Here is a 55,768-nt window from a genome sequence, read left to right as displayed (position 1 = left end):
CGAGGCCGACCGGCTGGTCGCGAACACCGCGGTCGAAGCGCGCCAGCTCATCGAGCTCTACGACGCCGAGCCGGACGCGGTGCACGCCGTGCCGCCGGGTGTCGACCTCGAGCGCTTCACCCCGGGCGCCAAGTCCGTCGCACGCGCGGAGCTGGGGCTGGCCGACGACGACGTCGTGCTCGCCTTCGCGGGCCGGATCCAGCCGCTCAAGGCGCCGGACGTCCTGCTGCACGCCGCGGCCGCGATGCTGCGCCGCCGTCCCGAGCTGGGGCCGCGGCTGGTCGTGCTGATCGTCGGCGGCCCGTCGGGCACCGGGCTGGAGCAGCCGCAGGCCCTGCGCGAGCTCGCCGTCTCCCTCGGCATCGAGCGGCAGGTCCGGTTCCTGCCGCCGCAGCCCGGCGAGCGCCTCGCCCGGGTGTTCCGCGCCGCCGACGTCGTCGCGGTGCCCAGCTACAACGAGTCGTTCGGCCTGGTGGCCCTCGAGGCGCAGGCCTGCGGGACGCCGGTGGTCGCCGCCGAGGTCGGCGGGCTGCCGGTGGCGGTGCCGCACGGCGTGTCCGGGCTGCTGGTGCCCGGGCACGGCGCCGACGAGTGGGCGGACGCGCTGGCCGCGGTCGCGCTCCGCCCCGACCGGCGCGCCGAGCTCGGCGCCAACGCCGTCGTGCACGCGCGCCGGTTCTCCTGGCGCCGCACCACGGACGCGCTGCTGGACATCTATGCTCAGGCCACCAGCGCCTTCTCCCGTGCGCTGGACCTGCGCGCGGAGGTGGCGGTGTGAGCCTGGACGAGCTGATCCGGTCTACTTTGGACTCCGCGGAGCTGAAGTACGACCGGCGCGGGCCGGGCAAGTACTTCGTCACGCTGCCGGGAACGAAGAAGCTGCAGACGAACGCGTGGCTGGTCGACGGCGACCACGCGTTCTCGGTGGAGGCCTTCGTCTGCCGCCGTCCCGATGAGTCCCATGAGGACGTTTACCGCTTCCTGTTGCAGCGCAACGCGAAGCTGTACGGCGTTCACTACACAGTGGACAGTCTTGGGGACATCTACCTGGTCGGCCGGTTCGGCAAGGAGACGATGAACGCCGACGAGCTCGACAAGGTGCTCGGCCAGGTGCTGGAAGCGGCCGACGGCGACTTCAACACGCTGCTCGAGATCGGCTTCGCGACGTCGATCAAGCGCGAGTGGGACTGGCGTGTCTCCCGCGGGGAATCCCTGGCCAACCTCCAGGCGTTCAAGCACCTGGTCGCGCCCGCGAAGCCGCACGAACCCGGCTTGACCGAGTCGTGACCGAGGCCGTGCAACGGCCCTGAACCGGACATCCGTCTCCTCGCCAGTCGAAACTGGAGGGAGACCCAGGATGCGGACTCGATGGAGAGCCGGGCTCGCCGCCGCCGCGGTGGTGTTCGCGCTGGCCGGCTGCTCGGCGTCGGAGAAGAGCTCGGCCACCGCGGACAGTGCCGGAGCCGGGCCGGTCCCGGCCGCGACGCAGCAGGGCAACGGCAAGTCCGGGCAGGAGAAGGTGACCCCGCCGCAGCCGGGCGCCACCGAACGGAAGCTCTCGCGCAGCGCCCGGCTGGAGCTGACCACCCCCAAGGTGGTCGACGTCGTCGCGCAGGCTCGCGGGATCGCGCAGGGCGCCGGCGGCTACACCGGCCAGGAGAGCACCGGCGAAGAGCTGGCGACCCTCAACCTCGCGGTGCCCGCCGACCGGCTCGACGGCGTGCTCGACCAGCTCGGGCACCTCGGCAGCCTGGTGAAGCGGGAGCTGGCCACCCAGGACGTGACCGAGCAGGTCGTCGACGTCGAAGCGCGGCTGGCGACGCAGCGGGCGTCGGTGGAGCGGATCCGCGCCCTGCTCGCGCGGGCGAGTTCGGTGTCCGAGATCGCTTCGGTCGAAAGCGAGCTGACCAGCCGCGAGGCGGCCCTCGAATCGCTCGAGCAGCAGCGGAACTCCCTGGCCGGCAGCGTCGCGATGGCGACCGTGGCGATGACGATCCGCGGCGCCGCGGCGCCCCCGCCGCCGAGCGAGGACCACAGCGGGTTCCTCGGCGGGCTGGCCGGCGGCTGGCACGCCTTCCTCGTCTTCGGCGGGGGCCTGCTCACGGTGCTGGGCGCGCTCGCGCCGTTCCTGCTGTTCCTCGTGCCGCTGGGCTGGCTGGGTTGGCGGCTGTACCGCCGCCGCCGTCCGCCGGTGCCCGTGGCGGCGCCGGAACCGAGCGAGAGCTGAGCGGAACAGGCGGGACGGCTCGAGGGAGGGGGAGTCGCGATCTCGAGCCGCCCCGCTGAAGTTCCCGCCGATCAGGACCCGGTGACGAGGGGGGTGCCAACGGGGCCGGCGGGCCGCGGCTCGGCAGGGGGGAGACGAGCCGCGGTCGATGCCCGAACCCGGCCGGGGAGTGCGTGGAATCCGGCCGCTCGGGACGTAGTCAACCTGTCAGATCCCGCCGGGTAATCACAAGGCTACCGGCTAACCCGTTCGGGTGAAATTCGGAAATGTCGATAACGGTGTGCAGTCCTCATCGGGATTTTTGCGCGTTGTTGGCCAAGCGACTTGCCGAAGAGTGAACTGTTACTCCGGGGTAACACACTCTAAGTAGGACAGAGGTCGCCAGTTGGCTGCGCTGTGCGTTCTGGCAGGCTGGGACCATGGCCGAGATTGGGACGTTGGTGCTGCTGCGGCACGGGCAGAGCACGTGGAACGCGGAAAACCTGTTCACCGGCTGGGTGGACGTACCGCTGTCGGAGCAGGGCGAGGGCGAGGCCCGCCAGGGCGGCCGGCTGCTGGCCGACGCCGGGCTGCTCCCGGACGTGGTGCACACCTCGCTGCTGCGCCGCGCGATCTCCACCGCGAACATCGCGCTGGACGCCGCCGACCGGCACTGGATCCCGGTGAAGCGCGACTGGCGCCTCAACGAGCGCCACTACGGCGCGCTGCAGGGCAAGAACAAGAAGCAGACCCTCGAGGAGTTCGGCGAGGAGCAGTTCATGCTCTGGCGCCGCTCGTACGACACCCCGCCGCCGCCGATCGACCCGGACGACAAGTGGAGCCAGGCGGGCGACGCCCGCTACGCGAACCTCGGCGACGCCGCGCCGCTGACCGAGTGCCTGAAGGACGTCGTCGAGCGCCTGCTGCCGTACTGGGAGTCCGAGATCGTCGCGGACCTGCGCGCGGGCAAGACCGTGCTGGTCGCCGCGCACGGCAACTCGCTGCGCGCGCTGGTCAAGCACCTCGACGGCATCTCCGACGCCGACATCGCGGGGCTGAACATCCCGACCGGCATCCCGCTGCGCTACGACCTCACCGAGGACCTGCGGCCGGTGAAGCCGGGCGGCGAGTACCTCGACCCGGAAGCCGCCAAGGAAGCCGCCGCCGCGGTGGCCAACCAGGGCCGCTGAGCTGTTCCGAAGGCCACGTTCGCGGAACTTTCGCGAACGTGGCCTTCGTGCGTCAGAGGAGACCGGCTTCGCGGGCTCGCGCCCCGGCTTGGAAACGGGAAGAGGCGCCGAGCAACTCCATCAGCTCCGCCACCCGCCGCCGGTACGTGCGCAGGCTCACGCCGAGGACCCGGGCCGCCGTCTCGTCCTTGCAGCCCGACCCCAGCTGCTCGAGGATCTCCCGCGCGCCCAGCTCGGTGAACCGCGCCTGGTAGGACTCGAGGTCGGTCGCGCTGTGCCAGGCCGCCTCGAACAGCGACCGGATGCCCTGGACCAGGGCCGGGCTGGTGATCACGGTGTAGCCGCGGACCCCGCCGACTTCGTCGCCGGCGACGATCGCGATGCGGCGGTCGAGGATGATCGTCTCGTTGATCTCGCGCTCGGTGATCCGGATCCGGGCGCCGCCCGCGGCCATCATCCGCAGGTGGTCGGCCAGCGCGGGGTCGATCAGCACGCCGGGCCGGTAGACCTTGCGCACGGTCATCCCGCGCACCGGCTGCTCGCGCTCCGGCGCGGCCGGGTGCGCCACCGACCAGGTGTGCAGGTCGCGGGCCGCGCAGGAGATCTCCGTCGCGGCTTCGAAGAGGTGCGCCGTCCGCTCGAACAGCTCCGCTTCGCCGCGCACCATGACGACGTCAGTCACCTTCTCCACGTGTTCCAGTGTGGCAGCAAACTGCCAAACCCGGTGGTCGTGCGGGCCGCGCCGGAAGGCTGGAGCCATGACCACGAACACCACCACGCCCGCCGCCGCGGCGGGCACCTGGAAGCTCGGCTCCTTCGAAGTCAACCGCCTCGGCTTCGGCGCCATGCGCCTGATGTCCACTTCGGACGGCGGCATCCGCGCCCGCGAAACGTCCCTGTCCGTGCTGCGCCGGGCCGTCGAGCTCGGCGTGAACCACTTCGACACGGCCGCGTTCTACTTCGCCGGGCCGCGCTCGGCCAACGAACTGCTCAACACCGCGCTGGCGCCCTACGACGACCTCGTCATCACCACCAAGGTCGGCCCGGGCCGGGACTACGAGGGCACCTTCTACACCGCCCGGCCCGAGCAGCTGCGCGCCCAGGTCGAGGAGAACCTGCGCGAGCTGGGCCTCGACCACCTCGACGTCGTCAACTACCGGATCGGCCAGGACCTCGACCGCGGGAAAGGCTCGCTCGCCGACGGCTTCGGCGCGCTCGCCGAACTGCGCGAAGCCGGGCTGATCCGCGAGCTGGGCATCTCCAACGTCGGCCCGGAACACCTCACCGAGGCGCTGGCGATCGCGCCGGTCGTCTGCGTCCAGAACCAGTACGGCCTCACCGCCCGCCGCGAGGACGACGAGCTCGTCCGGATGTGCGCCGAGCGGGGGATCGCCTTCGTGCCGTTCTTCGCCGTCGCGAGCGGAACCGGCGAGGACGCGCGGGTTGCCGAGGTCGCCCGCCGCCACGACGCCACCCCGGCGCAGGTGCGGCTCGCGTGGACGCTGCACCGGGGCCCGAACGTGCTCGCCATCCCGGGCACCGGAGACCTCGCGCACCTCGAACAGAACGTCGCCGCGGCGGCACTCGAACTGACCGAGGAAGACCTCACCGCCCTCGGGTGAATTCGCCCGGAATGTCTCGCCGGGGAATCGATCGGGTGAACGCTGCCTGAAGCCCCGGCGAACATGTCCTCCGCAGGTGTCGCGGTGCTCACGACAAGGCGGACAACGCTAGGCCGAAGGGCCACTTCTCAGCTTACGATCGGCCTGTGACCACGCCTGTTTCACTCGCACTGGCCATCGGCGCACTGGTGGCCGGTGCGGTGGCCGGCTACTTCCTGGCGCGGGCACGCACCCGCCGCGAAGAGGCCCGGCCGCCGGGTCCGACCGTCGCCGAGCTCCTCGAACGGCTGGTCCGCTCCTCGGCCAACGGCATCGTCGTGCTCAACCGGTTCGGCGACATGGTGCTGCACAACCCGCGGGCCTACGAGCTCGGCCTGGTGAAGGTCAACCAGGCCGACCCGCGGGCCCGCAAGGCCGCCGAGCAGGTGACCGAGACCGACGAACCGCTGGAAATCGATCTCTCGCCGCTCGAAGCACGCGGCCGCCAGCCGGAGGCGGTGCTCGGCCAGGTCCGGCCGCTCGGCGACGGCTTCACCGTCGTCGAGGCCGTCGACCACTCCGAGGCCATCCGGCTCGAGGCCGTGCGCCGCGACTTCGTCGCCAACGTCAGCCACGAGCTCAAGACCCCGGTGGGCGCGATCGCGCTGCTCACCGAGGCCGTGCTCGACGCGGCCGAGGACGTCGAGGAGGTCCGCCGCTTCGGCGGCAAGATCCTGCGCGAGTCGACCCGGCTCGGCCAGCTCGTCACCGAGCTGATCGCGCTGTCGCGGCTGCAGGGCGCCGAACGGCTGCCCGACCTGAACGTCGTCGAGGTCGACGCGGTCGTCCGCGAGGCGCTCGGCCGCACCACGCTCTCGGCCGAGTCCGCCGACATCCGCATCACCACCGACAACCCCAGCGGCCTGCTCGTCGAAGGCGACCGCACGCTGCTGGTCACCGCGCTGTCGAACCTGCTGGAGAACGCCGTCGCGTACTCGCCGGCCGCCAGCCCGGTGTCGATTTCCCGGCGGCTCGCCGACGGCATGGTCGAGATCGCCGTCACCGACCGCGGCATCGGGATCGCCGAGGACGAGCAGCAGCGCGTGTTCGAGCGCTTCTACCGCGCCGACAAGGCCCGCTCCCGCGCCACCGGCGGCACCGGCCTCGGCCTGGCGATCGTCAAGCACGTCGCGGCCAACCACGGCGGCTCGGTCGGGCTGTGGAGCCGCCCGGGCACCGGCTCGACGTTCACCCTGCGCATCCCCGCGCACGTCAGCCCCGAACCGGCCACCGAGCCGGCGCGGGCGGCCAAGACCTCGCCGGCACCGCGGCAGGAGAAGACCCCCGAGCGCACCCCGAGGCTCGTGGTTACCGGGCAGGACAGCCCAGATCATGGAGGAAACCTGTGACCAGGGTTCTCATCGTCGAGGACGAGGAGTCGTTCGCCGACCCCCTCGCCTTCCTGCTGCGCAAGGAAGGGTTCACCGCGGCCGTGGCCGGCACCGGCCAGGCCGCGCTGGAGGAGTTCGACCGCAACGGCGCCGACATCGTGCTGCTCGACCTCATGCTGCCCGGGATGAGCGGCACCGACGTCTGCAAGCAGCTGCGCCAGCGCTCGGCCGTGCCGGTCATCATGGTGACCGCGCGCGACAGCGAGATCGACAAGGTCGTGGGCCTGGAGCTGGGCGCGGACGACTACGTCACCAAGCCGTACTCGGCGCGCGAGCTGATCGCCCGGGTCCGCGCGGTGCTGCGCCGCGGCGGCGAGCCCGGCGCGGAGGGGGAGCTGGCCCCGCTGGTGCTCTCGGCCGGCCCGGTCCGGATGGACGTCGAGCGGCACGTCGTGACCGTCGACGGCGCCGAGGTCTCGCTCCCGCTCAAGGAGTTCGACCTGCTCGAGTACCTGCTCCGCAACGTCGGCCGGGTGCTGACGCGCGGGCAGCTGATCGACCGGGTGTGGGGCGCGGACTACGTCGGCGACACGAAGACGCTCGACGTCCACGTGAAGCGGCTGCGCTCGAAGATCGAACCGGACCCGGGCTCGCCGCGGCACCTCGTCACGGTTCGCGGCCTCGGCTACAAGTTCGAGACGTAAGTCCTGTTCGGTGCGGTATCGCCCCGGCGGAGGCGCGCCGGGGCGAGGCCGCACCGAGTGTTTTCGGTTACAAGTTCGAGACCTGCCGCTGAGGCCGGTACCCTGGACCCCCGTGCGCCTAGGGGTACTCGACGTCGGTTCCAACACCGTCCACCTGCTCGTGGTCGACGCCCACCGTGGCGCCCACCCGACGCCGATGCATTCCGAAAAGTCCGTGCTGCGGCTGGCCGAGCGGATCACCCCCGGTGGCGAGCTTTCCAAGGCCGGTGCCGACGAGCTGGTGACCGCGGTCGAATCCGCCAAGGAGTCCGCCGCCCGGCTCGGCTGCGAAGAGGTCATGGCCTTCGCCACCTCCGCGGTCCGCGAAGCGAAGAACTCCGCCAAGGTGCTGGCCCGCGTGGCCGACAAGACCGGCGTCGACCTGCAGGTCCTTTCGGGTACCGACGAAGCGAGGCTGACGTTCCTCGCCGTCCGCCGCTGGTACGGCTGGTCCGCCGGGCAGCTGCTGGTGCTCGACATCGGCGGCGGCTCCCTCGAGATCGCGATGGGCCGCGACGAGGAGCCGGTGCTGGCCGAATCCCTGCCCCTGGGCGCGGGCCGCACCACGCGCACCCGCTTCAAGCACGACCCGCCGACGCGGTCGGAGCTCGTCGCCACGTCCGCGTGGCTGGACGACCAGCTCACCGACCTCGCGCGGAAGGTCACCAAATGGGGTGAACCCGATCGGGTCGTGGCGACGTCGAAGACGTTCCGCTCGCTCGCCCGGCTGACCGGCGCCGCCCCCTCCGCGGCGGGCCCGCGCGTCCGACGTACGCTCACGGACACCGCGTTGCGCCAGCTCCTGGCCTTCATTTCGCGGATGCCGTCGGCCGATCTCGCGGAGCTCGAGGGCGTCAGCTCGAGCCGGTCGCACCAGCTCGTGGCGGGTGCGCTCGTGGCACAGGCCACGATGCGGGCACTCGGTGTGCCGGAACTCGAGATCTGCCCGTGGGCTCTGCGAGAGGGTGTCATCCTGCGGCGGCTGGACCATTCGAACGGCGCGGATGAGACTGGAGCCGCCTCCGCGGGGCGCTTCGGCGCACAGGAGGACCGGTGAAAGCACGCGACTGGACTTCCCGGACGGATAACGGGCACGGTGGAGAGGTGACGGACATGCAGAGGTCGGTGTACAGCGCGCGCGGCGCCGCCGGTGTGCCGTCGTGTCCCGCTCCGCGAGGTGCCGCAAGTGGTAATTCGGTGCGCGCAGGGGATCACCAGGTATGACGGACCAGACCGGAGGCGACCAGCCGCAGAAGACCGTGGCTGAGCTGCTCGCCCAGCACGGTGCCCAGGTCGACGGCGGACGCCGTCGCCGTCGGCGCGCCGCCGATGACGACGACGAACCCGGCACCCCCGAGACCCCGCCCGGTGCCACCGGCTCGCACCGGCGGCCGGGCGTGAGCGACACCGGCCCGCAGGCGATCATCGACCGGGTCGCCGCCGAGGGCAGCACGCCCCCGCCGGCCCCGCCCGCGCGGCCGGCCGGGCGCCGCCGCGCCGAGCCGCCGTCCCCGCCGCCGCCCGGTCCCCGCGCGGTCCCGCAGGACTCCCAGCCGCTGCCCCGGCCGGTGCCGCCGCCCCCGGCGCGGCCCGCCCCCGGCGGCGCCGAGTCCGGCCAGTACGCCCGCCCGGCCCCGCAGGAGTCCGGCAAGTTCGCCCGGCCGCCGCAGGAGTCTGGCCAGTTCGCGCGTCCGCAGGAGTCCGCGCAGCTGCCGGTGCCGCCGCGCGCCGCGCCGCGCCGTCAGCCGCCGCCCCCGCCGCCGCAGCCGTCCCAGCAGCTGCCCGTGCCGCCGCCGCAGCCCTCGCAGCAGCTGCCCAAGCCCCCGCAGCCGTCGCAGCAGCTGCCGACGCCCCCGGCGTCGGCCGAGGAGACCCGGGCGGTCCCGCCGGTCCGGCGCCGCCCCGGGCCGCCGCAGCCGTCGCAGCAGCTGCCCGTGCCGCCGCAGCCGTCGCAGCAGCTGCCGACGCCGCCGCCCGGCGGCCCGCTGTCGGCCCGGCTCGACAGCCTCAACGGCACCCCGGACGCCGACATCGACGTTCCGCCGGGCCCGATGGCCAGCGGGTCCTTCTCGACGCCGCCCGCCGCGCCCGGCCGCCCGCGCCGCGCCCCGTCGCGCCGCCCGGAGCCGAAGCGCGAGGACCACACCGAGCAGTTCTCGGCGGTCCCGGACGACGAGCCGCTCGTCCCGCCCGTGCCGCCGAAGGGCAAGAAGCCCGAGCCGCCGGAGCCGTCCTCGCCCGCGGGCCTGGCGAACTGGCGCAAGCGGCGGCAGAAGGAGCAGATGGAGGACACCGAGATCGGCGTCATGCCGGCGGTGCCCACCGACGCCCCGGACGACGGGTACCCCGAGGACGACTTCGAGCCCGACGGCTTCGCCCCGGAGAGCAGCGGCTACCAGGCCGCCTACGACGCGGGCCCGCCGACGGGCGCGTACCCGCCGCCGATGCCGTTCGCCCCCGGCGACCGCGCCTCGCGGGCGCCGATCCCGGACGACCTCGCGCCCTACGAACGCGAGTTCGCCGACGACTACCCGGCGGACGGCCCGGACTTCGAGCAGGACGACTACGGCTACGAGCAGGGCGAAGACTACGAAGACGACGAGTACGACGACGCGCCCGAGCCGGTCGCCGAGCCGGAGCCCGCGGCTTCGGCAGGCAAGCAGTGGCTGGCGCTGGCCGGCCAGCTGGCGATGGGCGTCGTCGGCGGGGCCGCCGTCTGGCTCGGCTTCAACTGGCTCTGGGTGAACATCCCGGCCGCCGCGCTGGTCGCCGCGCTGCTGGTGGTCGTCGCGCTGGTCTGGATCGTGCGGAAGATCCGCCGCGCCGAAGACCTCCAGACCACCGTGCTGGCGGTGCTGGTGGGCCTGGTGGTGACGGTGTCACCCGCGGCGTTGCTGCTGGTCGGCCGCTGACGTTCAGGACACCCGGGCCTTCGCGAGCGCGCAGCGCGGCGAAGGCGCCAGGGTGCGTCCGGGCGCAGCTGAACCCCGTGATCCGCGTCGCGTTGGCGGCCCGGCGGCGCCGTGCACAGCGGGCGACGAGGCAGGATGGCGCGCGTGACAGACGAGCAGCCGGTCCCCGTCGGACTCAGCACGGCGTCGGTGTGGCCCCTCAAGGCGGGCACGGCCTTCGAGCTCGCCGCCGAGCTCGGCTACGACGGCGTCGAGGTGATGGTCTGGGCCGACCCGGTCAGCCAGGACGTCACCGCGCTGCGGCGGTGGTCGCGGCGCACCGGCGTGCCGGTGCTGTCGGTGCACTCGCCGTCACTGCTGATCACCCAGCGGATCTGGTCGCCGGACCCGGCGGTCCGGCTGCGGATGTCGGTCGACGCCGCGCTCGAGCTCGGCGCGCGCACCGTGGTGGTCCACCCGCCGTTCCGCTGGCAGCGCCGGTACGGCGAAGCGTTCGGTGATCTGGTCGCCGAACTGGAGGAGTCGAGCGGCGTGGAAATCGCCGTCGAAAACATGTTCAAGGTCCGGCCGCCGGGTGGTTCCAAGAATTCGCGCGTCTCCGCGTTCCGGCCGTCGATCGATCCGACGGACGTCGGGTTCCGGCACTACACGCTCGACCTGTCCCACACAGCGGCAGCCGAGATGGACGCGCTGGCGCTGGCGCAGCGGATGGGGGAGGGCCTCTCGCACGTCCATCTGGCCGACGGCACCGGCGTCCCGAAGGACGAACACCTGGTACCCGGACGCGGCGGCCAGCCCTGCGCCGAACTGCTCGAGAAGCTGGTCAGCAACGGTTTTGCCGGTCAGATCGTGCTGGAGATCAACACCCGGCACGCCGTCACCGCGGCCCAGCGCGTGCGCGACCTGGCCGAGGCGTTGTTGTTCGCGCGGTTCCACCTCGGGCAATAACCGCGCCGCCTATCCACTCCCGAGTGCATTTCCGCCGGTTGAACCCGTAAAGTTCGGTCCGTGAACCCGTCGCTCTCATTGCTCGTCACCTCCCCGGATTCCCGAAATGGCGCGGACCGTTCGTGAGCGGAATGGACGGCACCGCCGTGTCCTTCGACACGGCGAGTGCGGCGCGGTCGCTGGGGGACGGCACCTTCACCGCGGTGCTGCGTGCGGAATGGGCCATCGGCTCGCACCCGCACGGGGGTTTCCTGCTCGCCCTGCTGGCGAGGGCGGCGATCGCCGCCCTGCACGAGCGCGGTGAGCCGCACGCGGAGCCGCTGGTCGTCAGCGCGGAGTTCCTGCACGCGCCCGCGCTCGGGCCGGTGCTGCTGCGCACGGACGTCCGCAAGGTCGGCCGCCGCGCGACGGTGGTCGAGGTCCGGCTGGAGCAGCGCGGCCGCAGCTGCGTCGAGGCCAGGGTGACGACGGGCCGGTTGCCGATGCGCCGCCCGGAGTGGACCGACGTGCCGTCGATGCCCGCCGAGCCGCCGCCCGGCGCGCTGGCGATGCCGGAGAGCAGCGAAGGGCCGTTCAACCTGGCCAAGGGCTGCGAGGTGAGGCTGGACCCGGCGACCGCGGGCTTCCTGACCGGCCGCACCGGCGAGCCACCCCGGGTGCGGCTGTGGGTCCGGCCGCGGCACAGCCTGGCCGACCCGTACTTTTCGCTGCTGGCGTCGGACGTGAACCCGCCGGTGGTGATGAACCTGGGCCGCATCGGCTGGGCGCCGACGGTCCAGCTGACGGCGTTGCTGCGCACCCGCCCGGCACCGGGCTGGCTGCGCGTGGTGGTCGAGTCCCGTTCGGTGCACGAGTCGTGGTTCGACTCGGACGCCACGGTGGTCGACGCCCAGGGCCGGCTCGTGTGCCAGGCCCGCCAGCTCGGCCTGGCCCCGGCCCCGGGCGGCTGAGCACGCCCGCGGGACACGTGAACCGACCCTCCAGGCACGCCGGCCGACTATCCGGGTGCGCGGGCCGACTGTTCGGGTGCGCGGGCCGACTGTTCGGGTACGCGGGCCGGTCGCCCAGGGCGGCCGGCGTGCCAGGTCCGCCGGCTGGGCCCGGCCCGGGCCCGGCAGGCTGAGCACGGGCCGGTGGGGTGCTTGGAGGGGCATCACCCGTGATTGAAGGGGCATCACTCGTGATTGGCGGGGCATCACGGGCGATTGGGGGGACGACACGGCCACCTCGCCCCGGCACCAGGCCGCCGTGGCGGGTTTGGCACGCTTGGCTCCATGACGGTCATCGCGGTGCTGGGTGCGGGCAAGATCGGCGAGGCGTTGCTTTCGGGGCTGCTGCACGGCGGCCACGAGGCCGGCGACCTCCTCTTCACCGAGCGGTACCCGGCGCGGGTCGAGGAGCTCACCAGCCGCTACGGCATCCGCGGGGTCGAGGTCGAGGAAGCCGCCAAGCGGGCCGACGTCCTGGTCGTCGCCGTCAAGCCCCAGGACATCGAGCCCGTTCTCGACGAGCTCGCGCCGCTGCTCGGCCCGTCGTCGCTCGTGGTCTCGCTCTGCGCCGGGCTGCCCACCTCGCTCTACGAACGGCGGCTCGCCGAGGGCGTGCCCGTCGTGCGGGTCATGCCGAACACGCCGATGCTGGTCAACGAGGCCATGAGCGCCATCTCCGCCGGCCGGTACGCGACCGGCGAGCACCTCGCCGTGGTGCGGGACCTGCTCTCGCACGTCGGGCAGGTCGTCGAGGTGCCCGAGGCCCAGCAGGACGCCGTCACCGCGCTGTCCGGGTCCGGGCCCGCCTACTTCTTCTACCTGGTCGAAGCCATGATCGACGCCGGGATCCTGCTGGGCCTGCCGCGGGCGCTCGCCGGGCAGCTGATCATCCAGTCGGCCGTCGGCGCGGCGAAGATGCTCGCCGAATCCGACGAGCACCCCGTGCTGCTGCGCGAGGCCGTCACCTCGCCCGCCGGCACCACCATCAACGCCATCCGCGAGCTGGAGAAGCACGGCGTCCGGGCCGCGCTGCTGGCCGCCATCGAGGCCGCGAAGGACCGTTCGGTGGAGCTCGGGAAGGCCCACGACGAAGCCTGATTTCCCCGGAAAGGGCGATTGCCCGGGTCTTGCACGCGCGGCTGCTTGTGCGTTAGCGCTGGTAGGGGCCCATCTCGGTGACAGGCGTCGCATTAGTCCCACCAGTCCCGCTACTCTCGATAGAGCACGTGCGTGTCGATACCACAGGTGGGGAAGCCTCGTGGCGCGACACGTGTCGAAGGACGCGGTAAACATGTCGCCGAACAAGAAGGAGGATTTGCCCGCCGTCGGGCAGGTCCAGTTCCTGACGGTTGCCGAGGTGGCCACGCTGATGCGGGTCTCCAAGATGACCGTCTACCGTCTCGTGCACTCGGGTGAGCTGCCCGCCGTCAGGGTCGGGAAGTCCTTCCGGGTGCCGGAGAAAGCAGTGCACGAGTACCTCCAGGGCGCGTATTACGACGTGGGTTGATCCACGCCCCGGCCAGCGGCACGCCGTGCTTCGACGTGCCCGCTGACCGGCCCGCCCGGGGACACGGGTAACCTGGAAAACCGCTCGTGCCTGTGCGCTCCACCCGTTGGACGCTGCGCCGGGCAGCGTGACCGACGTCGACCTAAGGAGCGCCCATGGGCTCTGTGATCAAGAAGCGCCGCAAGCGCATGTCGAAGAAGAAGCACCGCAAGCTGCTTCGCCGTACGCGCGTCCAGCGTCGTAAGGCCGGCAAGTAAGCCTGCCGAGTGTCACCGTGGCCCGTCCAGCTTCTGGACGGGCCACGTCCATGTGGTGGGCACGGTCCGCCCGTTCGAGTGAGGCGTTCGTCGCTTTCCGGCGAAACCGGTGTTAATAGCACGTGAGACGACCCGGAGCTACCACTGAAGAGCGGTAACATCTCAAGGGCGTCCGCGCGATGCTTCCAGTGAGTGCAGGTTCGCGCGCCTCGGGTGACCGTCCACCCCCCACACGCCCTACGCCGCAGGGAGTCGCATGCCGTCGAACATCGTGCTCGTCACCGGGGTCGCCGGCGAACTGGGCGGGAAACTGCTCGCCCGGCTGGGCAACAACCCCGACTTCGAACGGGTCATCGGTGTCGACACGGTCCCGCCGGACAAGACCGTCCTGCAGCGCATGGGCCACGCGGAGTTCGTCCGCGCGGACATCAGGAACCCGTTGATCGCCAAGGTGATCAGCACCGCCAAGGTCGACACGGTGGTGCACGCGTCCGTCACCGCGCACCCGGCCGGGCCGGGCCGCCGCACGGCGATCAAGGAAGTCAACGTCATCGGCACCATGCGGCTGCTCGCCGCGTGCCAGCGCTCGCCGCTGGTGCGGAAGCTGGTGGTCAAGTCCACGGCGGCGGTCTACGGCGCCGGCGCCCGTTCGCAGGCGGTGTTCACCGAGGACTCCGAGCTCATCCCCACGTCGACCAGCGGGTACGCGAAGGACGCCGTCGAGATGGAGGGGTACGTGCGGGGCCTGGTGCGCCGCCGCCCGGACATCACGACCACGTTGTTCCGCTTCGCCAACATCATCGGCCCCGAGACCGACACCGTCCTCGCGCGCTACTTCGCGCTGCCGGTGGTGCCGACGGTCTTCGGCTACGACGCGCGCATCCAGCTGCTGCACTCCGCGGACGCGCTGTCCGTGCTGGAACGGGCGGCCCTGCACGACAAGCCCGGCGTGTTCAACGTCGGTGCGGAGGGGGTACTCACCCTCTCGCAGGCGATCCGGCGGGCCGGCCGGGTCGAGCTGCCGATGCCGCGGAGCGTGGTGCCGTCGGTCGGCAAGGTCCTGCGCGGCGCGCGCGTCGTGGACTTCTCCGCCGACCAGGTCCGGCTGCTGAACTTCGGCCGGGTCGTCGACATCGCCAAGCTGAAGCAGGAGTTCGGGTACACCCCGCGGTGGACCACACGTGAGGCGTTCGACGACTACATCGTGGGACGCGGGCTCCGCCCGGTGCTCGACGGCGGCAAGCTGGCCGGCCTGGCCGGCAAGGTGCTCGTCGCCGCCGCGACCGGGCAGAGCCGGTGACCAGATCGAACTTGGACGACTTCGGAAGCGAGGCGGGAACGGTGGGCGGTGCCGAAGCGCAGGTCATCCCCCTGCACGGGCCGGGCCGGGAGAAGCCGGAGGCGGTGGACGCCGAGCGGGACCTCCGTGAGCAGGAGGAGGCGCCGGTCGTCGCCTTCCCCGGCGGCGTCGACCGGCCGGCGCCCGAGGAGCCGCTTTCGGCCGCCGCCCGGTCGGCGCTCGGCTTCATCCGCGACCGGCTGACCGGCGACTACACAGTGGACGAATTCGGCTTCGACGCCGAACTGACCGAGGCGGTGTTCCTGCCGCCGCTGCGGGCGCTGTACAAGAAGTGGTTCCGCGTCGACACCCACGGCGTCGAGAACCTGCCCGCCTCGGGCGGCGCGCTGCTGGTGTCCAACCACTCCGGCACGATCCCGCTCGACTCCCTGATGACGGCGGTGGCGGTCCACGACGAGACCGGCGGCCGTCACCTGCGCGGCCTCGGCGCGGACCTGGTGTTCCAGGTGCCGCTGGTGGGGTCGTTCGCCCGCAAGTCCGGCCAGACGCTGGCCTGCCACGCGGACGCCGAGCGCCTGCTGCGCAAGGGCGAGCTGGTCGGGGTGTGGCCGGAGGGCTTCAAGGGCGTCGGCAAGCCGTTCGCCTCGCGCTACAAGCTGCAGCGCTTCGGCCGCGGCGGGTTCGTGTCGGCGGCGCTGAAGGCGGGCGTGCCGATCATCCCGGTGTCGGTCATCGGCGCGGAGGAGATCTACCCGAAGCTCGGCGACATCAAGGTGCTGGCGCGGATGCTCGGGCTGCCCTACTTCCCGGTGACGCCGTTCTTCCCGATGCTCGGCCTGCTCGGCGCGGTGCCGTTGCCGACGAAGTGGAGCATCGAGTTCGGTGCGCCGATCGCGACCGACGCCTTCGGCCCGGACGCCGTCGACGACCCGATGCTGGTGTTCCAGCTGACCGACCAGGTGCGCGAGTCGATCCAGCAGACGCTTTACCAGCGGCTTTCGCAGCGTAAGTCGGTTTTCCGCGGCTGAGCGGTCACCCGGCCCGGGCAGGTGCCGGGTGACCGCCTGCCTGGTCAGGCTTCGAGTTCGCGGGCTTTCGGCCGGTAGCCCAGCCGTCCCCGCGTCGCGACGAGCAGGACCAGCGACACCGCGGCCGAGGCGAGCAGGAACGCGTGTGTCGTGTCCCGCACCGACAGCGACGGGAACAGCTCCGACCAGGCCAGCGAGAAGAAGTTGTTGACGCTCGTGTGCAGCAGCATGGCCAGCGGCAGGCTCTGGCCGGTGCGGTTGAACACCCAGGTCATGATGATGCTGAAGGTGACGCAGGTGGCGACGAACTCGATCGGCGTCAGCCAGGTGACGTCCGGCCAGCCACCCCACTCGCTGAAGAACAGCGGCAGGTGCCACACGCCCCACAGCGGGCCGAGGATCAGCGTGCCGCCGAGCGGCCCGTAGCGCTGCTGGAGGCGGGGCAGGGCGAAGTCCCGCCAGCCGGGTTCCTCCGCGAGCCCGGTCGTGACCATCTGCAGCGCCAGACCCGGCAGGTAGGCCACCAGCGTCGCCACCGCCGGGACGAGGGGGGTCTGCTCGGACAACGCCATCGTGCTGATCGTGAGCAGCGCGGGCACGCTGAGCACGACGGCCACGTACCAGAACCAGTGGACCCGCCACTTGAACAGCCGCGCCGCCCAGCGGCGCAGGCCGGTCCGCCCGTCGGCGAGCGCGGTGACGAAGAACGCCGCGCCGATCGGGCCGAGGTAGGCGCCCGGCAGGACGCCGGCGAACTGCGAGGTGCCGAGCAGCTCCGGGAACCGGAAGTGGAGCACACCGAGCCCGTTCTCCGACAGGATGTAGGGCGTCCAGGCGACCCAGCTCAGCAGGTTGGCCAGGGCGAAGAACCAGGTGAGCGGGTGTCTGCGGAGGCTGTCCCGCAGCCTGCCGCCGTCACTGGCCCGCTCTTCGATGTCCACTCGGGTCGCCACCGCACTGCCTTTCGCCGAAGCTGCTCTTCCGATGGGAAAAGCACACCAGCCGGCGGCGGGCGGGTCATTCCCGCGCGCACCCGAGTAGTTGGTAGCGCAGGCGCTACCGGCGGCGGTACGCCATGCCCGCGGCGACGGCGCCGGCCAGTGCGCCCGCGCCCAGCACCGACGGCACGCCGATCTTCGCCGCCTTGCGGCCGGTGCGGAAGTCGCGGATCTCCCAGCCGCGGGCCCGGGCCACGTCACGCAGGCCGCCGTCCGGGTTGACCGCCACCGCCGTGCCCACCGCCGACAGCATCGGGATGTCGTTCGCCGAATCCGAATACGCGGTGCAGCGCTTGAGGTTCAGGCCCTCGCGGGAGGCCAGCGCCCGGACCGCGTGGGCCTTCGCGCGGCCGTGCAGGAGGTCGCCCACCAGACGGCCGGTGTACACGCCGTCGCGGGTTTCGGCCACCGTGCCGAGCGCCCCGGTGAGACCGAGGCGGCGCGAAATGATCGCCGCCAGCTCGATCGGGGTCGCCGTCACCAGCCAGACCCGCTGCCCCGCGTCCAGGTGCATCTGGGCCAGCGCGCGGGTTCCGGACCAGATCTTGTCCGCCATCAGCTCGTCGTAGATCTCTTCGCTGATCGACGTCAGCTCCGCCACCGTGCGACCGGCCACAAAGGACAGTGCGCGCTCGCGGTGGGTCTTGATGTCCTCTTTGTTCTCGCGGCCGCCGAGCCGGAACTTGATCTGGCCCCAGACGAACCCGGCGAGGTCCGCCGACGTGAAGAACTTGCGCGCCGCCAGGCCGCGGGCGAAGTAGAAGATCGACGCGCCCATCATCATCGTGTTGTCGACGTCGAAGAACGCGGCCGCGGTCAGGTCGGGCGGGGCAGGCGGGGCGGGGGGCTCGGCGGCTTCGGACACCACGCGGGCGTGGGCAGCCTCGGCGGACGCCTCACCCGCGAGCGCGGCGAGCCGTTCGAGCTCCTGACTCTTGTCTCTGCCACGCCAAGCTGACACCTACACCGCCTCCACGTCTGCCCACGTCCCGGGGTCCTTTGCACAGCGTAGCGATCCGCCCACCGGCCCGTCGCAGGTGTGGCCGGGACCTCAGCCGATCACGATCGGCGGCAGGCCCGGCAGCAGCGGCGGCAGCGAAATCAGCGGCGGCGTGGACGTGGTGGTCGTCGGTGCCGGCGGCCGGGACGTGGTCGACGGCTGGCCGAACACCGGGGGCGGCGTCACCCCACCGGTCGGTGCCGGGATGCCCGGGGTCGCGGTGGCGTCCGACGGCGGCGGCTGCGTGCCCGTCACCGACGGGGCCGTGCTGTCCGCCGACGAAGGCGCGACCGACGCCGACGTCGGCTGCTCGCCGGCGGCCGGTGCCGGCCGCTGGGTGCACTCGCCGGTCGCCGGGAGCGGGCCCAGCTCGTCGGAGGTGCCGGTGGTGATCCGGTAGCAGTTCATCCGCGCCACCAGGCCGCTCGTGCGCTCCTGGACCTTGCCCAGCAGGGTCCGGACGTCGTCGAACACCGGCGACGCGCCGGCCGGCAGCGGCTGCGCGGCCAGCCTCGCCGCCTGGTTGCGCGCCCACAGCCGGACGTCGGACAGCGCCTGCGTCCCGCCGTCGCTGGTCGCCGCGGCGGACAGCTGGGCCACACCGGCCCGCAGATCGGTTGCGAAGTCGTCGTAGGCGGTCCGGTAGGCGGACGCGCTCGCGTCTTCGGCCGCCAGTTCGCCGAGCTCGGTGATCCGGTTGGTGGCGAACTCGAGGTGCTTGCGCGCCTTCTCCTGGTCGCCGAACGTCAGGCCGAGCGCGGTCGACTCGCCGGCCCGCTTGACGCTGTACAGCGCGTCACCGGGCAACGCGGTGCGCGAGAGCACCAAGGTCAGCCCCGAGAGGACGAGGAAGAGGAAGAGCGCGGCGGCCACCAGGTCGGCGGTCCGCGGCCGCCACCTCCGACCCGTCTCGGTGGCCCCCGCCGTCTCCAGGCGGCCCGCGATCTCCGCGCGGATCCGCTGCCGGGTCTCCAGGTCCGGCGCCCCGGCCGCGCCGAGCTCGCGCAGGGCACCGACGAGCGCGAGTTCGTCGGCGAACTCACCGTCGCGGCGTACCGGCGACGGTTCCAGGGCACGCGCGAACCGCTCGCTCTCGGCTCGCTCACGCGCAAACCTCACGGCGCTGCTCTCTCCATCCGGGCTCCGGCCGGTCCTTGCACCGGTCTGCGTGGGGTAACGATCCAGAAGCCGCCAGGGTTACCGGTTCGGGCCGACGAACGGAAAAGTTCGCGGGTTCAGCGCAATCCGGTGGGCAGAAGTTGTGCCAATCGGCGTACGGCGCGGTGCTGGAGCGCCTTGATCGCGCCTTCGTTGCGGTTCATGATCTCGGCCGTCTCGGCGACGGACAGGCCCTGCAGGAACCGCAGCACAATGCATTCGCGCTGGTCATCGCCCAGTTCCGCGACGCAGCGCAGCAGCTCGGCCCGGGTGGCGCGGCTGATCGCCTCCTGCTCGGGACCCACCTGGGCCGTCGCGCCGACGCTGAACGGCGCCGCACCGGGCTCGGTCACCTCGTCGGTGACGACTTCGAGCTTGAACCGGCTCGACTTGACGTGGTCGAGCACGAGGTTGCGGGCGATGGTGACGAACCAGGCGCCGACGTCACGTCCCTGGTAGCTCACCGACGTGATGCGGCGCAGCGCGCGCAGGAACGTCTCGCTGGTGACGTCCTCGGCGAGGTCGCGGTCGCCGAGCCGGAACAGCACGTACCGGTAGACGACGTCGACGTAGCGGTCGTAGAGCCGGCCGAAGGCGGACGAGTCGCCGTCCTGTGCGGCCCGCACCAGGTCCCAGGCCTCGGCCTTGGCCGCCTCGGCGCGCTCGTCGTCGGCCGCGTGCCTGCTCAGCGGCACGGCGGAGGTCCGGCCGAAGACGCGCTCGGCGAACATGAAGACGGGCCCGCGGCTGACGGCGGTGGGGACGGTCATCGGGCGGCACCTCCGGCGGTGGCTTCGACCCAGCGGGCCACGGTACCCCCGGAACACCGGCGAGCAGGGAAGGGCCGGCTCGCGTGCCCCACGACCTCGTGGGCAGGCAAGTTCCTCACGGCGACTCCCTCTCTCCGGTCGCGGCGGTGATCAACACCACCGGCGCGACGCAGTGCAGCATACGTGTTGTTACCGCTAAGTAGGTAGTGGTTCCGGGGTTGCTCAGACGCGACGCGTGCGGTCAGCACCCATGACGTCGCTTCAGATGACAGACTTGCAACGGTTGGCGCCGGGCGAGGAGAGGCAGGTCGCGGGTGAGTGCTCCAGAGGAGACGCAGCCGGGGGTCGCCGGGCTGCTCACGAGGGCCGCGGCGACGTGGCCGGAGCACCCGGCCGTCCTCGAAACCGGCACCGGCCGCGGCCTCACCTACCGCGAGGTCGACGCGGCCGCCCAGGCCCAGGCCCGCCGGCTGGCGGACGTCGGCGTCGCGCCCGGCGACCGGGTGGGGCTGCGGCTGCCGACGTCGCTGGACTTCGTGGTCGCCTTCTTCGGCGCGCTGCGCGCGGGAGCCGTCGTCGTGCCGCTGTCACCGCAGGTGCCCGCGCCCGAGCTCGAGAAGCTGCTGGAGCACAGCGGCGCGAAGGTCGTCGTCCAGCGCGATCCGGACGAGGACCTCCCGGACTGGGTGAGCGGTCTCACGCCCGGGGGTGACCCGGCCGGAGGAGGCGAGTTCGCCGACGCCGGCCGGTCCGGGGAGGACATCGCGGTCGTTTCGTACACGTCCGGCACCACCGGGCCGCCGCGCGGGGTGATGCTGTCGCACCGGGCGCTGCTGGCGAACCTCGAGCAGATCAGCGCGGTCGACGGCGTCCTCGAGCACGACGACCGCGTGCTGATCACCATCCCGCTCTTCCACGTCTACGGCCTCGGGCCCGGCCTCCTGCAGGCCACGGCCGTCGGCGCGACCGCGGTGCTGTCGGAGCGCTTCGAAGCCCAGCGCACCCTGGACGACTGCGCCGAGCACCGCGTCACCTCGATCACCGGCGTCCCGACGATGTACGGCGAGTTCGCGGCGTTCGGCGCCGACGAGCTCCGCCGCGGCCTGGCCTCCGTGCGGCGGATGACCTCGGGCGCCGCGCCGCTGCACCCGAAGGTGCTGACCGCGATCCGGGAGGCCACCGGCCTCGACGTCTACGAGGGCTACGGCCTCACCGAGTGCGCGCCGGTGGTCACCTCGACGCTGGTCACCGGCTACCCGAAGCCCGGCTCGGTCGGCCGGCCGCTGCCCGGGATCGAGCTGCGGCTGGTCGACAGCGACGGCACCGACCAGGCCGTGCCGCTCGACCCGGACGACGTCGACGACGTCTTCGAGGCCGACGGCGAGACCGGGCTGGTGTCGATCCGCGGCGCCAACCTCTTCTCCGGCTACTGGCCCGACGGGGCGCACGGCCCGGACGACGAGGGCTGGTTCCGCACCGGCGACGTCGGCTACCTCGACACCGACGGCGACCTGCACCTGGTCGACCGGGCCAACGACCTGATCATCGTCAACGGCTTCAACGTCTTCCCCCGCGAGGTGGAGGAGGTCATCGCGCAGCTGGCGGAGGTGACCGAGGCGGCGGTCGTCGGCGTGGTCGACGAGCGCAGCGGCGAGGCGGTCAAGGCGGTCGTCGTGCCCGCCGCCGGGGCCGCGCTGTCCGAGCAGCAGGTCGTCGACCACTGCGCGGCCCACCTGGCCGGGTACAAGGTGCCGCACCTGGTCGAGTTCGCCGAGTCGCTGCCGCACTCGGCCACCGGGAAGCTGCGGCGCCTGCGGTTGCGGTAGGAAGAACGGCATGGCGCACGAAGTGACGGTGATGGGCCGGGACGGTTGCCACCTCTGCGAGGTCGCGGAGGCCGACGTCGCCCGGATCTGCGGTGAGCTCGGCGTCGCCTGGACGGCCGAGGACGTCGACACCGACCCCGAGTGGCGCGCCGAGTACGGCGACCGCGTCCCGGTGATCCTGGTCGACGGCGCCGAGCACGGGTACTGGCGCGTCGAAGAGGACCGGCTGCGGCGGGCCCTGCAGCCGTAACACGTCCGTAAGCCGGATCGGGCAGCCTTCCGGCGGCTCCGCTCCGAAGATGGAGACGTGAGCACTCTGCAGGACGCCCCGCCCGAGGCACCCCGCCGGCTTTCGCTGCCGGTCGCGACGCTGATCGGGATCCTCGCGCTGGCCGCCGCCCTCGGCGTCGGGCACCTGGTCGCGGGCTTCGTCGGGTACACGGCGTCGCCGTTCATCGCGGTGGCGAACTACGTCGTCGACCACAGCCCGACGGCCATCGTGAAGTGGGCCGAGCGGACGCTGGGCACCTGGGACAAGCCGGTGCTCAAGCTCGGCCTCGCCGTGGTGCTGGTCCTGTTCGCGCTGCTCGCCGGGCAGCTGTCGCGCCGGACGCCGCGGGCCGGGCAGGTGCTCGTCTTCGTCCTCGGTGCCGCCGGGGTCGCGGCCGTCTTCGCGCGCAGCGACCTCGGCCAGGTTTCGCTGCTCGCGCCGGTCGCCGCCCTGGTCGCCGGGCTCGCGGTGTTCACCGTCCTGCACCGGATCGCGCTCCCGGCGGACGTCGTCGACGAGGGCGGCTTCGACCGCCGCAAGTTCCTGCGGGCCGGGGTGGGGGTGGCCGCGGGGTCGGGGCTCGCGGCCGTCGTCGGCCAGGTCGCCGGGACCAGCTCGAACGCCGAGGACTCGCGGGCCGCCGTCGGGCCGCTGGTCCCGGCGCGCACCGCGCCCCCGCTGCCCGCGGACGCCGACTTCGCGAAGCTCGGCTCCCCGCCTTTCCTCACGCCGAACGCGGACTTCTACCGCATCGACACCGCGCTGGTCGTGCCGCAGATCCGGACCGAGGACTGGAGCCTGAAGATCCACGGGATGGTCGACCGCGAGGTGAGCTTCTCCTACGCCGACATCCGCAGCCGGCCGCTGGTCGAGCGCCGGGTGACGCTGACGTGCGTGTCCAACGAGGTCGGCGGGCCGCTGATCTCGAACGCGTCCTGGATCGGCGTCGACCTGGTGGACCTGCTTGCCGAGGCGGGCGTGCAGCCGGGCGCGGAGCAGATGTTCGCCACCAGCACCGACGGCTGGACGTGCGGCACCCCGGCGGACGTCGCCCTCGACCCGGACCGCGGCGCGATGCTGGCGATCGGGATGAACGGCGAGCCGCTGCCGGTCGAGCACGGCTTCCCGGCCCGGATCGTCATCCCCGGCCTGTACGGCTACGTGTCGGCGACGAAGTGGGTCGAGTCGCTCGAATTCACGAAGTGGGACGCCCGGCAGGCGTACTGGCTCAGCCGCGGGTGGGCCGAGCAGGCCCCGATCAAGACCGAGTCCCGGATCGACAAGCCGAGCGGTTTCGCCGGCGTCACGGCGGGCAAGGTCCGGCTGGCCGGCACGGCGTGGGCGCAGCACACCGGGATCGCGAAGGTCGAGGTGCGGCTGGACCAGGGGGAGTGGCGGGAGGCGACGCTGTCGGCCGAGGTGAGCAAGGACACCTGGCGGATGTGGTGGATCGAGCTGGACGTGCCGAAGGGCACGCACCAGGCGTCGGTCCGGGCGACCGACCAGGACGGCTACACGCAGACGGAGAACCGCGCGGACCCGGTCCCGGACGGCGCGACCGGCTGGCACTCGGTCACCCTCGACGCCCGCTGACCCTCAAGCGCCCCCAAGGTGGCCTTCGGTGCGCTAGACGCAACCAAGGCCGCCTTCGGGCACTTGTCGACCAGCCCGGCGGTGCCGCTCACCGCGTCCGGTGGCCCGTTCGCCGCGTCCCGCGAGGCGCACCGGCGGACCGCATTCGATCACCGCTCGCGCGGGCCCGACGCGGAAGTGCCTGCCGGGCAAGGATTCTGACGCGGTGTCGTGATCTCCGCGGTGCCCGTACCGCTCCGGAACCGCCTCCGACCAGTGACTTTGTGCGTGCGTTCACAAGTGGTCTACCGTAAGGGCGTCGCCCGGGACGGGCCGGTATCGAACCGGAGTCCGGGGCCTGGGTCAAGACACAGTTCCAAATGGCGACGGCCGCCAGACGTGCACAGCGGGCAGGAGAACTACGGCGTGGTGACACAGCGGGGGAGGCGCGAAGCGGCGGACTCCCCGGGCCGGGCGCCCCGGCGGCCCCGCCGTCCGGCCGGTCTCGACGCCGACAACGCCCCCACCGCCGAAATGCCCGCGGTACCCGCCGGTGAGCCGGGCCGCAACGGGGATGCCCCCGAGGCCGTCCGGGCGAAGTCCATCCCCGAGGCCGCCGTCGCCCGGCTGGCCGTCTACCTGCGCGTGTTGTCCGGAATGTCGGAACAGGGCGCGACGACCGTTTCGAGCGAAGAACTCTCGCAGGCCGCCGGCGTGAATTCCGCCAAATTGCGCAAAGACCTCTCCTACCTCGGCTCCTACGGCACCCGCGGCGTCGGGTACGAGGTCGGCGTCCTGGTCAGCCAGATCGAGCGCATCCTCGGCCTGACCCGCCAGCACAAGGTGGCCGTGGTCGGGATCGGCAACCTGGGCCACGCGCTGGCCAACTACGGCGGCTTCCCGGGGCGCGGCTTCCCGGTCGAAGCGCTGTTCGACCTGGACCCGGACCTGATCGGCGTGCCGGTCGGCGGGCTGCCGGTGTCGCACATGGACGACATCCCGCGGATCTGCGCCGAGCGCGGCATCTCCATCGGCGTGATCGCCACCCCGCCCACCGCGGCGCAGTCGGTGTGTGACCGGCTGGTCGCAGGCGGTGTCCAGTGCATCCTCAACTTCGCTCCGGTCGTGTTGCAGGTTCCTGCTCACATCGAGGTCCGCAAAGTGGATTTGGCCGTCGAGCTGCAGATACTCTCGTTCCATGTGGCCCGCCGCGCGGACAGTGAAGCCTCGGCCGCCGGCAATCAGGGCAATTCCGGATTACCCGGAGCGGTTCACCCGTCCGAGAATGGGAACGGCAGGCGGAACGGCTCGGGTCCGGACGGCGGACGGGAAATGGTGGTGCGCTCATGAGCGTTTTGGCGGTCGGGCTTTCGCACCGGAGTGCGGAGCTGAGCACGCTCGAGCGCGTCGCGGTGCCCGCGCCCGAGATCGGCAAGGTGCTCGACGAGCTGCAGCAGGCCGAGCATGTCAGTGAGGTCATGCTGGTCTCGACCTGCAACCGGATCGAGGTCTACGCGGTCGTCGAGACCTTCCACGGCGGCCTCAACGACGTCTCCGAGGTGCTCGCCCGCCAGGCCGGGATGGCGCCCGCCGAGCTCTACGACAGCCTGTACGTCCACTACGCCGGCGCCGCCGTCGAGCACCTGTTCTCGGTCACCTCGGGCCTGGACTCGATGGTCGTCGGCGAGACGCAGATCCTCGGTCAGGTCCGCTCCGCCTACGCCACCGCGCGCGAGGCCGGCACCGTCGGCCGCACGCTGCACGAGCTGATCCAGACCACGCTGCGCGTCGGCAAGCGCGTGCACACCGAAACCGGGCTCGACCAGCTCGGCGCGTCGGTCGTGTCCGAAGCGCTCGCCGCGGCCGGGGACGTGGCGGGCAAGCACGCCGTCATCGTCGGCGCCGGTTCGATGGGCGCGCTGAGCGCCTCGCAGCTGCGCAAGGCCGGGATCGGCGAGATCACCGTGGCCAACCGCACCGACGCCCGCGCCCGGCGGCTCGCCGCGAACGTCACCGAGCAGGGCGTGCCGGCCCGCGCGGTCCCGCTGTCCGCGGTCGCCGACGCGGTGCGGGACGCCGACATCGTCATCTGCTGCACCGGCGCGCAGGACGCCGTCTTCGCCCCGGAGCACGTACTGCCGCGCGGCGGCCGGGCCCTCGTCGTCTGCGACCTCGGCCTGCCCCGGGACGTCGACCCCGAGGTCGGCGAGCTGGCGGACGTCCGGGTGGTCGACCTGGCCACCATCCAGCGCCGGATGCGCGAAGCCGGCACCCCGACCACCGAGCGCCAGACGGCCAAGGCGACCGGGATCGTCCTCGACGAGGTGCGCGACTACCTCGCCGGGCAGCGCAGCGCCGAGGTGACGCCGACGGTGACCGCGCTGCGCCGCCGCGCGGCCGAGGTCGTCGACGCCGAGCTGCTGCGGCTGGACAACCGCCTGCCGGACCTGGACGGCGCCGTCCGCGAGGAGGTCGGCCGCACGGTCCGCCGGGTGGTCGACAAGCTGCTGCACGCGCCCACGGTGCGGGTCAAGCAGCTGGCCGCCGAGACGGCCGAGACCGACTACGCGAACGCGTTGCGCGAACTGTTCTGCCTCGACCCGCAGGCGCCCGCCGCGGTGGCGAGCCCGAAGCCCCCACCAGAGAAGAAGTAGTAGTGACCAGAGTCATTCGAATGGGTACGCGCGGTTCGAAGCTCGCGCTCACCCAGACCGGGACCGTTGCCGACGCCCTGCGCGCCACCGGCGTCGAGGTCGAGATCGTCAAGGTGACCACCCCCGGCGACAGGTCGCTGGCCCCGATCGCGACGATCGGTGTCGGCGTGTTCACCTCGGCGCTGCGGGAAGCCTTGCTGCGCAACGAAGTCGACGTCATCGTCCACTCCTACAAGGACCTGCCGACCGCGCCGGAACCGGGCATCACGCTGGCCGCCGTGCCGCCGCGCGAGGACCCGCGGGACGCGTTGATCGCGCGTGACGGGCTCACGCTGGGCGAGCTGCCGCCGGGTTCGACGGTGGGCACGGGCGCGGCGCGGCGCACCGCGCAGCTGCGTGCGCTGGGCCTCGGTTTGGAAATCGTGCCGATTCGCGGCAATATCGACACCCGCATGCGCAAGGTGACCGACGGCGAGCTCGATGCCGTGGTGCTCGCGCGTGCCGGACTGGCCAGGGTCGGTCTGGTCGAGGCGATCACCGAGACCCTCGACCCGATCCAGATGCTGCCCGCGCCCGCACAGGGCGCGCTGGCGGTGGAGTGCCGGGCGGGAGACGTGGACCTCGAGCAGCTGCTCCGGTCCACTTTGGACGACGAGGGCACGCGGGCCGCGGTGACGGCCGAGCGGGCCCTGCTGGCCGCGCTCGAGGCGGGGTGCAGCGCGCCGGTGGGCGCGCTCGCCGAGATCGTCGAAGATCTCGACGCCGAGGGCAAGGTCGTGGAACGGATCTCGCTGCGCGGCACCGCCGCCGCGGAGGGCGAAAACGGTGCGGTGGACATGGTCCGGGCCTCCGCGCTGGCCGACAAGGACCAGGCCGCCCAGCTGGGCAAGGACCTGGCCGCCGAGCTGCTGGACCTGGGTGCCGGAGCGTTCTCCGGCCCCGCGCAGTAGCGCTCTCGCGAGCGCTTCGAACAGACGTGTAGGAGACCTGCGTCCGTGCATTCGCGCACGGTCGCCGCAAGAGGAGAAACGCACAGATGACCCCCGCGCGAAAGACCACCGGGCGCGTAGCGTTCGTGGGCTCCGGCCCCGGCGACGCCGGCCTGCTCACGGTCCGTGCCCAGGAGCTGCTGACCAAGGCCGAGGTCGTGGTGACCGACCCCGACGTGCCGCAGGCCGTGCTGGCCATGGCCGCCGAGGGCGCCGAGGTCCGGCCCGCCGTCGGCGAAGCCGCCGAGGTCGCCAAGGACCTGACCACCGAGGCCAAGGCCGGCCGGCTGGTGCTGCGCCTGGTCGCGGGCGACCCGCTGACCACCCCGGCCGTGGTGGCCGAGGTCCAGGCGGTCGCGCGCACGAGCGCCGTGTTCGACGTCATCCCGGGCGTCTCCCCGGCCGCCGCCGTCCCGGCGTACGCGGGCGTCGCGCTGGGCGGCACGCACACCGAGGTCGACGTCCGCGGCGACGTCGACTGGGCGGCACTGGCCGCCGCGCCCGGCCCGCTGGTGCTGCACGCCACGTCGGCGCACCTGGCCGAGGCCGCTTCGGCGCTGACCGGCAACGGCGTCCCGGCGTCGACCCCGGTCGCGGTCACCGCGAACGGCACCATCAACACCCAGCGCACCCTCGACACCACGCTCGAGAAGGTCGCGAACGACGCGGGCGAGCTCGTCGGGCCGCTGATCGTCACGATCGGCCAGGCCGCCGGGGCCCGCTCGAAGCTGTCCTGGTGGGAGTCGCGCGCGCTGTACGGCTGGAAGGTCCTGGTGCCGCGCACCAAGGAGCAGGCCGGCGAGATGGCCGAGCGCCTGCGCGGCCACGGCGCGACGTCGCACGAGGTGCCGACCATCTCGGTCGAGCCGCCCCGCAGCCCGGCCCAGATGGAGCGCTCGGTCAAGGGCCTGGTCGACGGCCGCTACCAGTGGATCGTCTTCACCTCCACCAACGCGGTCCGCGCGGTGTGGGAGAAGTTCGAGGAGTTCGGGCTCGACGCCCGCGCGTTCTCCGGCGTGAAGATCGCCTGCGTCGGCGAATCGACCGCGGCGAAGGTCCGCTCGTTCGGCATCATCCCGGAGCTGGTCCCGTCGGGCGAGCAGTCGTCCGAGGGCCTGCTGGCCGAGTTCCCGCCGTACGACGACGTGCTCGACCCGGTCGACCGCGTGCTGCTGCCGCGGGCGGACATCGCCACCGAGACGCTGTCGGCCGGCCTGCGCGAGCGCGGCTGGGAGATCGACGACGTGACGGCCTACCGGACCGTCCGGGCCGCCCCGCCGCCCGCCGAGACCCGCGAGATGATCAAGACCGGCGGGTTCGACGCGGTCTGCTTCACCTCGTCCTCGACCGTGCGGAACCTGGTCGGCATCGCCGGCAAGCCGCACACCCGCACGCTGGTCGCGTGCATCGGCCCGAAGACCGCCGAGACCGCGGTGGAGTTCGGGCTGCGGGTCGACGTCCAGCCGGAGAAGGCGGACGTGCCGCACCTGGTGGACGCCCTCGCCGAGCACGCCGCTCGCCTGCGTGCCGAGGGTGCGCTCCCGCCGCCGCGCAAGGCAAAGCGGGCCCGCCGCTCCTAACGTTCTTCACGACGAAGGCCGCCCCGGTTCGCCGGGGCGGCCTTCGCTCGTTTCAGCGGGGGTTGGTCTCGCGCCACTTCAGGTAGTCGGCCACCGAGGCGGGGACGTCGAAGTGCGGCTCGAAGCCGGTGTCCTCGGTGAGGCGGGAGATGTCCAGGTACGGGCCGCGCGCGCCGCCCGGTGGGAGGGTTGTGCCCAGCGCCGACGCGAACTCGCCGTAGGTGAACGGGCGGCCGCTCGAGACGTTGTAGACCTCGTGGTTCAACCTCGGGGCAGTGGTCAGCAGGGCTATCGCGCGGCCCGCGTCCGGCGCGTAGCAGACATCGCCGCCGTCGTCGGCGTGCATGGGTGAGGTCGCCGTGTTGACCAGCGACGGGATCGGGCAGAACGGTGAGGCCGGATCCACCAGCGGGCCCCAGATCGTGCCGATCCGCAGCACCACCGGCTGGACGCCGCTGCCCGCGAGCGCGTGCGTCGTCAGCGGCTCGACCGCCTTCTTGAACGCGATGATCAGGTGTGGCAGGTCGGCCGTAGGCAGGGAGAGGTCTTCGGTCCAGGTGATCTCGGGACGGCCGATGTACACGCCGAGGCTGCTCGCGACGGCGAACCGGCGGACACCCCACGCGCGGGCCGCGGCCAGCGCGTTGAGCAGGCCGGTCGTGTCCGTGCGGAAGAAGTCCACCGGATCCTCGCCGGGGATGCTGCCGGCGAGGTGGACGAGGTCGGTGATGTCGTGGCGCGAGCCGAGCGCGAGGAAGGCGTCCCGGTCGGTGACGTCGAGGTGCTCGACCGTGACGCGGCCGGCCAGGAACGAGGGGACGTCGCCGCGCCGGTGGGACGTCACGACCACGTCGTGGCCGAGGTCGAGGAGCGCGCGGGCGGTGTGGGCGCCGATCATGCCGAGCCCACCGGTGACGAGGATCATCGCGCCAGGCTAGGGACGCTCCTCCGGGGGTTCTTGAACGAATCGCGCAGGAACGGCAGGTAGGACGCCGAGTGGTCGTGGCCGCACGCGCACTCCTCGACGCTGCCGCCGAGCAGCGCGCGCGGGGTGAGCCCGGTCAGGCGAAGGCATTCCCGATTGAGGTGCGCCTGGTCGGCGTACCCGGCGTCGGCGGCGAGCCCGGCCGCACTCCGCAGCCCCGCCTGGGCCAGCGCGAGGAAACCCTGGAACCGCAGCGTCCGCTGCAGGACCTTCGGCGCGACGCCCACCGCCTGCAGACAGCGCCGGCGCAGCTGGCTGCGGGACAGCGCCAGGTGGCAGGCCAGGGTGTCGATGTCGACCGGGTGCCACGGCATCAGCAGCCGGACAGCCTCGCTGACCAGTGGATCCGCTTTCACCGACAGCCGGGCCTGGATGGTTTCGAGGGCCCGCTCCGGGGACGCGGCGACCGCCTCGGCCCATCGGTCGTCGGCCAGCTCGACGTGCTGGTCGACCAGTTCCTCGAGGGGCACTGGCAGCGGGGGCGCGGCACCTGGCCGGAACCGCACGCCGACGAGGGCCGTGCGCGGTGGGATGACCTCGAGCCGGGCCGCGGTCAGCGGGCCGAGCAGCCGGGGCCGGCCGCCGATCGGGAAGTGCAGCTCGGCGCCGCCGGTGGGCAGGTGCCGCTGGACGTACGGTTCGTCGCCGGTGCGCTGGAGCCAGACCGTCCGCACGAAGGGCGCCAGCCGCGGCACGGGCAGGCGTTCGACGTACTCGGTCACCCCCGTACCGAATCGTCCGCGCGGACGGGGGTCAAGCACCCTTGCGGAACTCCGGCGATCACAGCCGGAGTAACTTGGAGGGGTGTTCCCAGAGCATCGTCCCCGCAGGCTTCGCACCACCCCGGCCATGCGCAGGCTGGTGGGCGAAACGACGCTGCGGCCACGCCAGCTGATCCTCCCGATGTTCGTCGCCGAAGGGATCGACGCGCCGCGGCCGATCGCGAGCATGCCCGGCGTCGTCCAGCACACCCGCGACACGCTGCGGAAGGCCGCCGTCGACGCGGTCAACGCCGGGGTCGGCGGGCTGATGCTGTTCGGCATCCCGGCCACGCGCGACGCCGAGGGCTCCGGCGCGGTCGACGAGAAGGGCATCCTCAACGTCGCCCTCCGCGACCTGCGCCACGAGCTCGGTGACGCCACCGTGCTGATGGCCGACACCTGCCTCGACGAGTTCACCGACCACGGCCACTGCGGCGTCCTGGACGCCGACGGCGCGGTCGACAACGACGCCACCCTGCGGATCTACGCGCAGATGGCGATCGCGCAGTACGAAGCCGGAGCGCACGTGCTCGGGCCGTCCGGGATGATGGACGGCCAGATCGGCGTCATCCGCCGGGCGCTCGACGAGGTCGGGCACAAGGACGCGGCGATCCTCGCCTACTCCGCGAAGTACGCCAGCGCGTTCTACGGCCCCTTCCGCGAGGCCGTCGACTCGCAGCTCAAGGGCGACCGCAAGACCTACCAGCAGGACCCGGGCAACGGCCGCGAGGCGCTGCGCGAGCTCGAGCTGGACATCGCCGAGGGCGCCGACATGGTGATGGTCAAGCCCGCGCTGGCCTACCTGGACGTCATCAAGGCGGCCGCGGACATCTCCCCGGTGCCGGTGGCGGCGTACAACATCTCGGGCGAGTACGCGATGGTCGAGGCCGCCGCGGCGAACGGCTGGCTGGACCGCGAGCGGACGATCCTCGAAGTGCTGACGTCGATCCGCCGGGCCGGCGCGGACATGATCCTCACCTACTGGGCCGCGGAAGCTGCCGCCTGGCTGGAGTGACGGGCTAGAGTCCTCGCGTGGAAGACAAAGAGGACCTCACCGGTCTGACCGACGACGAACGGCGCAAGCAGGGCCGGTCGCCCGACCCGGTGCTCCCCGGTGAGAAAGCCCCCAAGGCGACGCCGCCGCGCCCGGTGGCCGTGTCGTTCTGGTTGTGGCTGGCCGGCGGCGTGGTGCTGATCCTCGGGTACGTCCAGCTGATGGCCGGCAAGTCCGCGGTCATCGACCGGTACATCGAGGGCACGAAGGACCCGAAGATCACCCCGCAGATGATCGCGGACGGCGTCACGGCGATGCTGTGGTTCCTGCTGGTCGGGTCGATCGTGTTCAGCCTGCTGTTCCTGCTGTTCGCGTACAAGGCCCGGGAAGGCACCCGCTCGGCCCGGACGGTGCTCACCGTGCTGCCGATCGTGATGGTGCTGCTGATCTTCACCTTCGCGCCGGTGCTGACGTACCTGACGCTGGTCGCGGTGCTGCTGTTCGTGATCGCGTTGGTGCTGCTGTACCTGCCCTCGGTGAGCGGCTACTTCCCCAAGGTCGGCAAGAAGCCGTGAGCGACCGGCTCTACGCCGAGTCCGGCGTGAGCTGGGCGGCCATCGGCTGGGGCCCGGTGTTCGCCCTGGTGGGTGCGCTCGCGGAGCTGGCCACCGGCGGCCCGGTGCACGTCGTGGGCTGGCTGATGGTCGGGTTCGGCCTCTGCGTCATCACCATGCCGTGGGTGTACGCCCGCCGCCGGTTCCTGTCGCTGGAGGTGACGACCGAGCGGCTGCGGCAGGGCCGGGAGCAGGTGCCGGCCGCGCAGATCGCCGAGGTGGCCGACGTCGGGACACCGGTCGGCGCGCGGGTGCTGGGCGGCGGCTGGTCGGTGCCGCGGAAGTACGACTCGCTGCCGGTGAAGCTGGCCGACGGCACGGTCGTGCTGGCGTGGGCCAAGGACGTCGAGGCCCTGCGGGACGCGCTGGACCGGCTCGTCCGGGCGACCCCGCGCGAAGCATGAGAAAATCGGTGCCGTGATCGACCTTCCGCAGCCCACCGGCGCCGAGCTCTGGCCGCCGGACGAACCCGGCCCGCAGGCGAGGCTGCACAAGCCCTGGCGGACGCTGGTCGCCGTCGTGGAGGTCCTGCTCGCCGGGCTCGCCTGCTGGGTGGCCTACCTGTGCTGGCACGACAGCGTCGCCACGGTCGTCACCCGGACCGAGGACGGCGCCGTGCTGGAGTCGCACCGGTACTTCGGCGGGCTGCTCGCCGCCGCCATCGGGCTCGGCACGGTGGCCGCGCTCCTGCTGGTGGACGCGGTGCGTCAGCTGTCGCTCGCCATCCGTGCGCGCGGCCCCAAGCCCAAGGCCTGATACACAGCTCGCGCACAGGCAACGAACAGTCTCTTGCTAAGCAGCGGCACCAAAGTTGCCGCATGACGCGCGTGCGTGCCTCGAAGGCATGGGTGATCAACGGAGCTCTGGTCGTACTGCTGGCCGGGGCGGGATTCGGGATATACCAGGCATTCACCCCCGAACCGAGCTCGGCGCAGGCGCAGTCGCGCAGCACCCCGGTCCGCAAGGCGACGGTCACCGAGACCGTCTCGGCCGCCGGGACGCTCGCCAGCAGCTACACCGGCGCCGCGAACTTCGCGACGGCCGGCAAGGTCACCTCGATCGACGTCAAGGTCGGGGACGTCGTCAGCGCCGGGCAGAAGCTCGCCACCGTCGACAGCACGCAGGCGTCGAAGCAGCTCCAGGTCGCGAAGGCGAATCTCGCCGTCGCCCAGAACGGCCTCGACACCGCCGAGACCGCCCAGGACACGCCGGTCACCACGCAGAACGGGCAGAACAGCCAGAACGCCCAGAGCAGCGCCCAGACCCTGGCCAACAACGTCACCTCGGCGCAGGCGAAACTCGACCAGGCCCAGCTCGACGTCCAGACCGCGCAGCAGGCGCTCGACAACACCGTGCTCTACGCGCCCGGCGCCGGCACCGTGACCGCGATCAACGGGGCCGTCGGGCAGCAGTCCTCCAGCGGCTCCGCGGCCACGAGCCAGTCGTCGAGCAGCAGCGGCAGCGGCCAGGGCGGCCAGGGCTCGTCGTCGAACTCCGGCGCGGCCGCGGCTTCCTCGTCCGGCAGCAGCGGGTTCATCACCATCACGAACCTCAGCGGCCTCGTCGTCAACACCTCGGTGGCCGAGATCGACGTCAGCAAGGTCAAGACGGGCCAGCAGGCCACGGTGACGCTCAACGCGCTGCCGGACAAGCCGATCCAGGCCACCGTGTCGAGCATCAACCTGACCCCGACCACCAGCGGCAGCGTCGTCTCCTACGGCGCCCAGCTGGCCCTGGCCAACCCGCCGGACGGGCTCCGGCCCGGTCAGTCGGCGAGCGTGGTGATCACCGTCGCCGAGGCGGACGACGCGCTGAGCGTGCCGGCCGCGGCGGTGCAGACCGTCGGCAGCACCAACCTGGTCACCGTGCAGGAGAACGGGCAGAACGTCACCCGCCAGGTGCAGGTGGGGCTGCGGGGCGAGTCGACGGTCCAGATCACCTCCGGGCTGACCGAGGGCGAGAACGTCGTGCTGACCGGGACGGCCACGACCGGCACCACGGGCGGCACCGGGCGCACCGGCGGCACGGGCGGGTTCCCTGGGACCGGGGGCACCGGCGGCTTCCCGGGCGGCGGCCAGCGCGGCGCCGGCGGCGGGTTCGGCGGCCGCGGATGAACCCGGTGATCGCGGTCTCCGGGCTGCGCAAGACCTACGGGGCGGGCGAGACGGCGGTGCACGCGCTGCGCGGCGTCGACCTCACCGTGTGGCCCGGCGAGTACGTCGCCATCATGGGCGCGTCGGGCTCCGGCAAGTCGACGTTGCTGAACATGCTCGGCTGCCTCGACGTGCCGACGTCCGGCCGGTACCTGCTGGACGGGTTCGGCGTCGGGAAGCTGAACGAACGGCAGCTGGCGTTGCTGCGCAACCGGAAGATCGGGTTCATCTTCCAGTCGTTCAACCTGGTGCCGCGGACGTCGGCATTGTCCAATGTGGAACTGCCGCTGGTCTACAGTGGACTTCGCCGGTCGGAGCGCCGCCGTCGCGCGCTGGCGGCGCTGGAGATGGTGGGGCTGTCCGAACGGGCCAAGCACCTGCCGAGCGAGCTCTCCGGCGGTCAGATCCAGCGCGTCGCGGTGGCGCGGGCGCTGGTCACCGGCCCGGCGATGCTGCTGGCCGACGAACCGACCGGCAACCTCGACCGCCACAGCACCGAGGAGGTCCTCGGCGTGTTCGACCGGCTCAACTCCCTGGGCCGCACCATCGTCGTCATCACGCACGAGGACGAGGTCGCCGCGCACGCGCACCGGGTCGTCCGGGTCGACGACGGGCTGATCGTTTCGGACGAAGTCACGCGCACGACCGGCACGGTGGGGGCGGTCTCGTGAACCTCCTCGAAATCCTGCGGTTCGCCGTGCGCGGCCTCACCGCGAACAAGCTGCGCTCGGCCCTCACCACGCTCGGCATCACCATCGGCGTCGCCGCGGTGATCCTGCTGGTCGCGGTGGGCAACGGCGCCTCGGCGGCGATCGCGGCCAGCATCCAGGGCCTCGGTACCAACGTCGTCAACGTCTCCCCGGCCCGCGGCGGCGGCCAGGGTGCGACCGCCCGGCCGCTGACCGTGCAGGACGCGCACGCGCTCGTCGACCCCGTCGGCGCGCCCGACGTCAAGGCCGCCTCGCCGGTGGTCAACACGACGGCGACCGCGACCTACGGGCAGACGTCCTACGACATCTCCAGCGTGGCCGGCACCGAACCGGCGTACTTCACCACGACCAACCGCGAGCTCGCCCAGGGGCAGCTGTTCACCGGCGAGGACGTCACGGCCGCGCGGAAGGTCGTCGTGCTCGGCCCGACGACCGCCCAGTCGATCTTCGGCACGGCCGACCCGGTGGGCAAGAACGTGCTGCTCAACAGCATCCAGTTCACCGTGATCGGGGTCCTGCAGGCCAAGGGCAGCACCGGCCTCCAGAACGCCGACGACGTCGCCATCGCGCCGATTTCGGCGGTCCAGAACTCCCTCGCCGGGTACGGCAGCCTCAGCCAGATCGCCGTCCAGGCCACCAGCGCCGACTCCGTCTCGCTGGCCCAGTCCGAGATCACCGCCATCCTCAACGCCCGCCACGGCATCCGGCTCGGCGGCACCCCGGACTACCAGATCCAGAACTCCGAGCAGCTGCTCGCGACCCGCACCTCGGCGACCGAGACGTTCACCGTGCTGCTGGGGGCGGTGGCGGCCATCTCGCTGCTCGTCGGCGGGATCGGCGTCACCAACATCATGCTCGTCACGGTCACCGAGCGGATCCGCGAGATCGGCATCCGCAAGGCGATCGGCGCCCCGCGCTCGGCCATCCTCGGCCAGTTCCTCGCCGAAGCGACCATGCTCAGCCTGTTCGGCGGGCTGCTCGGCGTCGCCATCGGGGTGATCGGCAGCCGGTTCACCATCTCCGGCATCAAGCCCGTCGTGGTGCCCTCGTCGATCCTGCTCGCCTTCGCGGTATCCGCCCTGATCGGGCTGTTCTTCGGCAGCTTCCCGGCGAACCGGGCCGCCAAGCTCAGGCCGATCGACGCGTTGCGTCACGAATGACCCGACGCCCTGCGTCACGAATAAGGAGTCTTCGCATGTCCACCCACACGACGACCCCGCCGGGGGACGAGCCGACGGCGACCCTCCCCGCCGTGGAGCCGACCGCGGAACAGATCGTCGCCAGCCCGGCCGTCGACGGTGACCTGAACGCCGAGATGCGCCGGGCCACGAAGCCGTTTTCCCGCACCACGCTGGTGCTCGCCGGGCTGGTCGCCTTCGCGATCGCGTTCGGCGGCGGCGCGTGGACGCACGCGGCGTTCGGCTCCTCGACGCCGTCGCGCCCGAGCGGCACCGCCGGCGGGCAGGCCAGGGGCCAGGGCGGCACCGGGCAGCAGGCCGGCGCCGGCCAGCAGGGCGGCGGGTTCCGCGGCGGGCGCGGCACCACGGGCACGGTCGACCACGTCGACGGCACCACCGTGTACGTCAAGACCGCGCAGGGCGACGACGTCAAGGTGTCCACATCGGACTCGACCACGGTCGGGGTGACCCAGCAGGGCAAGCTGTCGGACCTCAAGCCGGGCGCGACGGTCGTCGTCCAGGGTCAGGCGGGCAGCGACGGGACGGTGGCCGCGCAGGCCATCACCCAGCAGGCCGCGCGCTAGTTGAGGACGACGATCGCGGCGTTGAGCGCCGTCGCGTAGAGGATCCAGGCGAGGTAGGGCACCAGGAGCGCGGCGGCGGCCTTCGACCGGCGGCCGAACAGGACGATCGTCACCACCACGACGACGTCCAGCAGCACGATGTCGGCCAGCGCCACCCTGGCCGCGCCGCTCTCGAAGAACAGCGGCGTCCAGAGCAGGTTGAACAGCAGGCCGATCCCGTAGGCGGCGAAGCCGCGCGTCTCGCCGTCCGTGCGCCAGTACAGCCAGCCGGCCACCGCGATGGTGACGTACAGCACCGTCCACACCGGACCGAACACGGACGCGGGCGGCGCCCACGAGGGCTGCTCCAGCCGTGCGTAGACCTCCCTCGCCGACGTCGCGGCCAGGGCGCCGACCACGGCCACCACGGCGACGACGCCCAGGAACCCGGCCAGCATCACCCACGGGTTGCGGTGCTGGGCGCGTTCGGTCACCGGCTGTTCCCCTCCCGGGCGGCTGCCCGCCATCTTATGCGGGTTTGGGAGACTGGACCCGTGAGCAACGGAACCGAGCAGTCCAAGGCATGGTTCGAACGCGCGAAGGCGGCCGTCCCGGGCGGGGTGAACTCGCCGGTCCGGGCCTTCAACTCGGTGGGCGGCACCCCCCGGTTCATGGTCCGCGGCGAGGGCCCGCACCTGTGGGACGCCGACGGCAACCGCTACGTCGACCTGGTGTCCTCCTGGGGCCCGATGATCCTGGGCCACGCGCACCCGGCGGTCGTCGAGGCGGCGCGCACGGCGGCGACCTCGGGGCTCTCGTTCGGCACGCCGACGATCGGCGAGGTCGAGCTGGCCGAGGAGATCATCGGCCGGGTCGCGCCGGTCGAGCGGGTCCGCCTGGTCAACTCGGGCACCGAGGCCACGATGAGCGCGATCCGGCTGGCCAGGGGGTTCACCGGCCGGTCGAAGATCGTGAAGTTCGCCGGGTGTTACCACGGTCACGTCGACGCGCTGCTCGCCCAGGCAGGCTCCGGCGTCGCGACGCTCGGGCTGCCGACGTCGCCGGGTGTCACCGGCGCGCAGGCCGCGGACACGCTCGTGCTGCCCTACAACGACCTCGACGCCGTCCGGAAGTCCTTTGAGGACAACCCGGGCGAGATCGCCGCGGTGATCACCGAGGCGGCGGCGGGCAACATGGGCGCGGTGGCGCCCGCCGACGGCTTCAACGCCGGGCTGCGCGAGCTCGCCCACGAGCACGGCGCGCTGCTGATCATGGACGAGGTGATGACCGGGTTCCGCGTCTCGCACGCGGGCTGGTTCGGCCTCGAAGGCGTGGCCGGCGACCTCTACACGTTCGGCAAGGTGATGTCCGGCGGCCTCCCGGCGGCGGCCTTCGGCGGCCGCGCCGACGTGATGGCCAAGCTGGCCCCGGGCGGGCCGGTCTACCAGGCTGGCACGCTCTCGGGGAACCCGGTCGCGGTGGCCACGGGCCTGGCGACGCTGCGCGCGGCCGACCACGCCGTGTACGCGGCTCTCGACGCCAACGCGAAGCGCCTCGGCAACCTCTTCCACGCGGCCCTGGTCGAAGCGGGGGTGGCGCACAACGTCCAGTACGCGGGCAACCTGGTGAGCGTGTTCTTCGGTGAGGAGCCGGTCCGCGACTACGTCGGCGCGCAGGCGTCCGAGACCTGGCGCTTCCCGCCGTTCTTCCACGCGCTGCTCGACGGAGGCGTGTACGCGCCGCCGAGCGCGTACGAGGCGTGGTTCGTCAACGCGGCGATGGACGAGGAAGCGTTCTCGGTGATCGAAGCGGCTCTGCCCGCGGCGGCGCGCGCGGCGGCTGGGGCCGTCCAGTGACCACCGTCGTCCACATGCTGCGTCACGGCGAAGTGCACAACCCGGCGAAGATCCTCTACGGCCGTCTGCCGGGCTACCGGCTCTCGGAGCGCGGGCAGCGGCAGGCGCTGACGGTCGCCGAGGCGGTCGCGGGTCACGACCTCGTGCACGTCGTCGCGTCACCGCTGCAGCGGGCCCAGGAGACGGCGGCCCCGATCGCCGCGGCGCACCGGCTCGACATCGCGACCGACGAGGGCCTGATCGAGGCGGGCAACCAGTTCGAGGGCCTGCAGGTGGCGGTCGGCGACGGCGCGCTGCGGGAGCCCCGCCACTGGCCGAAGCTGGTGAACCCGTTCAAGCCGTCGTGGGGCGAGCCGTACCTCGAGATCGCGCACCGCATGCTCGGCGCGGTCCACCGGGCCCGCGAGGCGGCGCTCGGCCATGAAGCCCTCTGCGTGTCGCACCAGCTGCCGATCTGGACGTTGCGGCGGTTCCTCGAGGGCAAGCGCCTGTGGCACGACCCGCGTCGCCGCCAGTGCTCGCTGGCGTCGCTGACGTCCCTGGTGTTCGAAGGCGACGAGCTGCGGGAGATCGTCTACAGCGAGCCGGCGGGCGCAACCGACCCGAAGGTGACCGGGGCATGAAGCGTTCGTTCCTGGTGCCGGTCCTGCTGCTGGCCCTGGCCGGGTGCAGCGCGGGCAAGGACGCGGTGGTGCAGGGGAGCAGCTTCAGCTTCGTGTCGCCGGGCGGCAAGGTCGACATCACCTACGAGGGCGCCGAGCGCCAGACGGCCCCGGTCCTCGCGGGCGAGGACCTGATGAACGAGGGCAAGCAGCTGTCGCTGGCGGAGTACCCGGGCAAGGTCGTGGTGCTGAACCTGTGGGGCCAGTGGTGCGGGCCGTGCCGCACGGAGGTGCCGGAGATGGAGTCCCTGGCCAAGCAGGGCGTCCAGGTGGTGGGCATCGACGTCCGCGATCCGGCGCGCGAGGTGGCCCAGGACTTCGTCCGCGACCGCAAGCTGACGTACCCGTCGATCTACGACCCGGACGGCCGCGTGCTCCTCAAGCTGAGCGGTTACCCGAGGAACATCATCCCGTCGACGATCGTGCTGGACAAGCAGCACCGGGTCGCCGCGGTGTTCCTGCGGCCGGTGCTGGCCCAGGACCTGCAGCCGGTGACGCAGAGGCTGAACGCGGAAGCCTGATCGGGTGCCGGCCGAGGAGCTGCTCCAGGACGAGCCGCACCGCCGGGTCGTCCGCATCGGCGACACCGTCCGCCGTCCGGTGCACCCGTGGACGCCGGCGGTCCACGCCCTGCTCCGGCACCTGGAGGATGTGGGCTTCGCCGCCGCGCCGCGGGTGCTGGGCATCGACGACGAGGGCCGGGAGGTGCTCACCTACCTGGTGGGTGAATCGGGCCCCCAGGGCTGGGCGAAGGTGACCGGCGACGGCGGCTTGACCGCCTTCGCCCGGTTGCTCCGCGACTACCACGACGCGGTGGCCGGCTTCCGGCTCGCCGCCGACCTCACCTGGTGCACCGGAAGCGGGCCCGGCGAGGTGGTCTGCCACGGCGACTTCGGCCCGTGGAACGTCGTCTGGCAGGGCGAGCGGCCGGTCGGGATCCTCGACTGGGACTACGCCCGGCCCGGGCCCCGGCTCCACGACGTGGCGTACGCGCTGGAGTACGTCGCGCCCTTCCGCGACGACGCCGAATGCGCACGCAGCCTCCGCTACGCCGAGCCGCCCGACCGCCGCCGCCGGGTGGAGGTGTTCGCCGAGGCGTACGGCTTGACCTCGACGGCGGGGCTGGTCGACGCCGTGCTCGAGGTCCAGCGGTCCGGGCTCGAGGAGGTCCGCCGGGCGGCGGAAGAGGGGCACCAGCCGCAGGTCCGCTGGGTGGCCGAGGGATACCTCGACGAGCTGGCCGCCCGGGTCGAGTGGAGCCGGGGACACCGGCACCTCTTCGAGTGACCTCTCCCAGCCGACCGGTGCTGATCAGGTCGGCCGCGCGCGCCACCCGCCCTTCCCTGGGGGAACCTCCCCGTCCCAGTCTATCGGCGAGAGACGACAGAACCCGCCGATCGCCCGCCGGGCAGCGGAGTCATCCACAACCCGGCCGAACTGTGGATGGGTGGCCGGACCCGCGAAATCCAGGCCACCGGGAATCGCCCGGAATGGCGGCAACCGGCAGGACCAAGGTCCTGAACTGCTGTGACCGAGGTCCTGTGAACCGGCCCCGGCGTTCTCACCAGGACCTCACTGCCTACCCTCAACGGGGTGAACTCCGTGACCGAGCTGGCGATCTCCGGGCCGCTGCTGCTCGCCGCGGGTGTCGCTCTGCTGGCCGGGGCCATCTCCTTCGCTTCGCCGTGCGTCGTGCCGCTCGTTCCCGGGTACCTCGCCTACCTCGCCGCTCTCGTCGGGGCCGATGCTCCGGCCGTCAGGGCCGACGAAGAACGCAAAACCGGCCGGTGGGCCGTGGTCGGGGCCGCTCTTCTCTTCGTGCTCGGGTTCACCGTCGTGTTCGTCGCCACCCTGGGCACGCTCGTCTGGCTGACCGCGACCCTCACCCTCAACCAGGACCTCCTCCAGCGCATCGGCGGGATCCTCACCATCGCCATGGCCTTCGTCTTCCTCGGCTGGATCCCCGGCCTGCAGCGCGAGGTGCGCTCGCACCACGTCCCGCGCGGCGGGGTCTGGGGCGCCCCGCTGCTCGGGGCGATCTTCGGGCTCGGCTGGACGCCGTGCATCGGCCCGACGCTGTCCGCCGTCACCACCCTGGCCAGCGCCACCGGTGGGGCCGCGGCCCGCGGGTACCTGCTGATCGCCGTCTACTGCCTCGGCCTCGGCCTGCCGTTCCTGCTCATCGCGCTGGGCGCCCGGTGGGCCGTGCGCGCCACCGACTGGGTGCGCCGGCACGGCCGCCAGGTGCAGGTCTTCGGCGGGGTGCTGCTGCTGATCGTCGGCGTCCTGCTGGTCACCGGCGTCTGGGGAGACCTGATGGGCTGGCTCCGCAACGAACTCGCGGTCAACCTGGAGCTGCCGCTGTGACCACCACGGAAGCGCCCCCGAAGGCACCACAGGGCCCGACACCCGTGAAGCGCACCTTCGCCTTCCTGCGCAACACCTGGCGCGGCCTGACGTCGATGCGCACCGCGCTCGTCCTGCTGTTCCTGCTCGCGCTGGCCGCCCTGCCGGGCGCGTTGCTGCCGCAGCGGAAGCTCAACGCACCCAAGGTCGACGAGTACATCACCGCCCACGGCTGGTGGGGGACGCTGCTCGACAAGCTCGAGTTCTACGACGTCTACTCCAGCATCTGGTTCTCGGCGATCTACCTGCTGCTGATGGTCTCGCTGGTCGGCTGCTTGACCCCGCGCAGCTTCGAGTACGTCAAGGCGATGCGCGCCAAGCCGGTGCTGACGCCGCGCAACCTCGCCCGGATGCCCCACTACCGGCTCGGGCGGGGGAGGCAGGACGTCGCCGCCGAGGTCGAGGCCGTCCACAAGCAGCTCTCCGGCTGGCGCCGCGTCGAGCGCGAGGAAGCCGGCGGTGTCCGCACCGTCTCGGCCGAACGCGGTTTCCTGCGCGAGACCGGCAACCTCGTCTTCCACTTCAGCATGCTCGGCCTGATCGTGTTCTTCGCCCTCGGCAAGCTCTTCGGCTACGAGGGCCAGGTCATCGTCCAGGCCAACGGCAGCACCTTCTGCAACGGCGGCATCTACCTCTACGACTCCTTCAACGCGGGCCTGAAGGTCGACGGCACCCGGCTCGACCCGTTCTGCGTGAAGGTCAACGACTTCACCGCCCGCTACACCGAGTCCGGCCAGCCGGACTACTACCACTCGAACATCGAGTACCAGTCCGGCGAGGACCTCGACACGAACACCTGGCGCCCGTACGGCCTCGAGGTCAACTCGCCGCTGCGCACCGCCGGCGACCGCGTCTACCTGCTCGGCCACGGCTACTCGCCGAAGTTCACCGTCACCTTCCCGGACGGCACGCAACGCACCCAGAACACCCAGTGGCGCACGGTCGACCCGAACACGATGCTCGCCGAGGGCGCGACGAAGTTCGACCAGCCCGGCCTGACCAGCGAGGCCGAGCGGCGGACCCGGCAGCTGGCCATCACCGGCCTGTTCGCCCCGACGGCGTTCCTGCACGGCAACGTCCTGACGTCGTCGGCCCCCGAGGCGAAGGACCCGGCGGTCGCCGTCGACGTCCTGCGCGGCGACATCGGCCTCGACGCCGGGCGCGGCCAGTCGGTGTTCCAGGTCGACCAGTCGCTCATCGACGACGGCAGGCTGAAGAAGGTCGCCCGCCAGAACCTCCAGGTCGGCCAGGAGCTCAAGCTCGACGACGGCACGAAGATCCGCTTCGACGGCGTCGGCCAGTGGGTGTCACTGCAGGTTTCTCACGACCCCACCCAGGGGTTCGTGCTCGGCTTCGCCATCGCGATGTTCGTCGGGCTCGGCGCGTCCTTGCTGGTCAAGCGCCGCCGGCTGTGGGTGCGGGTGAAACCGGGGACCGAAGACGACCCGGGTACCGTGATCGAGGTCGCCGGGCTGGCCCGCACCGACCAGGCCGGGTACGGCGAAGAGTTCCACCGGGTCAGCGAACGCCTGCTCAGCGGGCAGAAGGGCTGAGGCATGCCGATCAACGAGACGCTGTCGACCTACAGCGACTGGCTCTACACCACGGCCGCGGCGATCTACGTCGTCGCGCTGATGATGACGCTGATCGAGCAGGGCTTCGGCGCCAAGGGCCGGCTCGCCATGGAGCGGGCGCAGCGGCGCTCGCGCGAGCTCGTCGGGGCCGGCGGACCGCCGGTCGAGGAGGCCCCGGTCGCGCAGCGGGAGGTCGGGCGTCCCGAGCGGATCGGCCGGATGGGCGCGTCGCTGCTGGTGCTCGGCGCGCTGCTGCAGCTGTCGGCGATCGTGCTGCGCGGCCTCGCCGTGCACCGCGCGCCGTGGGGCAACATGTACGAGTACGGCATGGCGGTCACCTTCATCACGGTGGTCACCTGGATCGTCGTCATGTGGAAGTTCCCGGTCCGGCACCTGACCGGCTTCCTGCTGCTGCCCGTCGTGATCCTGATGTTCGTCAACGGCACGATGCTGTACACGATCGCGGCGCCGGTGCAGCCCGCGCTGCAGTCCTACTGGCTGGTCATCCACGTTTCGGCGGCCATCATCGGCTCCGGCGTCTTCCTGGTGCCGGGCGTGGCCAGCGTGCTTTACCTCTTCCGAGCGGCCCACGACAAGGACAACACGAAGTTCGCCCGGTTCGCCCCGAAGCTGCCCGCGGCCGACGTCCTCGACCGGATCGCCTACCGGACCACCATCTTCGCCTTCCCGGTGTTCACCTTCGGCGTGCTCTGCGGCGCCGTCTGGGCCGAGTCGGCGTGGGGCCGGTTCTGGGGCTGGGACCCCAAGGAGACCGTCGCGTTCATCGCGTGGGTGGTCTACGCGGCCTACCTGCACTCGCGGGCGACCGCGGGCTGGCGCGGGGCCAGGGCCGCGGCCATCAACATCGTCGGGTTCGCCGCGATCGTCTTCAACCTGTTCTTCGTGAACCTCGTCACCGCGGGCTTGCACTCCTACGCCGGGGTGGGCTGAGCACCCCGCGCGAACGCCGACTACCGTCGACACCGGGGGAGAAGAGTGTCAGGCGGAGTGCGTGGAGGTTTCACCGGTGACCGGACCCAGCGAAGAATCGGCTCCAGGCCACCCCGAACAGGCTGAACCGGCCGCCGGCGCGGGCCTGTTCGCCGAGGACCGGACGGACTCGCACCCGCATCCCGAGACGTCGGGGGCGTTCGACGTGCAGCCGACGCAGGCGGTGGCGCCGCCGCCCAACCCGGCCGTGTCGGGCCCGCACCAGGTGCCCAACCCCGCCGTTTCGGGGCCGCACCAGGTGCCCTACGGCTACGACCAGAACCTCCCGCCGCTGCAGCCGCAGTACGGCGACCCGGCGCAGCAGTACCAGGCCCACGCCCAGTACCCGCAGCAGCAGCCGTCCGGGCTCCCGCAGCCCCAGGGCGGCGGGCGGCACGCGGCGCCGCAGCCGCCGGGCCACGGCCACGACCTGTCCACCGCGCACCTGGTCAAGCAGACCAAGCGGCCCCCGCAGTCCGGCTGGCGGAAAGCGCTCTACGTCGGTTCCGGGAAGCTGGTCAACCCGGGGGAGAGCCCGGCGGACACCCGCCGCCGCGAGCTCATCGCCCGCGTCAACCAGCCGCTGCGCGGGTGCTACAAGATCGCGATGCTCTCGCTCAAGGGCGGCGTCGGCAAGACCACGGTGACGACGACGCTGGGCTCGACGTTCGCGTCCCTGCGCGGTGACCGCGTGGTCGCCGTGGACGCCAACCCGGACCGCGGCACGCTGTCGCAGAAGATCCCGCTGGAGACGACCGCGACGGTCCGCCACCTGCTGCGTGACGCAGCCCGCATCACGCGCTACAGCGACGTCCGGTCCTACACGTCCCAGGGGTCGAGCCGGCTGGAGATCCTGGCCAGCGAGCAGGACCCGGCCGTGTCGGAGGCGTTCTCGGAGGACGACTACCGGCGCACGGTCAACCTGCTGGAGCACTTCTACAACATCGTGCTCACCGACTGCGGGACCGGCCTGATGCACTCGGCGATGAAGGGCGTCCTGGACGTCGCGGACGCGCTGGTCGTGGTCTCGTCCGGCTCGGTCGACGGCGCCCGCAGCGCCTCGGCGACGCTGGACTGGCTCGAGGCGCACGGCTACGGCGAGCTGGTCAAGCGCTCGGTGGCGGTGATCAACTCGGTCCGGCCCAAGGGCGGCTCGGTCGACCTCGACAAGCTTTCGGCGCACTTCGGCGCGAAGGTCCGGGCGGTCTGCAAGGTGCCGTTCGACCCGCACCTGGAGGAAGGCGCGGAGATCGAGCTGGACCGCCTGTCCGGCGACACCCGCCTGGCCCTGCTGGAGCTGGCGGCCACGGTCGCCGACGGCTTCGCCACCCCGCTCTCCCAGGGCTACCGCTGACGTCACTCACGTGATCCGGCCCGGAACTCGCGTGACTGAAGCCGTAACTCGCGTGACTGAAGCCGTAACTCGCGTGACTGAGGCCGGAACTCGCGAGTTCCGGCCTCAATCACGCTGGTGACGGGCGGATCACGCCAGTTCCGGGCCCCGTCACGCGGGTGACGGGGCCGGTGAAGGTAAAGGGTGGCCTAAAGGTCTTCGTCCCGGCGTTTGCGCTGCTGTTCGGCCAGCTGGCGCAGGAAGTCGGGATCGTCGTCCGGGGCGAGCGGGGCGCGGCGCGGAGCCGAGGGCACCCCGACCCGCTGGCCGGCGAACGACCGCCACAGGAGCAGGGCGACGACCAGCGCGCCGACCGCCGCGAGCAGAGCGAGCATGCCGGATCCTTCCGTGTGGCTGCCTGTCCCCCGAGGTTAACCGGTCCGGCCGTGTGGTGGGCCTCAAGCCGGGCCGGTGGAGCACGAAGGCCGTGCCGGGGACGGGGTGGTTCCCGTACCCGACACGGCCGTGACGTCCGGATGGTTCAGGCGGTGCGCGTCGGTTCGCTGGCGTCGGTGGTCAGCTCGGCGAGCAGCTCGTTCACCTCGGACTCCCGGAACCGCCGGTGCCCGCCCGGGGTCCGGATCGAGCCGATCCGGCCCGCGGTCGCCCACCGCGTCACCGTCTTCGGGTCCACTCGGAACAGCGCTGCCACCTCGCCAGGGGTGAGCAGGCGTCCGCCCATCGTCGCGGTCATTTTCCGCCTCCTTAACGAACTCACTGCTATACCGGAGGCGTCCGGGCCCTTCTGCCCGTCGCGCCGGGGTAGCCAACAAGGCAATCGTTGCACTTCACCCGTCGGGTACTCGAACGGTTGTCCGCGAGTAAAGAGCCCTTAAAGGTCAAAACGGACAGGTTGCTTCCGCGTGGCAACTACCCTCCGGTGATCTGACGTGGGAAGACGTCGACTCCCGTGGCCACCGGCGGCCAGGCGTGGTGCCAATGGGGGATTGTCCAACCGCATAGAGTGATCCCGTGGATCAGTTGGACCGGAAGATCATCGCAGCGTTGCGCATCAACGGACGGGCCACTTACGCCGACCTCGGGCGAGCCGTCGGGCTGTCCGCGTCGTCGGTGCACGAGCGCGTGGGCAAGCTGGAAGCCGCCGGCGTGATCACCGGCTACCACGCGGTCGTCGACCCGAGCTCGGTCGGCCTCGGCGTGACCGCCCTCGTCAGCATCCACCCGACCGACACCGCGACGGAAGACGACGTCGCCGACGCGCTCGCGGAGCTCGACGAGGTCGAGAGCTGCTATGCGGTGGCCGGCGACGAGGCGTTCGTCGTCAAGGTGCGGGTGCCGACCGTCGACGAGCTCGAGCGCACGCTCGGCAGGCTGCGCCGCATCCCGGGTGTCGGGCGCACCAACACCACCGTGGTGCTCTCCACGCGGTTCGAGGGCCGCCCGAACAACGCGGGCCTGCAGAAGGACCGGCCGGGCGGGGCGTAGCCTGCGTTGGTGTGAGCGACGAGAAGCCCCCGCAGCTGGCCCGTGACCTGACGCTGTACCTGCTGGCGCGGTTCGTGCTGGTCGGGGTGATCGCGTGGGGCCTGTCACTGGCCGGGGTGCCGCTGCTGGTCGCCCTGCTGATCGGCCTGGTCGTCGGGCTGCCGCTCGGCCTGCTGCTGTTCCGCCCGCTCAACGCCCGCGTGACCGCGGGGCTGGCGAAGCGCAACGAGAAGCGCGCCCGCGCCCGGGCCGAGCTGCGCGCCCAGCTGCGTGGCGACGCCGGGCAGCCCGAATGAGCCGCCCGCACAGCCGCAGCTGGGTCCGCGAGGCCGTCCGGATCATCGAGGCCGACGCCAACCGCAGCGCGGACACGCACCTGCACGTCTTCCCGCTGCCCCCGGAGTGGGGCATCGACCTGTACCTCAAGGACGAGTCGGTGCACCCGACCGGCTCGCTGAAGCACCGGCTGGCCCGGTCGCTGTTCCTCTACGGGCTGGTCAACGGGCAGATCGGGCCGGACACCGTGCTCGTCGAGGCCTCCAGCGGGTCGACCGCGGTGTCCGAGGCCTACTTCGCCCGGATGCTCGGCCTGCGGTTCATCACCGTCGTGCCGCGGCGCACGTCGAAGGAGAAGGTCGCGCTCATCGAGTTCTACGGCGGCGAGTGCCACTTCGTCGACGAGGCCCCGGCGATGTACCCCGAGGCCGAGCGGCTCGCGGCCGAGTGCGGCGGGCACTACCTCGACCAGTTCACCTACGCCGAGCGCGCGACGGACTGGCGCGGCAACAACAACATCGCCGAGTCGGTGTTCGCGCAGATGCGCTCGGAGCGCCACCCGATCCCGAAGTGGATCGTCGTCGGCGCGGGCACCGGCGGCACGAGCGCCACCTTCGGCCGGTACGTCCGCTACAAGCGCCACACGACGAAGATCTGCGTGGTCGACCCGGAGAACTCGTCGTTCTACGGCGCCTGGGAGACCGGGGCCATGGACTACGCCACCGGCATGCCGTCGCGGATCGAGGGCATCGGGCGGCCCCGGTGCGAGCCGTCGTTCGTCCCCGGGGTCATCGACGAGATGTTCCAGATCCCCGACGCCGGCTCCCTGGCGGCGATCCGGCTGCTGCGCGAGCGGACCGGCCACTGGGCGGGCGGCTCGACCGGCACCAACCTCTACGGCGCGTTCCGGCTCATCTCGCGGATGGTCGAGGACGGCCAGGCGGGCAGCGTGGTGACGCTCCTGTGCGACGGCGGCGAGCGGTACGCGCACACCTACTACAACGACGAGTGGCTGGCCCAGCAGAACCTGGACCTGGCGCCGCACACGGCGCTGTTCGAGGAGTTCCTGACCACCGGGAAGTTCGTCCCGGAGAGCTAGACGTTCAGGCCGACCGCGGCCAGCACCGCCCAGGCGAGCATCGCCAGCCCGGTGTCGCGCAGGGCCGGGATGAGAGCGCGGCCGGTCGCGTCCTGGAGGATCGCCTTGACCGACTGGGGCAGCAGGGCGGCGCTCAGCACCGTCAACGCGGCGAGCGAGTGCGTGGTGAACTGCAGGACCCCGCTGAGCACGTACGGCACCGCGATCAGCGCCAGGTAGAGCCGCCGGGTGCCCTGGTCACCCAGGCGGGTGGCGAGGGTGCGCTTGCCGGACTCGATGTCGGTCGGGATGTCCCGCAGGTTGTTGGCCGTCAGGACCGCCGTCGAGAAGCAGCCGACCGCGACCGCGCAGGCCAGCGCCGCCCAGCTGACCCGGCCCGCCTGGACGTACACCGTGCCGAGCACGCCGGCCAAGCCGAAGAACACGAAGACGGCGATCTCGCCGAAGCCGTAGTAGCCGTAGGGCTTCTTCCCGCCCGTGTAGAACCACGCGCCGAGGATGCACAGCGCGCCCATCCCCAGCAGCCACCAGTGGCCGCTGACGGCCACCAGGACCAGGCCGAGCACCCCGGCCAGGCCGAGCGAGACCAGCGCCGCCGTCAGCACCGCCTTCGGGGCGGCGACCTTCGAACCGACCAGCCGGAGCGGCCCGACGCGGTTCTCGTCCGTGCCGCGGATGCCGTCGGAGTAGTCGTTGGCGTAGTTGACGCCGACGATCAGCGAGAGGGAGACCAGCAGCGCCAGCACCGAACGCCACCAGGAGAAACCGTCCAGCGCGATCGCCGCGCCGACCCCCGCCACCACCGGCGCCACCGCGTTGGGCAGCGTCCGCGGCCGGGCTCCTTCGATCCACTCGCTCAAGCTCGCCATGGCGCCATTCAACGCCATGGTGATCAGCGGCGAGCGGGAACCCGCGAACTCAATCCGAGGCCGGCATCTCCCAGACGAGCGACCCGCTGTTGGGGTCGACGCCGTCGGCGAGAGCCGCGCTCGCGGGCAGGAGGACGCCCAGCGTGACGGCGATGGCGGCGAAGGCGATTCTCATCCAGCGCGTCATGGTGAGTAGCCAAGCGGGCGCGCCCCGTGCGTGTCAACGCTCTGCGGCCATTCAGCGGCGCAAACGCTACTGAAGACGGGCTTTCACAGCCGTCCGGTCGATCTTCCCGGGGCCGCGGAGGGGGAGATCCGTGGCGAATTCGATGCGTTTCGGGGTGGCCGCCGCGCCCAGTTCCGCACGGACCGCCGCCCGCAGGTCGCCGTGTTCGCCGTCCAGGACGACCAGCGCGACCACCGCCTCGCCCCACTCCGGGTCCGGTACGCCGACGACGCACGCGTCCCGCACGCCCGGCTGGGCGCCCAGGCACCGCTCGACCGCGGTCGCCGACACCTTCACGCCGCCGGTGTTGATCATGTCGTCGGCTCGGCCGAGGACTTCGATGCGGCCGTCGTCATGCCGGATCCCCCGGTCGGACGTGGTGAACCAGCCGCCGGAGAAGGATTCGGCGGTCAGTTCGGGCTGCCGCCGGTAGCCGTGGGCGAGGACGTCCCCGGCGATCCGGATCCGGTCGCCGCCGACGTCGACCCGGACGCCGTCGAGGGGGACGCCGTCGTAGACGCAGCCGCTGGCCGTCTCGCTCATCCCGTACGCGGGCACGATCCGGACCCCAGCCTCGGCGGCGCGCTCGCGCAGGGCCGGCGACGTCGCGGCCGCGCCGACCACGATCGCGTCGAACGTCTTCGCCGCGGCCAGGCCCGCGCCGCCGTCGTCGAGCAGGCGGACCAGCTGGGTCGGCACCAGCGCCGTGTACCGCGGGCCGCCGGTCAGCCGGGCCGCCGCGGCCGCGAACTCGTCCGGGCGGAAGGCGGTGCCGGTCAGCAGCGCCGGCGTCGTCCCGGCCAGCAGCGACCGGACCAGCACCTGCAGCCCGCCGATGTAGTGCGCGGGCGTGGCCAGCAGCCAGTGGCCGGGGCCGCCGAGCCGGGCGTGCGTGGCCTCGGCGGACGCGGTCAGCGCGCGGGCCGACAGCAGGACGCCCTTCGGGGCGCCGGTCGAGCCCGACGTGGCGATGACCACCGCGGTACCCGGCTCGGCGGGTTCGCCCGGCGCCATGGCGTCCCTCAGCGCGGGGTCGGTGAAGGGCAGCACCGCCGGGCCGCCGCCCAGCGCGTCCGCGACGGCTCTGTTCAGCGTCCGGAGCGCTTCGGGCGAGCCGTCGAGGTGGACCGGGAGCAGCTCAGTAGTAATAGGGGACGTCCTTGAAGTCGGGGTCGCGCTTCTGGAGGAAGGCGTCACGGCCTTCGACGGCTTCGTCCTGCATGTAGGCCAACCGGGTGGTTTCGCCGGCGAACAGCTGCTGGCCGACCAGGCCGTCGTCGGTGAGGTTGAACGCGTACTTCAGCATCCGCTGCGCCGTCGGCGACTTGCGGGTGATCTCCCACGCCCAGGTCAGCGCCTCTTTTTCCAGCTCGGCGTGCGGGACGACCGCGTTGACCGCGCCCATCTGGTGCATCTGCTCGGCGGAGTACTCGCGGCCGAGGAAGAAGATCTCGCGGGCGAACTTCTGCCCGACCATCTTCGCCAGGTACGCCGAGCCGTAGCCGCCGTCGAAGGAGCCGACGTCGGCGTCGGTCTGCTTGAACTTCGCGTGCTCGGCCGAGGCGAGCGTGAGATCGCACACGACGTGCAGGGAGTGCCCGCCGCCCGCGGCCCAGCCCGGCACGACCGCGATCACCGGTTTCGGCATGAACCGGATGAGCCGCTGGCACTCGAGGATGTGCAGCCGGCCGGCCCGCGCCGGGTCCACCGTGTCGGAGGTCTCCCCGCTCGCGTACTGATAGCCGGACCGTCCGCGAATACGCTGGTCACCACCGGAGCAGAACGCCCACCCGCCGTCCTTGGGCGACGGGCCGTTCCCGGTGAGCAGGACACAGCCGACGTCGGCGCTCATCCTGGCGTGGTCGAGGGCCCGGTAGAGCTCGTCGACGGTGTGCGGCCGGAAGGCGTTGCGGACCTCCGGACGGTCGAACGCGATGCGCACCACGCGTTTGCCGCCGCGGTTCTCCGCGGAACGGTGGTAGGTGATGTCGGTGAAGGCGAACCCTTCGACCTCGGTCCAGGCGGCCGGATCGAACAGCTCGGAAACTCGGGCGTCATCCACATTTGCGAGGATAGGACCTGTGGACGTTACTGATCTCGATGGATGCGAGGCCTGCCGGTGAACCCTTCCACCGCGCAGGCCAGGGTCATCGTCGACGAGCTCGTCCGCAACACCGTTTCGCACGTCGTCCTCTGCCCGGGCTCCCGCAACGCGCCGCTGTCGATCGCGCTGTATGACGCGGCGGCGGCCGGGAAGCTCCAGCTCCACGTCCGGATCGACGAGCGCGGGGCCGCCTTCCTCGCCCTTGGCATCGCCGCCCGCACCGGCCGCCCGGTGGCCGTGCTCTGCACGTCCGGCACCGCGGCCGCGAACTTCCACCCGGCGGTCCTGGAGGCCGACCGGGCCGGCGTCCCGCTGATCGTGCTGACCGCCGACCGGCCGCCCGAGCTGCGGGCCGCGGGCGCGTCGCAGGTCATCGACCAGCACCAGCTCTACGGCGACGCGATCCGCTACTTCGACGAGCTGGCCGTCGCCGAGCGGCGGGCCGGGCAGAACTCGTACTGGCGGAGCCAGATCTGCCGGGCCTGGAACGCCGCCTACGGGGAGTGGCGCTGCGGGCCGGTGCACCTGAACATCCCGTTCCGCGAGCCGCTCGTGCCGGATGTGGACGACGACGGCGAGTGGTACGAATCGCTCGACGGCCGCGCCGACGGCTCCCGCTGGACCGAGCTGCCGGACTTCGGCGCGCTGCCGTCGTTCGTGGTCCCCTCGGCGCGCCACGGCCTGGTCATCGCGTGCGACACCGGCGTCCAGGCGGCCAGCGAGTGGGCCGAGCAGCACGGCTGGCCGGTGATCTCCGAGACCGGTGGGATCGGGCTGTCCGGCGGCACGGCGATCTCGTCCGGCGCGTGGCTGCTGGGCGTCGAGGAGTTCATCTCCCGGCACAAGCCCGAGCAGGTGCTCTGCCTCGGGCGGCCGACGGTGTTCCGGCAGATCCAGAAGGTGCTCTCGGACGCCTCGGTCGAGGTGCTGCTGGTGCGCCCGGACTCGGACTGGCCGGCGCCCGCGCACAACGTCCGGCAGGTCGGGCAGTGGTTCGACGAGCCGACCAAGCCCGCCGACCCGGAGTGGCTGGCCAGCTGGCGGCGGGCCGACGCGGCGGCCGCGTCCGCGGTGGCCTCGACGCTGGCCGAAGAGCCGTGGCCCAGCGGGTTGCGGGTGGCGACCGAGCTGGTGGACGCGCTGCCACCGGACTCGCTGCTGGTCGTCGGCTCGTCCAACCCGACCCGGGACGTCGCACTGGCCGGCCGGCTGCGCCCGGACGTCCTCGTGCACCGCAACCGCGGTGTCGCGGGCATCGACGGCACGGTCTCGACGGCCATCGGGGCCGCGTACGTGCACCGAGGCCCGTCGTACGCGCTGCTGGGCGACCTGACGTTCCTGCACGACGCGTCCGGGCTGCTGACCGGGCCCGCGGAGCAGCGCCCGGACCTGACGATCGTGGTCCTCAACGACGACGGCGGCGGCATCTTCTCCCTGCTCGAGCAGGGGGCGCCGGAGCACTCGGCTAGCTTCGAGCGGGTGTTCGGCACCCCGCACGGTGCCGACCTGGGCGCGCTGTGCGCGGGCTACCGCGTCCCGCACGTCGTCGCGGAGACGCTGACGGAGTTCCGGGCCGCGCTGGCACCGGCGCCGGGCCTGCGGGTCGTCGAAGTGCGGGTGGACCGCGCGCGGCACCGCGACCTGCACGCCCGCCTGCGGGCCGCGGTCTCCGCGGCCGTCTCGGCCGCCTGATGTCAACCGCTTTCCGGGCGTAATCCCAGAAGGCAAGAAACCTCCCTTCGGCTGTTCCTGGGGTGTTGTTGGCTGGCTACGTTCGAGCGCGCTGCTTCTCACTCCTCTGGAGGATTTCGAATGCGTGCAAGAACGCGCACCGGGCTCGGTGCGCTCGCGGCCGGCGTCGTCTCGGTGCTGCTCGCCGGTACCGCGAGCGCGGCGCCCTCACCCGGCGCCCCCGGTGCCGGCGACCCGTACTACCCGAACGCCGGCAACGGCGGCACGGACGTGCTGCACTACGACATCCGGCTCACCTACCAGCCCGCGACCGACGTCCTGTCGGGCACGACGACGCTGCTGCTCACCGCCACGCAGGACCTTTCGCGGTTCGACCTCGACTTCGCGCTGAAGGCGTCGAGCGTGCGGGTGAACAACCGGCCGGCACAGTTCGCGAACCAGACCGGCAACGGCGAGCTCGTCATCACGCCGGCGCAGCCGCTGCTCAAGGGCCAGACCGCGACGGTCGTCGTCGCCTACTCGGACACGCCGTCGACCGAGACGGTGGACGGCATCAACGCGTGGAAGAAGGGGGCCTTCGGCGCGCTCGGCATCGACGAGCCGCAGAGCTCGGCGTGGTGGTTCCCGGCCAACGACCACCCGACCGACAAGGCGACCTACGACGTCTCGATCGAGGCGCCGGACGACACCGCCGCCATCTCCAACGGGACGCTGGTCCGCAAGACGAAGCAGCGCGCCGGCTGGACCCGCTGGCAGTGGCGCAGCACGAAACCGCAGGCCACGTACCTGACGTCGTTCATCGTCGGCAAGTACGAGGTCATCGAGTCCACGACGCCCGACGGCAAGCCGTTCGTCACGGCCTACGGTGCCGACCTCGGTGACTCGCTGTACGCGGCGAAGGCCAGCGTCGAGCGGACGCCGGAGATCGACGAGTTCCTGGCCACCCAGTTCGGGCCGTACCCGTTCGAGGCCGAGGGCGGCGTCGTGACCAGCGGCATCGGCTTCTCCCTGGAGAACCAGACGCGGCCGACGTACGGCGCCCGCAACTTCCGCGCGGGCTCGAACACGACGTTGATCGCGCACGAGAACGCCCACCAGTGGTTCGGCGACAACGTGTCGCTGGGGCGCTGGAGCGACATCTGGCTGAACGAGGGCTTCGCGTCGTACGCGGAGTGGCTCTGGTCGGAGCACGAGGGCGAGGGAACGGTCGCCGAGCTCGCGCAGTACACGTACGACTCGAACCCGGCGGACGGCGACCTGTGGAAGCTGGTCCCGGCCGATCCCGGTGCGGACAACCAGTTCGACAACGCCGTGTACGACCGGGGTGCGCTGGCGCTCCAGGCGCTGCGGACGGCCGTGGGCGACCAGGCGTTCTTCGACATCCTGAAGACGTGGCAGGCGCAGCGGGGCGGGTCGAACGGGCGGATCCTGGACTTCATCGCGCTGGCGGAGAAGATCTCGGGCAAGCCGCTGCACGACCTGTTCCAGACGTGGCTCTACACGGCGGGCAAGCCCGCGGTGGGCCCGAACGGCGCCGCCGCTGCTGTGGCGGCTCGCTCGGCCGCGGCTGTTGCCAAGCCTCGCTCGTACGAGCAGATCCAGCAGAACCACCGGTTCCTCGCCGCCGAACACGCGGGCTGAGCCGGACCGCTACGCTCGCGGCGTGAGCACGAGAGGTGAGCGGGCGAGGCGCGTCGGGTGGTGGACCACCCTCGGCGTCGCCTCGCTCCTCACGGTGATGTGCGTGTGCCTGCTCTTCGCGGCGATCCGCAACGACGGCGCGATCTCGGCCCAGCTGGGGACCGCCACGGCCACGGTGGATTCGGTGGCGTTCGACCGGACGATCATCCACTTCGAGACACCGGACGGGATCGTGCACAGCCCGGCGAACGGGGTGCTGTACCCGGACGGGCTGGCGGCCGGGCAGCTGGTGCGGATCGAGTACGACGCGTCCGATCCGGAGCTGGCTCGGGTGGCTGGGCGGTCGGCCACGTTGACGTTGCTGCCGCTGGGGAGTTTTGTGTTCTTCACATGGTTGGTGGCCGGGCCGGTGCTTTGGTGGATTCGGCGGCAGAACAAGCGGGCTTTGGCTGCTGCTTGAGTGGTTCCTGGTGGGCTGCCGGGTTTCCCCCGCTCCTCGTCCTTTGATTGTTCAACACCGGAGACCCGGCCTCAAGGGCGCCTTCGGCGTCGCTTCGCGATGAGCTTCGCTCACCCTTGACCCCGGCTCTCCGGTGCTGACTGCGGCGAGGACGAGGGGCGGGGGAGGTGTAGGGCGGGTGGCTGGGTCTGCCTGCCGCGTCGCCGGAAGGCGGCCGTTGTGCCCC

General features: G+C 72.0%; 59 protein-coding genes (1 of these 59 running past the window's edge). 45 read left to right on the top strand and 14 right to left on the bottom strand.

The genetic code is table 11. The features are described from left to right. The 4 genes from mshA to ACWEGE_RS03940 form a co-directional block, all read left to right on the top strand. Nucleotides 1-778, top strand: the 3' portion of a protein-coding gene (gene mshA / locus ACWEGE_RS03955) for a D-inositol-3-phosphate glycosyltransferase (protein WP_449659080.1). It extends 518 nt beyond the left edge of the window; only the last 778 of its 1,296 coding nucleotides appear in the window; its start codon lies beyond the left edge, outside the window; its stop codon occupies nt 776-778. Continuing rightward, nucleotides 775-1,287 carry a YbjN domain-containing protein gene (locus ACWEGE_RS03950; RefSeq protein WP_449658913.1) on the top strand — a complete coding sequence of 171 codons (513 nt, stop codon included), beginning with the start codon at nt 775-777 and terminating at the stop codon, nt 1,285-1,287. The genes mshA and ACWEGE_RS03950 overlap by 4 nt, the downstream gene beginning before the upstream one ends. A gap of 70 nt (nt 1,288-1,357) precedes the next feature. After that, entirely contained in the window at nt 1,358-2,227 is an 870-nt protein-coding gene (locus ACWEGE_RS03945; RefSeq protein ID WP_449658912.1) for a DUF4349 domain-containing protein, read from the top strand. A gap of 419 nt (nt 2,228-2,646) precedes the next feature. After that, the gene (locus ACWEGE_RS03940; protein WP_449658911.1) at nt 2,647-3,396 is read left to right on the top strand and encodes a phosphoglyceromutase; all 750 of its coding nucleotides are present in this window, start codon (nt 2,647-2,649) and stop codon (nt 3,394-3,396) included. Nucleotides 3,397-3,448: 52 nt separating this feature from the next. On the opposite strand, the gene ACWEGE_RS03935 is transcribed toward ACWEGE_RS03940, so the two are convergent. After that, a complete protein-coding gene (locus ACWEGE_RS03935) occupies nt 3,449-4,087 on the bottom strand; it encodes a DUF6879 family protein (RefSeq protein WP_449658910.1) in 639 nt (212 codons plus the stop codon). A 67-nt stretch (nt 4,088-4,154) separates the two neighbouring features. Between ACWEGE_RS03935 and ACWEGE_RS03930 the strand changes: the two genes are divergently transcribed. From ACWEGE_RS03930 to ACWEGE_RS03875, 12 genes are all read left to right on the top strand, one after another. Next, entirely contained in the window at nt 4,155-5,018 is an 864-nt protein-coding gene (locus tag ACWEGE_RS03930; RefSeq protein WP_449658909.1) for an oxidoreductase, read from the top strand. A gap of 146 nt (nt 5,019-5,164) precedes the next feature. Beyond that, nucleotides 5,165-6,406, top strand: coding sequence for a sensor histidine kinase (locus ACWEGE_RS03925; RefSeq protein ID WP_449658908.1), 1,242 nt, complete (start codon nt 5,165-5,167; stop codon nt 6,404-6,406). Beyond that, complete coding sequence (locus tag ACWEGE_RS03920; protein ID WP_125310281.1) at nt 6,403-7,092, top strand: response regulator transcription factor; 690 nt, start codon at nt 6,403-6,405, stop codon at nt 7,090-7,092. The genes ACWEGE_RS03925 and ACWEGE_RS03920 overlap by 4 nt, the downstream gene beginning before the upstream one ends. Nucleotides 7,093-7,204: 112 nt before the next feature. Then, on the top strand, nt 7,205-8,188 hold the full coding sequence (locus tag ACWEGE_RS03915; RefSeq protein ID WP_449658907.1) for a Ppx/GppA phosphatase family protein: 984 nt from the start codon (nt 7,205-7,207) through the stop codon (nt 8,186-8,188). Nucleotides 8,189-8,351: 163 nt separating this feature from the next. Further along, nucleotides 8,352-10,043: a hypothetical protein gene (locus ACWEGE_RS03910; protein ID WP_449658906.1), complete on the top strand. Its 1,692-nt coding sequence runs from the start codon at nt 8,352-8,354 to the stop codon at nt 10,041-10,043. A gap of 135 nt (nt 10,044-10,178) precedes the next feature. After that, nucleotides 10,179-10,991 (top strand): sugar phosphate isomerase/epimerase family protein, encoded by an 813-nt coding sequence (locus ACWEGE_RS03905; RefSeq protein WP_449658905.1) that lies wholly within the window; start codon nt 10,179-10,181, stop codon nt 10,989-10,991. A 131-nt stretch (nt 10,992-11,122) separates the two neighbouring features. Then, nucleotides 11,123-11,941, top strand: a complete 819-nt coding sequence (locus ACWEGE_RS03900) for a thioesterase family protein (protein WP_449659079.1) — start codon at nt 11,123-11,125, stop codon at nt 11,939-11,941. Nucleotides 11,942-12,265: 324 nt separating this feature from the next. Then, complete coding sequence (proC, locus tag ACWEGE_RS03895) at nt 12,266-13,078, top strand: pyrroline-5-carboxylate reductase (protein WP_449658904.1); 813 nt, start codon at nt 12,266-12,268, stop codon at nt 13,076-13,078. Nucleotides 13,079-13,271: 193 nt separating this feature from the next. Continuing rightward, on the top strand, nt 13,272-13,487 hold the full coding sequence (locus ACWEGE_RS03890; RefSeq protein ID WP_013222402.1) for a helix-turn-helix domain-containing protein: 216 nt from the start codon (nt 13,272-13,274) through the stop codon (nt 13,485-13,487). A 155-nt stretch (nt 13,488-13,642) separates the two neighbouring features. After that, entirely contained in the window at nt 13,643-13,744 is a 102-nt protein-coding gene (locus ACWEGE_RS03885; protein ID WP_007030867.1) for a 30S ribosomal protein bS22, read from the top strand. A gap of 256 nt (nt 13,745-14,000) precedes the next feature. Next, a complete protein-coding gene (locus ACWEGE_RS03880; RefSeq protein WP_449658903.1) occupies nt 14,001-15,044 on the top strand; it encodes an NAD-dependent epimerase/dehydratase family protein in 1,044 nt (347 codons plus the stop codon). Between the two features lie 11 nt (nt 15,045-15,055). After that, nucleotides 15,056-16,072, top strand: a complete 1,017-nt coding sequence (locus tag ACWEGE_RS03875; RefSeq protein WP_449659078.1) for a lysophospholipid acyltransferase family protein — start codon at nt 15,056-15,058, stop codon at nt 16,070-16,072. A 44-nt stretch (nt 16,073-16,116) separates the two neighbouring features. On the opposite strand, the gene ACWEGE_RS03870 is transcribed toward ACWEGE_RS03875, so the two are convergent. The 4 genes from ACWEGE_RS03870 to ACWEGE_RS03855 all read right to left on the bottom strand — a co-directional run bounded on the left by ACWEGE_RS03870 (nt 16,117) and on the right by ACWEGE_RS03855 (nt 19,998). Beyond that, nucleotides 16,117-17,025, bottom strand: a complete 909-nt coding sequence (locus ACWEGE_RS03870) for a CPBP family intramembrane glutamic endopeptidase (RefSeq protein WP_449658902.1) — start codon at nt 17,023-17,025, stop codon at nt 16,117-16,119. A gap of 103 nt (nt 17,026-17,128) precedes the next feature. After that, nucleotides 17,129-18,031: an HAD family hydrolase gene (locus ACWEGE_RS03865; protein ID WP_449658901.1), complete on the bottom strand. Its 903-nt coding sequence runs from the start codon at nt 18,029-18,031 to the stop codon at nt 17,129-17,131. 90 nt (nt 18,032-18,121) lie between these two features. Then, nucleotides 18,122-19,189 (bottom strand): DUF5667 domain-containing protein, encoded by a 1,068-nt coding sequence (locus tag ACWEGE_RS03860; RefSeq protein ID WP_449658900.1) that lies wholly within the window; start codon nt 19,187-19,189, stop codon nt 18,122-18,124. A gap of 116 nt (nt 19,190-19,305) precedes the next feature. Next, nucleotides 19,306-19,998: a sigma-70 family RNA polymerase sigma factor gene (locus tag ACWEGE_RS03855; protein ID WP_449658899.1), complete on the bottom strand. Its 693-nt coding sequence runs from the start codon at nt 19,996-19,998 to the stop codon at nt 19,306-19,308. 314 nt (nt 19,999-20,312) lie between these two features. Between ACWEGE_RS03855 and ACWEGE_RS03850 the strand changes: the two genes are divergently transcribed. The 7 genes from ACWEGE_RS03850 to ACWEGE_RS03820 all read left to right on the top strand — a co-directional run bounded on the left by ACWEGE_RS03850 (nt 20,313) and on the right by ACWEGE_RS03820 (nt 28,890). After that, nucleotides 20,313-21,824, top strand: a complete 1,512-nt coding sequence (locus tag ACWEGE_RS03850; protein WP_449658898.1) for a long-chain-fatty-acid--CoA ligase — start codon at nt 20,313-20,315, stop codon at nt 21,822-21,824. Nucleotides 21,825-21,834: 10 nt separating this feature from the next. Continuing rightward, on the top strand, nt 21,835-22,074 hold the full coding sequence (locus ACWEGE_RS03845; RefSeq protein ID WP_410561867.1) for a glutaredoxin family protein: 240 nt from the start codon (nt 21,835-21,837) through the stop codon (nt 22,072-22,074). Nucleotides 22,075-22,131: 57 nt separating this feature from the next. Then, nucleotides 22,132-23,688 carry a molybdopterin-dependent oxidoreductase gene (locus ACWEGE_RS03840; protein ID WP_449658897.1) on the top strand — a complete coding sequence of 519 codons (1,557 nt, stop codon included), beginning with the start codon at nt 22,132-22,134 and terminating at the stop codon, nt 23,686-23,688. A 405-nt stretch (nt 23,689-24,093) separates the two neighbouring features. Next, on the top strand, nt 24,094-25,017 hold the full coding sequence (locus ACWEGE_RS03835; RefSeq protein WP_449659077.1) for a redox-sensing transcriptional repressor Rex: 924 nt from the start codon (nt 24,094-24,096) through the stop codon (nt 25,015-25,017). Beyond that, nucleotides 25,014-26,321, top strand: a complete 1,308-nt coding sequence (locus tag ACWEGE_RS03830; protein WP_449658896.1) for a glutamyl-tRNA reductase — start codon at nt 25,014-25,016, stop codon at nt 26,319-26,321. Before ACWEGE_RS03835 ends, ACWEGE_RS03830 begins: the two co-directional genes overlap by 4 nt. A gap of 20 nt (nt 26,322-26,341) precedes the next feature. Then, nucleotides 26,342-27,271, top strand: a complete 930-nt coding sequence (hemC, locus tag ACWEGE_RS03825) for a hydroxymethylbilane synthase (protein WP_449658895.1) — start codon at nt 26,342-26,344, stop codon at nt 27,269-27,271. Between the two features lie 86 nt (nt 27,272-27,357). After that, complete coding sequence (locus ACWEGE_RS03820; RefSeq protein WP_449658894.1) at nt 27,358-28,890, top strand: uroporphyrinogen-III synthase; 1,533 nt, start codon at nt 27,358-27,360, stop codon at nt 28,888-28,890. A gap of 52 nt (nt 28,891-28,942) precedes the next feature. Here ACWEGE_RS03820 and ACWEGE_RS03815 read toward each other — a convergent pair whose 3' ends face one another. Together ACWEGE_RS03815 and ACWEGE_RS03810 are read right to left on the bottom strand one after the other, a co-directional pair. Next, nucleotides 28,943-29,815: an NAD-dependent epimerase/dehydratase family protein gene (locus ACWEGE_RS03815; RefSeq protein WP_449658893.1), complete on the bottom strand. Its 873-nt coding sequence runs from the start codon at nt 29,813-29,815 to the stop codon at nt 28,943-28,945. Next, nucleotides 29,812-30,597 (bottom strand): DUF6597 domain-containing transcriptional factor, encoded by a 786-nt coding sequence (locus ACWEGE_RS03810; protein WP_449658892.1) that lies wholly within the window; start codon nt 30,595-30,597, stop codon nt 29,812-29,814. The genes ACWEGE_RS03815 and ACWEGE_RS03810 overlap by 4 nt, the downstream gene beginning before the upstream one ends. A gap of 82 nt (nt 30,598-30,679) precedes the next feature. Here ACWEGE_RS03810 and hemB point away from each other — a divergent pair, with 82 nt between their 5' ends. The 8 genes from hemB (at nt 30,680) to ACWEGE_RS03770 (ending at nt 36,869) form a co-directional block, all read left to right on the top strand. Next, nucleotides 30,680-31,651: a porphobilinogen synthase gene (gene hemB / locus ACWEGE_RS03805; protein ID WP_449658891.1), complete on the top strand. Its 972-nt coding sequence runs from the start codon at nt 30,680-30,682 to the stop codon at nt 31,649-31,651. 17 nt (nt 31,652-31,668) lie between these two features. Beyond that, nucleotides 31,669-32,205, top strand: a complete 537-nt coding sequence (locus ACWEGE_RS03800) for a hypothetical protein (RefSeq protein WP_449658890.1) — start codon at nt 31,669-31,671, stop codon at nt 32,203-32,205. After that, entirely contained in the window at nt 32,202-32,648 is a 447-nt protein-coding gene (locus ACWEGE_RS03795) for a hypothetical protein (protein WP_449658889.1), read from the top strand. Before ACWEGE_RS03800 ends, ACWEGE_RS03795 begins: the two co-directional genes overlap by 4 nt. Nucleotides 32,649-32,661: 13 nt before the next feature. After that, nucleotides 32,662-33,000, top strand: a complete 339-nt coding sequence (locus tag ACWEGE_RS03790) for a hypothetical protein (protein ID WP_449658888.1) — start codon at nt 32,662-32,664, stop codon at nt 32,998-33,000. Nucleotides 33,001-33,062: 62 nt separating this feature from the next. After that, the gene (locus ACWEGE_RS03785) at nt 33,063-34,358 is read left to right on the top strand and encodes an efflux RND transporter periplasmic adaptor subunit (protein WP_449658887.1); all 1,296 of its coding nucleotides are present in this window, start codon (nt 33,063-33,065) and stop codon (nt 34,356-34,358) included. Then, nucleotides 34,355-35,068, top strand: a complete 714-nt coding sequence (locus ACWEGE_RS03780; RefSeq protein ID WP_449658886.1) for an ABC transporter ATP-binding protein — start codon at nt 34,355-34,357, stop codon at nt 35,066-35,068. Before ACWEGE_RS03785 ends, ACWEGE_RS03780 begins: the two co-directional genes overlap by 4 nt. Further along, complete coding sequence (locus ACWEGE_RS03775; protein ID WP_449658885.1) at nt 35,065-36,267, top strand: ABC transporter permease; 1,203 nt, start codon at nt 35,065-35,067, stop codon at nt 36,265-36,267. Before ACWEGE_RS03780 ends, ACWEGE_RS03775 begins: the two co-directional genes overlap by 4 nt. A gap of 35 nt (nt 36,268-36,302) precedes the next feature. Then, on the top strand, nt 36,303-36,869 hold the full coding sequence (locus tag ACWEGE_RS03770) for a hypothetical protein (RefSeq protein WP_449658884.1): 567 nt from the start codon (nt 36,303-36,305) through the stop codon (nt 36,867-36,869). On the opposite strand, the gene ACWEGE_RS03765 is transcribed toward ACWEGE_RS03770, so the two are convergent. Beyond that, nucleotides 36,866-37,342 carry a TspO/MBR family protein gene (locus tag ACWEGE_RS03765; RefSeq protein WP_449658883.1) on the bottom strand — a complete coding sequence of 159 codons (477 nt, stop codon included), beginning with the start codon at nt 37,340-37,342 and terminating at the stop codon, nt 36,866-36,868. The two genes, ACWEGE_RS03770 and ACWEGE_RS03765, sit on opposite strands and share 4 nt — an antisense overlap. 60 nt (nt 37,343-37,402) lie before the next feature. Between ACWEGE_RS03765 and hemL the strand changes: the two genes are divergently transcribed. From hemL to ACWEGE_RS03725, 8 genes are all read left to right on the top strand, one after another. Beyond that, nucleotides 37,403-38,704, top strand: coding sequence for a glutamate-1-semialdehyde 2,1-aminomutase (hemL, locus tag ACWEGE_RS03760; protein ID WP_449658882.1), 1,302 nt, complete (start codon nt 37,403-37,405; stop codon nt 38,702-38,704). Further along, entirely contained in the window at nt 38,701-39,327 is a 627-nt protein-coding gene (locus ACWEGE_RS03755; RefSeq protein ID WP_449658881.1) for a histidine phosphatase family protein, read from the top strand. Before hemL ends, ACWEGE_RS03755 begins: the two co-directional genes overlap by 4 nt. Then, complete coding sequence (locus ACWEGE_RS03750; protein ID WP_449658880.1) at nt 39,324-39,887, top strand: TlpA family protein disulfide reductase; 564 nt, start codon at nt 39,324-39,326, stop codon at nt 39,885-39,887. Before ACWEGE_RS03755 ends, ACWEGE_RS03750 begins: the two co-directional genes overlap by 4 nt. Before the next feature lie 4 nt (nt 39,888-39,891). Next, a complete protein-coding gene (locus ACWEGE_RS03745) occupies nt 39,892-40,653 on the top strand; it encodes an aminoglycoside phosphotransferase family protein (protein ID WP_449658879.1) in 762 nt (253 codons plus the stop codon). 306 nt (nt 40,654-40,959) lie between these two features. Then, nucleotides 40,960-41,733, top strand: a complete 774-nt coding sequence (locus tag ACWEGE_RS03740) for a cytochrome c biogenesis CcdA family protein (RefSeq protein ID WP_449658878.1) — start codon at nt 40,960-40,962, stop codon at nt 41,731-41,733. Next, a complete protein-coding gene (gene resB, locus ACWEGE_RS03735) occupies nt 41,730-43,325 on the top strand; it encodes a cytochrome c biogenesis protein ResB (protein ID WP_449658877.1) in 1,596 nt (531 codons plus the stop codon). Before ACWEGE_RS03740 ends, resB begins: the two co-directional genes overlap by 4 nt. Before the next feature lie 3 nt (nt 43,326-43,328). Further along, a complete protein-coding gene (gene ccsB / locus ACWEGE_RS03730) occupies nt 43,329-44,297 on the top strand; it encodes a c-type cytochrome biogenesis protein CcsB (RefSeq protein ID WP_449658876.1) in 969 nt (322 codons plus the stop codon). 76 nt (nt 44,298-44,373) lie between these two features. Continuing rightward, nucleotides 44,374-45,690, top strand: coding sequence for a nucleotide-binding protein (locus tag ACWEGE_RS03725; protein ID WP_449658875.1), 1,317 nt, complete (start codon nt 44,374-44,376; stop codon nt 45,688-45,690). A 188-nt stretch (nt 45,691-45,878) separates the two neighbouring features. Here the strand turns inward: ACWEGE_RS03725 and ACWEGE_RS03720 are convergent, their stop codons facing one another. Next, nucleotides 45,879-46,064, bottom strand: a complete 186-nt coding sequence (locus ACWEGE_RS03720; RefSeq protein ID WP_449658874.1) for a hypothetical protein — start codon at nt 46,062-46,064, stop codon at nt 45,879-45,881. 146 nt (nt 46,065-46,210) lie between these two features. Next, nucleotides 46,211-46,423, bottom strand: a complete 213-nt coding sequence (locus tag ACWEGE_RS03715) for a BldC family transcriptional regulator (RefSeq protein WP_103337316.1) — start codon at nt 46,421-46,423, stop codon at nt 46,211-46,213. A gap of 278 nt (nt 46,424-46,701) precedes the next feature. Between ACWEGE_RS03715 and ACWEGE_RS03710 the strand changes: the two genes are divergently transcribed. Genes ACWEGE_RS03710 through ACWEGE_RS03700 form a run of 3 tightly spaced genes read left to right on the top strand, consistent with a single transcriptional unit; the run spans nt 46,702 to nt 48,550 of the window. Next, nucleotides 46,702-47,175: an Lrp/AsnC family transcriptional regulator gene (locus ACWEGE_RS03710; RefSeq protein ID WP_310967891.1), complete on the top strand. Its 474-nt coding sequence runs from the start codon at nt 46,702-46,704 to the stop codon at nt 47,173-47,175. 11 nt (nt 47,176-47,186) lie between these two features. After that, nucleotides 47,187-47,471: a DUF4229 domain-containing protein gene (locus tag ACWEGE_RS03705; protein ID WP_449658873.1), complete on the top strand. Its 285-nt coding sequence runs from the start codon at nt 47,187-47,189 to the stop codon at nt 47,469-47,471. Continuing rightward, nucleotides 47,468-48,550, top strand: coding sequence for an L-cysteine desulfhydrase Cds1 (locus tag ACWEGE_RS03700; protein WP_354841250.1), 1,083 nt, complete (start codon nt 47,468-47,470; stop codon nt 48,548-48,550). The genes ACWEGE_RS03705 and ACWEGE_RS03700 overlap by 4 nt, the downstream gene beginning before the upstream one ends. Here the strand turns inward: ACWEGE_RS03700 and ACWEGE_RS03695 are convergent. The 4 genes from ACWEGE_RS03695 to ACWEGE_RS03680 form a co-directional block, all read right to left on the bottom strand. After that, nucleotides 48,547-49,419: a 1,4-dihydroxy-2-naphthoate polyprenyltransferase gene (locus ACWEGE_RS03695; protein WP_449658872.1), complete on the bottom strand. Its 873-nt coding sequence runs from the start codon at nt 49,417-49,419 to the stop codon at nt 48,547-48,549. The two genes, ACWEGE_RS03700 and ACWEGE_RS03695, sit on opposite strands and share 4 nt — an antisense overlap. A 49-nt stretch (nt 49,420-49,468) precedes the next feature. After that, entirely contained in the window at nt 49,469-49,606 is a 138-nt protein-coding gene (locus tag ACWEGE_RS03690; protein WP_449658871.1) for a hypothetical protein, read from the bottom strand. Between the two features lie 66 nt (nt 49,607-49,672). Then, complete coding sequence (gene menE / locus ACWEGE_RS03685; protein WP_449659076.1) at nt 49,673-50,782, bottom strand: o-succinylbenzoate--CoA ligase; 1,110 nt, start codon at nt 50,780-50,782, stop codon at nt 49,673-49,675. 1 nt (nt 50,783) lies between these two features. Further along, on the bottom strand, nt 50,784-51,707 hold the full coding sequence (locus ACWEGE_RS03680; protein WP_449658870.1) for a 1,4-dihydroxy-2-naphthoyl-CoA synthase: 924 nt from the start codon (nt 51,705-51,707) through the stop codon (nt 50,784-50,786). Nucleotides 51,708-51,764: 57 nt separating this feature from the next. Here ACWEGE_RS03680 and menD point away from each other — a divergent pair, with 57 nt between their 5' ends. The 3 genes from menD to ACWEGE_RS03665 all read left to right on the top strand — a co-directional run bounded on the left by menD (nt 51,765) and on the right by ACWEGE_RS03665 (nt 55,542). Beyond that, complete coding sequence (gene menD / locus ACWEGE_RS03675) at nt 51,765-53,441, top strand: 2-succinyl-5-enolpyruvyl-6-hydroxy-3-cyclohexene-1-carboxylic-acid synthase (RefSeq protein WP_449658869.1); 1,677 nt, start codon at nt 51,765-51,767, stop codon at nt 53,439-53,441. A gap of 120 nt (nt 53,442-53,561) precedes the next feature. Further along, nucleotides 53,562-55,082 (top strand): M1 family metallopeptidase, encoded by a 1,521-nt coding sequence (locus ACWEGE_RS03670; RefSeq protein ID WP_449658868.1) that lies wholly within the window; start codon nt 53,562-53,564, stop codon nt 55,080-55,082. Nucleotides 55,083-55,104: 22 nt separating this feature from the next. Continuing rightward, on the top strand, nt 55,105-55,542 hold the full coding sequence (locus ACWEGE_RS03665) for a DUF3592 domain-containing protein (protein WP_449658867.1): 438 nt from the start codon (nt 55,105-55,107) through the stop codon (nt 55,540-55,542). Nucleotides 55,543-55,768: the final 226 nt, after the last annotated feature.

Source organism: Amycolatopsis sp. NPDC004747 (assembly GCF_053601335.1).
Note: the sequence above shows the minus strand (reverse complement) of the source record. Positions and strands in the feature narration are given on the sequence as shown.

Bases quoted from the DNA above. Each gene is read 5' to 3' on its own strand.
- ACWEGE_RS03770 (WP_449658884.1), top strand. From the start codon at position 36,303: ATGTCCACCCACACGACGACCCCGCCGGGGGACGAGCCGACGGCGACC.
- ACWEGE_RS03945 (WP_449658912.1), top strand. From the start codon at position 1,358: ATGCGGACTCGATGGAGAGCCGGGCTCGCCGCCGCCGCGGTGGTGTTC.
- ACWEGE_RS03890 (WP_013222402.1), top strand. From the start codon at position 13,272: ATGTCGCCGAACAAGAAGGAGGATTTGCCCGCCGTCGGGCAGGTCCAG.
- ACWEGE_RS03785 (WP_449658887.1), top strand. From the start codon at position 33,063: ATGACGCGCGTGCGTGCCTCGAAGGCATGGGTGATCAACGGAGCTCTG.
- ACWEGE_RS03700 (WP_354841250.1), top strand. From the start codon at position 47,468: ATGAGCCGCCCGCACAGCCGCAGCTGGGTCCGCGAGGCCGTCCGGATC.
- ACWEGE_RS03715 (WP_103337316.1), bottom strand. From the start codon at position 46,423: ATGACCGCGACGATGGGCGGACGCCTGCTCACCCCTGGCGAGGTGGCA.
- ACWEGE_RS03670 (WP_449658868.1), top strand. From the start codon at position 53,562: ATGCGTGCAAGAACGCGCACCGGGCTCGGTGCGCTCGCGGCCGGCGTC.
- hemC (WP_449658895.1), top strand. From the start codon at position 26,342: ATGGGTACGCGCGGTTCGAAGCTCGCGCTCACCCAGACCGGGACCGTT.
- proC (WP_449658904.1), top strand. From the start codon at position 12,266: ATGACGGTCATCGCGGTGCTGGGTGCGGGCAAGATCGGCGAGGCGTTG.
- ACWEGE_RS03815 (WP_449658893.1), bottom strand. From the start codon at position 29,815: ATGATCCTCGTCACCGGTGGGCTCGGCATGATCGGCGCCCACACCGCC.
- ACWEGE_RS03750 (WP_449658880.1), top strand. From the start codon at position 39,324: ATGAAGCGTTCGTTCCTGGTGCCGGTCCTGCTGCTGGCCCTGGCCGGG.
- ACWEGE_RS03695 (WP_449658872.1), bottom strand. From the start codon at position 49,419: ATGGCGAGCTTGAGCGAGTGGATCGAAGGAGCCCGGCCGCGGACGCTG.
- ACWEGE_RS03905 (WP_449658905.1), top strand. From the start codon at position 10,179: ATGGCGCGCGTGACAGACGAGCAGCCGGTCCCCGTCGGACTCAGCACG.
- ACWEGE_RS03910 (WP_449658906.1), top strand. From the start codon at position 8,352: ATGACGGACCAGACCGGAGGCGACCAGCCGCAGAAGACCGTGGCTGAG.
- ACWEGE_RS03900 (WP_449659079.1), top strand. From the start codon at position 11,123: ATGGACGGCACCGCCGTGTCCTTCGACACGGCGAGTGCGGCGCGGTCG.
- ccsB (WP_449658876.1), top strand. From the start codon at position 43,329: ATGCCGATCAACGAGACGCTGTCGACCTACAGCGACTGGCTCTACACC.
- ACWEGE_RS03880 (WP_449658903.1), top strand. From the start codon at position 14,001: ATGCCGTCGAACATCGTGCTCGTCACCGGGGTCGCCGGCGAACTGGGC.
- ACWEGE_RS03940 (WP_449658911.1), top strand. From the start codon at position 2,647: ATGGCCGAGATTGGGACGTTGGTGCTGCTGCGGCACGGGCAGAGCACG.
- ACWEGE_RS03720 (WP_449658874.1), bottom strand. From the start codon at position 46,064: ATGCTCGCTCTGCTCGCGGCGGTCGGCGCGCTGGTCGTCGCCCTGCTC.
- ACWEGE_RS03690 (WP_449658871.1), bottom strand. From the start codon at position 49,606: ATGACGCGCTGGATGAGAATCGCCTTCGCCGCCATCGCCGTCACGCTG.
- ACWEGE_RS03830 (WP_449658896.1), top strand. From the start codon at position 25,014: ATGAGCGTTTTGGCGGTCGGGCTTTCGCACCGGAGTGCGGAGCTGAGC.
- ACWEGE_RS03820 (WP_449658894.1), top strand. From the start codon at position 27,358: ATGACCCCCGCGCGAAAGACCACCGGGCGCGTAGCGTTCGTGGGCTCC.
- ACWEGE_RS03885 (WP_007030867.1), top strand. From the start codon at position 13,643: ATGGGCTCTGTGATCAAGAAGCGCCGCAAGCGCATGTCGAAGAAGAAG.
- ACWEGE_RS03930 (WP_449658909.1), top strand. From the start codon at position 4,155: ATGACCACGAACACCACCACGCCCGCCGCCGCGGCGGGCACCTGGAAG.
- ACWEGE_RS03845 (WP_410561867.1), top strand. From the start codon at position 21,835: ATGGCGCACGAAGTGACGGTGATGGGCCGGGACGGTTGCCACCTCTGC.
- ACWEGE_RS03780 (WP_449658886.1), top strand. From the start codon at position 34,355: ATGAACCCGGTGATCGCGGTCTCCGGGCTGCGCAAGACCTACGGGGCG.
- ACWEGE_RS03855 (WP_449658899.1), bottom strand. From the start codon at position 19,998: ATGACCGTCCCCACCGCCGTCAGCCGCGGGCCCGTCTTCATGTTCGCC.